Source organism: Paraburkholderia sp. J67 (assembly GCF_905220265.1).
GTDB lineage: Bacteria > Pseudomonadota > Gammaproteobacteria > Burkholderiales > Burkholderiaceae > Paraburkholderia.
The window spans coordinates 747,774-805,444 of sequence record NZ_CAJMZK010000001.1 but is presented as its reverse complement, the minus strand read 5'-3'; the positions used below and the strand labels follow the sequence as shown (position 1 = coordinate 805,444).

Below are 57,671 nucleotides of genomic sequence, written 5' to 3'. Positions count from 1 at the left end.
GGCCGCGTCGCGCCCGCATGCCCAGAAAAAGCGCGACCAGTGTGATCGCCGCGATGATGATGAGTGCGCTCATGCCCGCACCTCGCCGTCCGCGTCGAGCGGGATGCGGTTGGTCGGGTCGAGCCGGTAGACGATGGCCATGATCACCGACGTCAGCACGACCCACATGACGATCCACGCCAGCACCAGCGGCATGCCGAGCACGAGCGGCTCGGTGCGGTTGACGAACGGCACGCCCAAAAGGATGCCGATAAAGGGAAGCGCTGCGAGCAACCTCAGTGACATGGCAACTCCTTTTTGTAAAAGGGGGACGTCGCGACCGGGTTCGATCAATCACTCTATGCCCGTGAATGCGCCCCGTAAAGCCGCCAAAAATCCCAGGATCGCGACCGCAAGACCTGTCTCGCCAGCTCGTCTGCGTGGTGCACCGCGTCACCGTGCAAGCCCATTCCGTGCACGCGCACGGGCATCCACCGGGCACGGCGTCGGCCGATCCAGTTACACTTCACGCACCCGGCGGCCTGCGCGCGCAAAGACTGCGCGCCGCTCGCGGCACTCGCCCCGTTTTCCGGATCGCCTTCATGATCGAGAGCCTGATTTCAGACATCCTGTTCGGTTTCACCGGACTGATCAGCATCATTAACCCCATCGGCATCGCCTTTGTTTTTCTCGATCGCACGGCGTCGCTGAGCGACGAAGAGCGCCGCCTGCTCGCCAAGCGTGTCGCCATCAATGCCAGTCTCGTGCTGCTGGTGGCCTTTTTCGTCGGCACGCCCATCCTGCATTTCTTCGGTATTTCGATGGAGGCGCTGCGTATTGGCGGGGGTCTCGCCGTGGCCGTGAGCGGCTGGCAGATGCTCAATGCGCCCGAGCCCGAACCGCCCGCGGCGAGCGATCCGATGGTCAAGCCAGTCAGCCCGTGGTCGGCGAGCGGCAAGGCTTTCTTTCCGCTGACGGTGCCGCTGACCACCGGCCCCGGCTCGATCGCCACGGCCATTGCGCTCAATGCGAACCGCACGCACAAGCTGTCGGCGTGGCTGCTGTCGAGCATCGCGTCGGTGGCGATTTCGCTGCTTGTCATGTTGGTGATCTATTACGTTTACAGCCGCGCCGCGCGTCTTGCGCACTATCTGGGCGTGGAAGGCACGCGTGTGGCCATGCGCGTGTCGTCGTTCCTGCTGTTGTGTATCGGTGTGCAGATTATTCTCACCGGGCTGACCGGCTTTCTCACGCCGATCGCTGCCGGGCTGCACGCGGGGGGCTGAGCGGCGGCACGGGCATGCCCGGCCGCCAGGTTGATCGAGGAGACAACGATGTGCCGCTGGCTTGCTTACACGGGTAATCCGATTTCGCTCGAAACGGTGCTGTTTCGCGCGCGCCATTCACTGATCGACCAGAGTCTGCATTCGACGCTTGGCGCCACCACGACCAATGGCGATGGCTTCGGGCTTGGCTGGTATCAGCATCCGCACGATATTCCCTATCGCTATCGCAGCGTGCATCCGGCCTGGAACGACCGCAATCTGCACGAACTGGCGCGAGCCGTCCACGCGCCGATGTTCGTCGCCCATATTCGCGCCGCCACGCATACGCCGGTGCAGGAGACCAACTGCCATCCGTTCCGGCACCGCCGCTGGATGTTCGCGCACAACGGGCTGATTCGCAGCTTTCCGCTCGTGCGGCGCGAATTGCTCCTCGCGATCGACCCGGGGCGTTTCAACGCGCTCGAAGGCTCGACCGATTCGGAGGTCATGTTCTATCTGGCGATGACGTTCGGGCTCGAACTCGACCCGGTGCCGGCGCTCGAGCGCATGGCGGGTTTCGTCGAGGCCACTGCGCAAAAGCACGGCATCGAGCCGGCCCTCAACATGACGGTGTATGCGAGCGACGGCGAGCAGATCGTCGCGGTGCGCTATTCGAGCGAGCGCAATTCGCGTTCGCTGTTTCATAGCACGTCGTTCAAGCATCTGCGGGAGCTGTATCCCGAGGATCCGCGCATCGCGGCCGTGGGCGAGGACGCTTATCTGCTGGTGTCCGAGCCGATCGTCGATTTGCCGGAGGCGTGGGCCGAGGTGCCCGAATCCACCGCGATCGTGGTGCGCGGCGCGCAGATCGAATACCGCGATTTCAAACCGGTTGCACCTTGATTGGCGTTGATTGGCCCTGATCGGGCTTGACGCGCCGCCCGGCGCGCCGGCTCAGCGCGGCAGTGACAGATCGGTCGCGCGCGCCGCGCGCCGTGCCGCCGCGCGGGCGAGCACTTCGTCGAACAGTTTCACATCCACCGGCTTGACGAGGTGCATTTCGAAGCCCGCGGTACGTGACAGTTCCACATCGGCGGCCTGACCGAAACCCGTCATCGCGGCGAACAACGTGTGCGCGAGCGACTCCAGCGTGCGCAGGTCGCGCAGCGCCGCGTAGCCGTCGATCTCGGGCATGGCGATGTCGATCAGCGCGGCATCGGGCGTGAAGCGCTCGACCCACTCGCGCGCCTGAGCGGCGCTATAGGCGACGCGCACATCGTGGCCCTTCAGTTCGAGCAGCATCGCGAGGCTATCGGCGGAATCGCGGTTGTCGTCCACCACGAGTACGCGCAGCGGCATCGACTCGTCGTGCGCGAGTACGGGTTGGCCGACCGTGCTGATCAGCCCTTCGACCGGCAACTCCCCATACGCCGGGTTGCTCGCGCGCTCGAGCGGCAAACGGATCGTGAAGGTGCTGCCCGCGCCAGGACCGTCGCTGGACGCGGAAATCGTGCCGCCGTGCAGCTCGACGAGCGAGCGGCACAGCATCAAGCCAATGCCCAGACCGTTCTCGCTCGGCCCCGGCATCGAGCGGTCCTGGCTGAACAGGCCAAAGATCGATTCGACGGTTTCGGGCCGCAGTCCGCGCCCTTCGTCGCGCACGCGGATCTGCACGCCGCGCCCGGCAGGTTGCACCTCGATGGCGATGAGGCTGCGCTCGGGCGAAAACTTCGAAGCGTTGTGCAGCAGGTTCTGCAGGACTTGCACGAGACGCGTGTGGTCGCCGGTCATCGGCAGCGGCAACGCGGGCAACGCGGTTTCCACGCGCTGGCTGCGCGCCGACGTGAACGGCTGCGCGGCTTCGACGGCGTCCTTGACCACCTCGCGCAGATCGAGCGGCGTTTCGCGCAGCTCGATCTTGTTGGAGGTGATGCGGCCCACGTCGAGGAGGTCGTCGACCAGACGCGTGAGATGCACGATCTGGCGGTCGATCAAGTCGCGCGCGCGCTCGATTTCGGGGTTTTGCACGCTCATCAGACGCAGGGTGGCGACGGCGTTGCGCACCGGCGCCAGCGGGTTGCGCAGTTCGTGCGCGAGCATGGCGAGGAATTGCTTCATCTGCTCGCCCGAATGTTCGAGCTCGTCGGTGCGGCGGCTTTCGGTCATGTCGCGCGTGACCTTGGCGAAGCCGGTCAGCCGTCCGTGCGCGTCGTGAATCGCCGTGAGCGTGACGTTGGCCCAGAACATCGAGCCGTCCTTGCGCACGCGCCAGCCCTCGTTGACGCAGCGGCCCAGCTCGGCGGCGCGGCGCAGTTCGCGCTCGGGCACACCCGCCGCGATATCGTCGGGCGGATAGAACACGGAAAAATGCTGGCCGACGATTTCGGCGGGCCGGTAGCCCTTGAGGTTGGTCGCGCCGCTGTTCCAGCTCACCACGCGGCCCTGCGGGTCGAGCATGAAGATCGCGTAGTCGCTCACGCTTTCCACCAGCAGGCGAAAGCGCTCTTCGGAGAGGCGCAGCGCCTCGACCTGACGACGCTCGGCGGTGAGATCGCGGGTGACCTTGGCGAAGCCCGTGAGCGAGCCGTCGTGCTCGCGCAGCGCGGTAATCACCACGTTGGCCCAGAACATCGAGCCGTCCTTGCGCACGCGCCAGCCTTCGTCGTTGAAGCGGCCGTGCAGGGCGGCCTGTTCGAGTTCGTGCTCGGGCCAGCGGCGCGCGTTGGCCTCGTCGGTATAGAAACGGGAGAAGTGCTGGCCGATGATTTCGTGCGCCGCGTAGCCCTTGATGCGCTCGGCGCCCCGGTTCCAGCTCACCACATGGCCTTGCGGGTCGAGCAGGAAGATCGCGTAGTCCTCGATAGGCTGCACGAGCGCTTCGAAGCGGCGCCCGCTATGGCCTTCCGAAGACAGGTCGGCATCGGGTGGCGTCGCGGAGTCGGACTGGGTCATGGTCCTTTGAGTTCTGTGAGAAACACTGGGGCCGGCCGCGCGCGCTCGCGGTGCGCCGCGTACCGCGCCGCGCAGCTTACCATGCGCGTTGACCGGCGCGGTCGTACTTTTCGGCCATGGCGGGGATGCCGGCGCGCACCAGGCGCTCGGCGCGGCGCACCTGGCGGGTGAGCAGCACGACGTGTGCCGGGGCGACGCGGCGGCGGCGCAAGGTCCAGAATGCGCCGCGCAGCAGCGAGAAGCCGGCCGGGCCGAGCGAGCGCTGACGCGCAAAGATGACCAGTGCGCGGCCGGTGGCGGCGAGCGCATCGCGCACGGGCAGGCGCATCCACGCGACCCACGCGGAATTGCGCGCATGCGTGCAGTGTTGCGCGCGCGTGAGCCAGAGATAGAGCGGTTCGCGGTGCGCGAGCGCCGATTCGCAATAGACGATCGAATGACCGGCGGCGAGCACGTCGAGCGCGGCGAGTTCTTCGGCGCCGCCATGCGACAGCCGTTCCTCGTAGCCGCCGAGCGCGCGGAAAACACGCGTGCGGAAGATGCAGGCGCCCGCCATATAGTTCGCGAGCGAGGGGCCGGGCAGATCTTCGTCGCCGGGAGACGTGGCGTTGAGCATCAGGCAGGCGGGGTGGATTTCGCGCTCGTCGTTGCCGACCACGCGCGCGTTAAGCACGGCCACCTCGGGGTGTTCGTCGAGCAATTGCGCTGCGTAGGCCAGTGCGCCGGGCGCGAACCAGGTGCTGTCGTCGCAGCAGGCCACGTATTCGGTCGGCGCGAGCGCGACGGCGCGATTGAAGCCCGCCATGCCGCGGTCGCCCAGTCCCTGGACGATGCGCACCTGCGGAAACAGCGAGGCGAGCAGGCTGATGGTGGAATCGGTCGAACCGTTGTCGGCCACGATCACGTAAGGAGACTCGGGCAGCGCGGTGAGGCGCGCGACGGTATCGACGGTCTGGCGCACGTGGTTGCGGGTGAGCACGACCACGGAGATGCGCGGACCGGACGGTTTGGCGGGACTGGAGCCCGAGCTGGCTCCCGATTGGGGGGGCGGGGCAGACGGGGCACTGGGGGCGCCGGAGGCGCCAGGAGCGGGAGCGGAGGCGTTCATCGCGGTTCCATCTTCCATCGCGTTGCGGACGGCGCGAGCCGGAGGCCCGCATGCAGATCGCTCTGCGGGGTTGTTTGAGCATACGCCGATGCCGGGCGCCTTGCACCTTGCGGGGAGGGCCTGGATCGCCCATTGGCACGAACGATGCTGCATTGCGGGAGCGCGGCGCACGGCACGGCTCGCATGCTCTGTGGCACGCATGTGCCGTACCCGTGCGCTTTTTCACGGCGATACCGCGTGGCGCGGCATCTCCTGGTGCGCTTCAGCGCGCGGGCGCCGCCGCCTTCGGCACGCTGGAGGCCCGCGCGGCCGACAGGTTTTCCGAATGCGGATACATCGTCAGGAGGACGCGCAGCACGCCGTTGGTCCAGCCGAAGCCGTCCTGCAACGGATATTCGCCGCCACCCGCCGATGAAGCCTTCGCCGCCGCCGCGCTCACGTCGTATTTCTCGACCAGTTTGTGCGTGCGCTGGTAGTAGACGAGATTCGTGGCGATCCAGCGCGTCGCGAGGGTTTGCGCGAGCGCGTTTTCGCCGTAGCGGCGCAGGCCGGTCACGGCGAGATATTGCAGCGGCGCCCAGCCGTTGGGCTCGTCCCACTGCTGCCCGCTCGACTCCTGGGTCGTGGCGAGACCGCCCGGACGCAGCAGCCCCGCGCGTACCGCGCCCGCAACCTGATGCGCCTGCGTGCGCGTCGCGACCCCCGCATAGAGCGGATAAACCGTCGCGGCCGTCAGCCGGTGCGTGAGCGTACCGTGCACGAAATCGTAGTCGCTGAAGGCATGCAACTGCGGGTCCCAGAGCACGCGGCCGATCGCGGCGCTGCGTTGCTGCGCGCGCTCGTTCATCTGCTGTGCCTCGGTAGCGTCGCCCTGTAAACCGTAGGCTTTGGCGAGGGTGCGTTCGAGATCGACCAGTAGCGAATTGAGATCGACGGGCACAAGCGAGGTGATGTCGATGGTCGCGAGCGTGCGGCCGTCGGCCAGCCAGCGCGAGCTGAAATCCCAGCCTGTTTCGCCGCCCGCGCGCAGATTGCGCCAAACGTCGGGCGCGCTGCGCTGCGGTGCGCTCTGCGCGGTCAGCACGTCTTCGCGGTACGACTCGTCGCGCGGCGTGTCGCGCGCGTCCCAATAGCGGTTGAGCAGCGTGCCGTCAGCCAGGCGCACGACGTGGCGCGTCGCTTCGCCCGGTTTGAGCGTGTCCGCGCCTGCCATCCAGTAGTCGTATTCCTTGCGCAGTTCGGGCAGATAGCGCACGTAGGTCGCATCGCCGTCGCGTTGCGCAACGAGCGCCACCATCTGCGCGAAAAACGGCGGTTGCGAGCGGCTCAGGTAGTAGCTGCGGTTGCCGTTCGGAATATGGCCGTAGCGATCGATCAGGGCAGCGAAATTATCGAGCTCGTCGCGCGTGAGATCGTGGCGCCCGCTCGCCTCCAGGCCGAGCATGATGAAGTACGAATCCCAGTAGTAAATCTCATTGAAACGCCCGCCTGGCACGACATAAGGCCTGGGCAGCGGCAATAGCGACGAATACGGCTGCTGGGCGGTGTCGGGGTTGCGGCGCAGCACGTCCCAGAGCGTGTCGATGTGGCTGACGACGTTCTGATTCGGGTCGGAAACATAGTGATCTTCGGTCTGTTTCTGATCGGAAAAATGCTGCGCGACGAACTCGCGCAGCGCCGCCTTGCGTGCGTCCGGGGCCGTGATTCCAGCGTTGCGCGCGCTCCAGACCTCGTATTCGGCGACGATTTTCGTGGGGTCGTCGTTCGGCACCATGTCGGCGAAGGTTTTGCTGTCGGGGAAGACCTGAGCGAGTTCGACGTCGCGATAGAGCTGGCCGAAGAGTTCCGATGGCGGTTTTGGCGCAGTGACGGATGCAGAAACGGACGCCGGCAGGGGCGCGGCGGTTTGCGCGAAAGCGGGAAGCGTTGCGCAGGCGAGCGGCAGCGCCGCGATCAGCGCGACGACGCAGCGGCGCGTGCGGATGAGGGGCAGGGCGTCGGGTTTGAGGCTGGAGAGCGTTGAAAACGGCATCGGCATGGCTCGCGGTGATTGTTGGCAGAAGGGCGGATGCCGGCGCGCGACCGTGTCGCCGGCAAAAACGCTGTGGCGCAGCAATTTCTGTTCCGCCCCTGTTCGCCCATGCGGCGGGAATTGGTTGCGCGCGAATCGAGTTTGCGCTCATGGGTTTCCGATCGGAGCGGCGAGCGACGATTTTTTCGTATCCGCACGAAAGCAAACGAAGCGCGTCGTCGCGTTATCTCAAATATGGATAGTGCCTATTCTCTATATCGCGTTGCGCGATACCTTATGCCGCAGCCAAACTTGCCAAAAATCAACGCAAACATGGAGACACCATCATGCGCACCCAGGTTGGCATCATCGGCGCGGGGCCCGCGGGCCTGCTGCTTTCCCATCTTCTCCATCTGCGCGGCATCGACTCCGTCGTGCTCGAAATGCGTAGCCGCGAGCAGATCGAATCGACGATTCGCGCCGGTGTGCTCGAACAGGGCACCATGGATATCCTCACCGAAGCCGGCGTCGGCGCGCGCATGAAAGCCGAAGGCGCGCTGCACCACGGCTTCGAACTGGCGTTCGAAGGCAAGCGCCGCCGCATCGATCTCACCGAACTCACGGGCAAGGCCATCACGGTCTACGCGCAGCACGAAGTGCTCAAGGACCTCGTCGCGGCGCGTGTGGCCGCCGACGGCAAGCTGTTCTTCAGCGTCTCGAACACCTCGATCCATGGCATCGACACCGACGCGCCCTCGATCCGCTTCGAGCACGAAGGCGAGCAGCACACGCTGCATTGCGATTACGTGATTGGCTGCGACGGCTCGCAAGGCGTCTCGCGCGCGGCCATTCCCGCCGCGCTGCGCCAGGATTACGAGCGTGTGTTCCCGTTCGGCTGGTTCGGCATCCTCGTGGAAGCGCCGCCGTCGTCGGATGAACTGATCTACGCGCGCCACGATCGCGGCTTCGCGCTCGTCAGCACGCGTTCGCCCAACGTGCAGCGCATGTATTTCCAGTGCGATCCGAAAGACAACGTCGATAACTGGTCCGACGATCGCATCTGGGCCGAAATGCACGCCCGTGTCGATTCGGAAGAAGGTCATCAGGTGGTCGAAGGCAAGATCTTCCAGAAGAACATCGTCGGCATGCGCAGCTTCGTTTCGACGACGATGCAGCACGGCCGCCTTTTCCTGGCGGGCGACGCGGCGCATATCGTGCCGCCCACGGGCGCGAAGGGGCTCAATCTGGCGGTGTCGGACGTGCGTGTGCTGACCGCGGCGCTGGACGCGTTCTACAAGGAAAGCCGCACGGATCTGCTCGACGCCTATAGCGAAACCGCGCTGCGCCGCATCTGGCGCGCCGAGCACTTCTCGTACTGGATGACGCGCATGATGCACCGCCTCGACGACGCCACGCCGTTCGAGCAGCGTCTACAGGTCGCGGAACTGGAGCACGTGACGACCTCGCGCGCGGCGGCGATGTCGATGGCCGAGAACTACGTGGGTGCGGTGGCGGTTTAAGCCATCAGGTAGAGCACTTTAGCAACGCAAAAGGGGCGCAGATTAGCGCCCCTTTTTACCTCCACGCCGCGCTAAAAAGCGGATCTAAAGCGCCGTCACCGACGCCACGCCGAACTCCGCCGCGAGATCCGCAAATGGCTTGCGCACCGAATCGGGCAGCTCGATCGTGGTCTGATGGCGTGCGCGATTGTTCGCCTCGTATTCGCCTGGATATTGCACGGGCTGTGAAGGATCCTGCGGCGGGCAACTCAGCAAATAGTCGAGAAAGCTGGCCACTTCCTGCGAGGGTCGCGTTGAAATCCACCTGTGGATCGAGCACCAGCGCGAACATATTGTTGTGCGCGACACCATTACGCGGATTGTCGGGATGGATCGTGCCGCCGCCCGAGAGCACGCCCGCGAGCAGTTCAGCGACGAGGCCGAGCGCATAGCCCTTGTGCGCGCCGAACGGCAGCAGCGCGCCGGGCGGCTCCGTAAACAGCACGTTGGGATCGGTGGTGGGTTGGCCGTCGGCGTCGATGACGGAGCCGGTCGGCGCCTCGCGGCCGTTTTCGGCGAGCACGCGTGCCTTGTTCACGGCGATCGCGCTGGTCGCGATATCCACCACGAAGGGCGGCCGTCCGCCCGGCAGCGGCCCCGCGAAACAGAGCGGATTGGTCGTGAGACGCGCCTCGCGCCCCCCGAACGGTGCGACGATGGGCGGCCGGTTCACGACATTCGTGAACGCCAGCAGCACGAAACCCTGCTCCGCGACCATCTCGCCATAGTGGCCCATGCGCCCCAGATGATGGCTGTGACGCAGCGTGACCACGCACTGGCCATGCTCGCGCACGCGCGCGATGGCGTCCTCCATCACGATCTTGCCTACGTGCTGGCCGAAGCCGCTGTGACCGTCGTAGGCCAGCAGCGCACCGCGATCGACCACGCGCTCGGGCCGTCCGTTGGGCGTCACGAAACCCGCTGCGAGCACGCGCCGGTAATTCGGCAGGATCGACAGGCCGTGGCTCGAATAGCCCACGCGATCCGATTCGATCAGATGGTCGGCGACATCGGCGGCGATGTCGGCGGGGATGGATAGACGCGTGAGCACGTCGGTGGCGAAACGGCGCGCGTCGTCGATCGAGACTTGCATGAGCGGTTCCTTTCAAGTCTTGCTGCCGTACCGCGTGCTCAGATCCAGCCGAGCCAGCGCCACCAGGTTGCGGCGAACAGCAGCAGCATCAGATAGCCGATCACGGTCAGCACGATGCCGACGCGCGCGAACTGCTTCGCGGTGAACGTTTCGGTCGCGAGGCACACCATGTTCTGCGGTGCGTTGATCGGCAGGATGAAGCCGAAACTCACGGTGTAACCGAGCAGCATCGCCACGCCCAGCCGGTTGAAGTCGCCCGACATCGATTGCAGCACCGCGATCAGGATCGGCAACATGGCCGAGGTGAGCGCGGTGGCGCTCGCAAAACCCAGGTGGATGACCACGAGAAACGCCGCGAGGATCGCAAACGCCATGAACGGCCCGGCGGTGTCGAGCCCGGTGTGATGCGCGACGAGCTCGCCGAGCCACTGGCCCGCCTTGGTCGTCAAGAGCGCCGTGCCGAGACTGATGCCCACGCCGAACACGATCACCGTGCCCCACGGAATGCGGTTTTGCACCGTCTTCCAGTCCATCACGCCAAAGCGCGGCAGGAGCAGCAGCACGAGCCCCACGTAAGTGACCGAGGTGGTGTCGAACGAATGCAGCTTGCCTTCGGTAGCCCAGAAGCACAGCAACCCGATGGAGACGCCCAGCAGGCGTTTTTGCGGCCCGGTCATGGGGCCGAGTTCGCGCAGCGAGGCTTCGACGGCTTCCTTGCCGCCCGCGATGGCATCGGCTTCGGGCGGCAGCATCTTGAGCACCAGCACGAAGAGGATCGCCGACATCACGAGCGCCCACGGCGCGCCCGCGATCAGCCAGTCGAGCCAGGTGACGCGCGCGCCCAGCATCTTGTCCATGAAGCCCACGGTCAGCAGATTCTGCGCGGCGGCGGTCTGGATGCCCACGTTCCAGATACTGGTGGCTTCCGCCACGACGATCATGATGCCGGCCGCGATGTTCGAGCGCTTCTCCACCCCGAAGGCCGAGATCACGCCGACCATGATCGGCACCACGCAGGCGCTGCGCGCCGTGGCGCTCGGCACCACGAGCGAGAGCACGATGGTTACGGCAATCGCGCCGAGCAGGATGCGCCGCGTGGTGGTGCCGATCAGCGAGAGCGTGACGAGCGCGATGCGCTTGTCGAGCCCGGTGACGGTCATCGCCGCGGAGATGAAGAGTGCGCCCGCCACCAGCGCGAGCGCGGAGTTCGAGAAGCCCGCGAGCGCCATGGTGATGGCTTTGGAGGTGCCGTAGAGCTGCGTGGGATCGTCGATGGTGGGCGCGGTGCCCACGAGAAAGGCCATCAGCGAGGTGATGATGATGGCGCTCGCTTCGTACGAGACCGCCTCGGTGAGCCACACGACCACGGCGAACGCGAGGATCGCCAGCATGCGCTGACCGGCCACGGGCAGGCTCGCGGGCAGCGGCAGCAGCAACACGACGACAAGGGCGATCACACCCGCGATCAGACCAAGCGGAATGCCCGGCTTTTTCTGCGCCTGTACGGCGCTTGCCTCAGGTTTCGCTGCGTTCATACGAGGCGCTCCAAGGGGATCGGCACGTCGGGCATCGTCCCATAACGGAAACGGTCGTGCGTTGTAGGTGCGCTGTAATGGTGCGGCGGGGAACGCGAACGGCGGGGAGGGGGCGCAGAGAGCGGGGGGAGGGTGACGAGACCGGCGCGATGCCGGTCCGTACTGCTGGTTGCTGGCTAGTTCGATCGACCGCGTAAATCGACCGTGTGAATCAACTACGCGATTCGATCTTGCCAGACGACTGCGAACTTACTGGCTGGCGCCCTTGGCTGCGGCTTTCTTCTCCGCATCCTGAAGGTTCTGCGGGTAGTTCGGATCGTTGTTTGCCGGCTTGTAGCCCGCATCTTCCAGCTTCTTCAGCTCGGCGTTGTTCTTGGCGCGAGCGGCCTTGCGTTCGGCCTTGCGTTGCGCTTTGGCCTGCTTCTTCGCGGCGGCCTTCTGCTCCTTGGTGAGCGGAGCCGAAGCCGCAGCGGCCGGTGCCATTGCTGCGGGCGCGCTAGCGTCCTGGGCGAAGGCGGGCGCGGTGGCGCCGAGCAGGAATGCGGCGGTGGCCGCGGCGAGAGTCAGCTTGCTGGTGATGGAACGCATTGAAACCCCTCTTGCTTGGTTGGTTTGTGCTGCTGGATTCGAGGTGGGTGCTGCTAACGAGAAGCGGCGCGACAAACGCCGCGCCCCGGGGCTCAATGTATACGATCCTTGCAAAACGCGGTAGCAAGTGCCGACCCTGGCTTGATGGCCTTGATTTCAGCGGCTCGCCGTGATGCGCTCGACGATTTGCGCGCGTTGCGCGAGCGTCGCCGCGTTGAGGGCGCGCACGCGCTCCACCACGGCGGCCGGCGCGCGCTCCGGACTGCCTGCGTCGAAGGGCGGTGCGGGTGCATATTCGAGTTCGAGTTGCAGCGCCTGCGCGGCCTCGGCGCCAATCAGTTCCGCGGCGAGCGTGAGCGCGAAGTCGATGCCGGCAGTGATGCCGCCGCCGGTGATCAGCGTGCCGTCGCGCACGACGCGCTCTCTAACGGGGATCGCGCCGAACGGTTCGAGCAGCGAGTGGAAGGCCCAGTGCGTGGTGGCGCGGCGACCGCGCAGCAGACCCGCCGCGCCCAGCACGAGCGAGCCGGTGCACACGGAGGTGATGTAGCGCGCGTTGTGCGCCTGGCGTCGCACGAAGGCGAGCGTCGCCTCGTCTTCCATCAGCGCGGCCACGCCGCTGCCACCCGGCACGCAGAGCACATCGAGCGGCGGACAATCGTCGAACACGGTATCGGGTGTGAGCAGCATGCCGGTTGCCGACATGAGCGGCACGCGCGTCTTCCAGACGAGCCGCACGGCGGTGTCCGGCATCGAGGCGAGCACGTCGTAGGGGCCGCAGAGGTCGAGCGGCTGAACTTGAGGGAAAAGCAGAAAGCCGATCTGAAGCGTCATGGAAATAGCCCTGAAGTCACGATGAGAGGAGGGGCGAACCGCGTGGCGAGGCAGCCCGCTTATCTTCACTTTACGCAGCCCAAGGTGCGCGCAAGCGCCAAAAAGCGCGCAAAAGCTGCCAGCGCCGTGCGCGTTTGTGCCAGCATTTGTGCCAGCATCTTGCGAAACATCCCTACGAAAAAACCGTCACTCCCAACATGGATCTTCATGTCACCGTGTCCGGCCGGCGCGATCTCGCCGGCCAGATCTACCGGCAATTGCGCGAACGCATCGTCGAGGGGCGGCTCGCGGGCGGCACGCGGCTGCCGTCCACGCGCGACCTCGCGGATCAACTCGGCGTCTCGCGCAAGACCACGCTCGACGTGTTCGAGCGGCTGCTCGCCGAAGGCTATCTGGTCGCGCGGCGCGGCTCCGGCACCTTCGTCGCCGGGACATTGGAGAGCCTGCCCGCACGCGCGCCGGGACATCCCAACGCGCAGATACGCGCAGCCGAGGCTGGCACTCGCGCAGCGTCGCGCGCGCCCGACGATGGCGATGCGCACGCGGTGCACGGTGCGCCTGCTCAGCCGTGGTGGCAGACACAGCCCGAAGCGCTCCCGATGCCGCGCCCCGATCCGCGTCTTGCCTGCGATTTCGCGGGCGGCGTGACCGACAAAACACGCTTTCCCTTCGACGTGTGGCGCCGCTGCATCAACGACGCCTTGCGCGTTCAGGCGCGTGGCCAGGGTGCGTATCGCGATCCGGCGGGCGAAGAGAAGTTGCGTCTCGCCGTGTCGCGCTATCTCGCGTTCAACCGTGCCGTGGCGAGCAACTGGGACGACGTGATCGTCACGCAGGGCGCGCAGCAGGCGCTCGCCCTGCTCGCGCGCGTGACGCTGCGCCCGGGAGACACGATCGCCGTCGAAGACCCAGGCTATCCGCCCGCGCGCGAAGCGTTCGCCGCGCTCGGCGCGAAGGTCGTGCCGGTGCCCGTCGACGACGACGGCCTGGTGGTCGCAAAGCTGCCGAAGGCGGCGCGCGTGGTCTACGTGACACCATCGCACCAGTTTCCGCTCGGCATGCCGATGAGTCTCGCGCGGCGTGTGGCGCTGCTCGAATGGGCCGAGGCGCATGGCGCGCTCGTGATCGAAGACGACTACGACTGCGAGTACCGCTTCGAAGGGCGTTCGCTCGAACCGCTCAAGAGCCTCGATAACGCCGGTCGGGTGGCCTACGTCGGCACGTTTTCGAAGACCATCTTCCCCGAACTGCGGGTGGGCTACATGGTGCCGCCCGGCGCGCTGAAGGGAGCGCTCATGCGCGCGCGCCAGAGCGCCGACTGCCACGGCTGCGTGCTCACGCAGACCGCGCTCGCCGATTTCATGCTCAACGGCCACTTCGCGCGCCACCTGCGACGCATGCACCAGACCTATGCGGCGCGTCGCGAGCGCCTGCTCGCGCATCTGCATGGACCGCTTGCCGCATGGCTCGAACCGGTGATGCCGAACACGGCGGGCCTGCATCTGGCCGCGCGTCTCGTCGCGGATGCGGACGAATCCGCGCTGCTCGCGGCGGCGCGCGCGGCGTCGGTCGGCTTGCATGCGCTCGCGCCGTTTTATCTGAAAGCGCCGCTGCAACAAGGCTTTCTGTTTGGCTACGGCGCGGTCGAAGTCGAACAGATCGACGCGGCGCTGACGTCGCTCGCCGCCCATCTCAAGATGGCGTGAAGCGAGTGCTGAACTCCACGATCGAAGCCATGAAAGATACCGTTACAGCGATCGAGGCTCGGTCGAACGCCCGTCGCGCAGCGTGCGCGAACGCGAAAAACACCATACGTGTGGCGTTTTCGCAGCATCGTTGCCGCGTCGCGCAGGTGTGGGCGATGCGTTCACGGTTCGCGTTCGACCACGTTTACCCCTGTAAACAGGTGTCGAAATGCGTTCGAGAGGGGGCCTCGGACAAAAAATTTGCATCGACGATGCAAAAGAATGACGCAAAACGCTTGCACGCTTGTAGAATCCGCCGATGAAGCATTTGCATCCCGCTGTGCTTCGTCGCTTCACTGACCAACACTGGTAGGAGAAACATGCCGACTTCCGCAAAGAAAGTGGCTGCCAAAAAGGCTGCTGCCCCGGCCAAGAAGGTTGCCGCAAAGAAAGCAGCGCCCGCCAAGACGGCCGCAGCCAAGACCCCCGCAGCTAAGAAGGTCGCCGTGAAGGCGTCCGGCGCTCCGTCGCCGATCAAGGACACCTTCACGAAGGCCTCGCTGGCAGCTCACGTCGCTGAGCGCGCAGGTGTCGAGCCGAAGGCAACGAAGGCTGTGCTCGCCGCACTGGAAGACACGATCCTGGGTTCGGTCCACAAGAAGGGCGCTGGCGAATTCACGCTGTCGGGCCTTCTGAAGATCGTCGTTCAGGCTGTGCCGGCGAAGAAGAAGCGCTTCGGCAAGGACCCGTTCACGGGTGCAGAGCGCTGGTTCCCGGCCAAGCCGGCTAGCGTTCGCGTCAAGGCACGCGCGCTGAAGAAGCTGAAGGACGCAGCAGCAGGCTAAATGCCTCGCGCCGTGGCCGTCAGGCCGCGGCATGCGTTAGTACCCAAGGAATCCCCGTTGGCGGTTGCGCCCACGGGGATTTTTATTTGTCCGCAAATAAACGGCTAGTCCCATGCCTTGGCATCCATGTCTGGGTGTTATAGATTGAATCACTGTAATATCGGGCAATAAATAAGGAATATTTAACGAATTTGATCTTCGTTTTACCTTGTTTTCAAGGCGTTTTATGAAAAAACATGTGCCCGTGTTATGACTGAATCTGAACTCAGTATTCGCCAGGTCGAAGCGTTTCGCGCCTTGATGCAATGGCGCACGGTTACGCGTGCGGCGCAGGCACTCGGCGTATCGCAACCGGCCGTCAGCCGTCTGCTCGGCGACTTCGAATCGAATGTGGGCTTCGCGCTGTTCGAGCGCAGGCAAGGGCGTTTGTGGCCGACAGGGCAGGCACATGCGCTGCATGCGGAAGTCGAGCGTGCGTTCAGCGGATTCGATCGTGTCGTGCAGGCCGCCGCGCAGATTCGCGAGCAACGGCGTGGCGCGATTTGCGTGGCGGCCGCGCCGGAGTTCGCAGCCGATTTTCTGCCGCGCGTCGCGGCGGCATTCGCGCATGAGCATCAGGGCGTGGACGTGACGCTGCTCACGCTCGACCCATTGCAGGCTCTGGAGCGCGTGGCCGCCCAGCGTTGCGATCTCGCCATCGTGAACGACGTTGTGGCACCGCGAGGCGTGCGGCTCGAACGCCTCGGGCAATGGCCGATGCGCGGCATCGTGCCGCGCGGCCACCGTCTCGCGCGCAAGCGCACCTTGAGCGCGGTGGATTGCGAGGGGGAGGCGTTCGTTTCGTTTGCGGCAGGCACGCCAGCCCGGTTACGTATTGACCGGCTGTTTGCGGAGTGTGGCGTGAGGCGCGCCGCTGGCGTCGAGACGGATCTCGCGCAGGCGGTCGTGACGCTGGTGGAGGCGGGCATGGGGATCGCGCTGATCGATCCGATTACGGCCGCCGTTGCAGGAGCGCGCGTGGCCGTGAAGCGTTTCGAGCCGGCGCTGGCGGTGCCTGTGAACGCTGTACGGAACGCGCAGCAGGCCGTGACGCCGCTGGCGGATGCGTTCGTTCAGCATGCGGCGGCCGCGCTTGCGCGGCTCAAATGATCGGGCGGAAAGCGCGTCCGGATCTTTCGCACTGAGGCACGCGGGCAATAAAAAACCAGCCTGGGCTCGCGCCGAAGGCTGGTTTCTGGATACAGCGTGTGATTTTTAGCGGCGAGGTCTCGTCGCGTGGCCGGGCTTGCGCCCGGCTCATACCGCCGATTAGAACTTGTGGCGGATGCCCAGGCTGACGATTTCCTGCGAGCTCGATGCCGAGTTGTAGCCGTACGAACCGATCGATGCGCCGGCGGTCACGCCCGGCTCGCCCGGCTGCGTGCCGTTGGCGTGCTGGTAAGCCGCCACAGCGTACAGGTCGGTGCGCTTCGACAGGTTGTAGTCCGCGCCCAGCGAAACCTGGTGGTACGTAGCCGACGTGTCGCCCGCAGCGTGCGTGTAGATGTAGCCGAGGCCCAGCAGCAGTGCCGGATTCAGCTGATAGCCGAGGAAGCCGCCAGCGACGTTGAAGCGCTCGGTCGACTGGAATGCCGAGTAGCCGTCCGGCTTGAACTGCACGTTGCTGTAACGGATGCCGAACGTGAACGGACCTGCGACGTACTGCGTTGCGATCGAAGCAATGCCGACCGACTTCGCCGAAGCCAGCGAGTTGGTGATCTGGCTGCCGTCGTAGAACACGTTGTCCGACGTCGCGCCCGACGCCCAACCGCCGTTCGATGCTGCCAGGCGGTCTGCCGGGTTCGACGAGTTGTCCATGCGGAAGTAGCCAGCAGCGGCGTTGAACGAGCCGATGCCGTACGTTGCAGCCGCACCCCAGCTTTGACCCGAACCGGTCGCGCCAGCAACCCCGCCCAGTGCGTACATGCCTTCGAACTGGAAGCCGTCCAGAACCGGCGAGACGTACTTGATTGCGCTGTTCGTACGCGAGCTGTTGTCGTTGTTGTCGACGTCACCCGGCGTAGCGAACTGGCTACCGAAGTAGTTGTCGCCCGTCAGCGGCTGAACCATGTCGACCAGCGGGTCGTATTGGCGGCCCAGCGTGACCGTACCGAATTGATCTTGCGTCAGACCGACGTATGCCTGACGGCCGAAGATCATCGTGCTGGCGTTAAATGCCGAGAACTTGCCCGTGTTGACGTTGAAGCCGCTTTCCAACTGGAAAATCGCCTTCAGGCCGCCGCCCAGGTCTTCCGTGCCCTTGAGGCCCCAACGGCTGCCCGACAGGTTGCCGCCGACCAGGCCGATCTGGTTCTTGTTGGCGCCGTTGGCGTCCATCTGGTTGTGCGTCCACTGGATCGATTCATCGATCACGCCATACAAGGTGACGCTGCTCTGTGCATGTGCCACGCCGGTCGCGGCCAGCAGTGCCAGCGAGAGGGTCGAGAGTGCGACTCGTTTCATCCAGAATTCTCCACGCAGATGTTTGATTTAATTGTTGCTGTTGCGGAAAGGAGAATAACGCAGGGGTGCAAATGTCTAGAACCGAAAAAAATTCAGTGTCGCGAAAAGCTGACACCGAGGTCTAAGGCCTTGATATACGGGAGATTAGGCGATTCTTTCGTTTCTCGAAATATTGGATTGTTGACTCTGCATTATTGTCGATTTCGCTACAAGTAGCGAAACGTGCAACCTCATGAAAAGGCATTTACGGGTAAACATGGCGCAACCAGGGGTGTGCCCTGGTTGCGCCATGAAAGTGGGTGAGATGCGCCGTGCAAACGGCCGCAGAGAAAGGAAAGCGCCGTGCGCGGCGTTTAAGGCTTGCGGCGTGGCTTGTTGTGGCGACGGCTGGTGGTGGCGGTCACGGCGAGCGCGGCGCTGGCGACGAGCAGCACCGAACTCCACGGATGCCGCTTGAGATAGCGGTCGGCGGCGGCCACGGTGCGACCCGCCTGGACGAGCGTGAGCGCGGCGGCATAGGTGGCGCTGTCTTCGATGCGCACGACGGAGCGGCGAATCTGAAGGCCACCCGCACCGCTCCGCGCGAATGCGCCGCCCATTGCACGCGCCTGACCGATGGCGCGCAACGGCGCGTGAGCGTCGTCCGCGGCCCCATTGGCGCTGGCCGCGACGGCTGCCGCATAGGGGGGCGGTGTGCTGCTATTCAGGCCGCTGTCCGTTTCAGCGGCGTTTCCGATCGGAATGGCGTGCGCTTTCTGTGCGCCAGCGGCGGCTTCGCGCAGCGGCGCGATGGTCGAAGCGGCCAGCACCGAGGCCAGCTTGGCGCGGCTGCCCGGCGGCGTTTCCTCAAGGAAACCCCACGCGCCGCGCGGATCGTGCAGGCGCCCGCGCGCAGCCGAAAACTCCGCGCCCAGCAGCAGCACCGCCGCCGAGAAGTACAGCCACATCAGCAGCACCGCAAGCGAGCCTGCCGCGCCGAACGCCGTCGCCATCCCCGCATGCGCCAGATAGAGCGCGAACAGCTTCTTGCCGACCGAGAACAGCACGGCGGCGACGATCCCGCCGACCATCGCGTCGCGCCATTGCACCAGCGCATCGGGCAAAAAGCGCAGCAATGCGGCAAAAGCGACCGCGAGCACCAGCAAGCCGGTGAAGAACTGCACGATGTTGCCGATAAACAGATAGGTGGAGTCGCCCAGCAGCCACTGGCCGACGAAGGTGATGGCGGCGTCCAGCACGAGCGAAACGATCAGTAGAAAGGCGACGCCGAGCACGAGTCCGAACGAGATCAGCCGCACCCGCACCAGCGCGATCACCGACGAGGTGCGCGGGCCGTCCGGCGGCCACACCATATTGAGTGCGGAATTGAGCGACGAGAACGTTGCGGACGCCCCGACCACCAGCAGCACGAGCGAGATGAGGGCGGCGAGGCTGCCCGCGCCACCCGCGCGGTGGGCGTTCTGTACGATCGTGGTGATGCCGGCGGCGGCGTCGTTGCCGAGCACGTTATGCACCTGACGAAACAGCTGGCCGCGCGCGGCGTCGGCGCCGAAGAACCAGCCCGCCACCGCGATCACCATCACCAGCGTGGGCGCGAGCGAAAACGCCGAATAAAACGCAATGCTCGCGGCCAGCGACGGGCAGCGGTCGGAGATGAATTGCCGGCATGCGCCGACCACCCAGGAAGCTTCCTTGCGTGCGGCCGATTCGAGCCGCTGGGATGAGATCGTTGCCATAGTTGTGCGTCCCGCGTTCAGGCTGGTTCGGGAGAAGATGCGGCCAATGTGCGGCCAATGCGTGTGGCCAATGCGGCACTGCACCTTTCATTCGACTATAGCAATCCGGATACCCGGCTGCGCGCAGCGCGCCGCCGCGCAACTCGCGCGATCCGTCTCTCAAAACGTCTTATACTGAAACGACCCACAACCCGAAAAGCCGAGGACGCACCATGCTGCAAATGTCCCGGCGTCAGTTCCTCAAGGTCACGGCTACGTCGCTGGCGGGATCCAGCCTCGCGTTGATGGGCTTCGCGCCCGACAATGCGCTTGCCGAAGTCCGACAATACAAACTGGCGCGCACCACTGAAACCCGCAATACCTGTCCGTACTGCTCGGTCGGTTGCGGGATCCTCATGTACGGTCTCGGCGACGGCGCGAAGAATGCCACCGCGAGCATCATCCACATCGAGGGCGATCCCGATCACCCCGTCAATCGCGGTACGCTCTGTCCGAAGGGCGCGAGCCTGATCGATTTCATTCATAGTCCGAACCGGTTGAAGTATCCCGAGTACCGCGCGGCGGGTTCGAACGAGTGGAAACGCATTTCGTGGGACGAGGCGCTCGACCGCATCGCGAAGCTGCTCAAGGAAGACCGCGACGCGAATTTCGTCGATAAGACCGCCGACGGCAAGACGGTCAACCGCTGGCTGACCACCGGCATGCTGGCCGCCTCGGCGGGCAGCAACGAAGTCGGTTATCTCACACATAAAGTGGCCCGTTCGTGGGGCATGCTCGCATTCGATAACCAGGCGCGTGTCTGACACGGCCCGACGGTGGCAGGTCTTGCCCCGACGTTTGGCCGTGGTGCGATGACGAACCATTGGGTCGACATTCGCAATGCGGACGTGATTCTGGTGATGGGCGGCAATGCGGCCGAGGCGCATCCGTGCGGCTTCAAGTGGGTCACGGAGGCGAAGGCGCACCGCAAGGCGCGGCTCATCGTGGTGGATCCGCGCTTCACGCGCACGGCGTCGGTCGCGGACTTCTACGCGCCGATCCGCACCGGCACGGACATCGCGTTCCTGGGCGCCGTGATCAACTGGCTGCTCACCAACGACAAGATCCAGCACGAGTACGTGAAGAACTACACGGACTTCTCGTTCATCGTGCGCGACGACTACGCGTTCAACGACGGCATCTATTCGGGCTACGACGCGCAGAAGCATGCGTATCCCGACAAATCGTCGTGGAACTATGAGATCGGCGACGACGGTTTCGTGAAGACCGACGCCACGTTGCAGGATCCGCGTTGCGTGTATCAACTGCTCAAGCAGCACTATTCGCGCTATACGCCCGAGATGGTGGAGAAGGTCTGCGGCACGCCGAAGGATAAATTCCTCAAGGTGTGCGAAATGCTTGCGAGCACGGCGGTGCCGGGCCGCGCGGGCACGATCCTCTATGCGCTGGGCTGGACGCATCATTCGATTGGCGCGCAGATGATCCGCACGGGTGCGATGGTGCAACTGCTGCTCGGCAATATCGGCATCGCGGGTGGCGGCATGAACGCGCTGCGCGGCCACTCGAACATCCAGGGGCTCACCGACCTTGGCCTCATGTCGAACCTGTTGCCGGGCTACATGACGCTGCCGACCGAAAGCGAACAGGATTACGGCGATTACATCAAGAAGCGCGCGCCGCAACCCTTGAGGCCCAACCAGTTGAGCTACTGGCAGCACTACGGCGCATTCTTCGTGAGTTTCATGAAGTCATGGTGGGGCGCTAACGCCACGCAGGAGAACAACTGGGGCTACGACTGGCTTCCCAAGCTCGACAAGCCCTACGATCTCTTGCAAACCATCGAGCTGATGAATCAAGGCAAGATGACGGGCTATATCTGCCAGGGCTTCAACGTGATCGCTTCCGCGCCGGACAAGGCGAAAACGGTCTCGGCGCTGAGCAAGCTCAAGTGGCTCGCCATCATGGACCCGCTCGCCACCGAAACCTCGGAGTTCTGGAAAAAGTACGGCGACTATAACGATGTCGATACTGCTTCGATCCAGACCGAGGTATTCCGCCTGCCGACTACCTGCTTCGCAGAGGAAAACGGCTCGCTGGTGAGTTCGAGCCGCGTGTTGCAGTGGCACTGGCAGGGCGCGGAGCCGCCGTTCGAGGCGAGGAGCGACCTGGAGATCATGTCCGGATTGTTCCTGCGTATTCGCGCGGCGTACCAGAAGGATGGCGGCAAGGTGCCCGATCCCATCCTCAAGCTGGACTGGCCGTACTCGAATCCTGAAAGCCCGACGCCCGAAGAAATCGCCAAGGAATACAACGGCAAGGCGCTCGCCGATCAGACCGACCCGAAAGACGCGACCAAGGTGCTGGTGAAGAAGGGCGAGCAGTTGGCGGGATTTGCGCAGTTGAAGGACGACGGCACCACATCGAGCGGTTGCTGGATCTTCTGCGGCGCATGGACCCAGGCGGGCAACCAGATGGGGCGGCGCGACAACTCGGACCCCACCGGCATCGGCCAGACGCTGAACTGGGCGTGGGCCTGGCCGGTGAATCGCCGCGTGCTCTACAACCGTGCGTCGTGCGATACCGCGGGCAAGCCCTTCGATCCCACCCGCAAGCTGATTGGCTGGAACGGCGCGGCTTGGACCGGCGCGGACGTGCCCGACTACAAGGTCGACGAAGCACCCGATCTGGGCATGGGGCCGTTCATCATGAACCCCGAGGGCGTAGCGCGTTTCTTCGCCCGTGACGGCATGAACGAAGGGCCATTTCCTGAGCATTACGAACCATTCGAAAATCCGCTCGGCTACAACCCGTTCCATCCGAACAATGCGCAGGCCACGTCCAACCCGGCCGCGCGCGTATTCCCGGACGACCGCAAGACCTTTGGCACCGCGCAGAATTTTCCGCACGTGGCCACCACTTATCGCCTCACGGAGCACTTCCACTTCTGGACCAAGCACGCGCGCCTGAACTCCATCATCCAGCCGCAGCAGTTCGTCGAAATCGGCGAAGAACTGGCGAATGAAGTGGGCGTGGTCGATGGCGGACGCGTGAAGGTGTCGAGCAATCGCGGCTACCTGATTGCCGTCGCCGTGGTCACCAAGCGCATCAAGGCGCTCACGATCGAGGGCAAGAAGGTGCATACGGTGGGCGTGCCGCTGCATTGGGGCTTCACGGGACTGACGAAACCCGGCTATCTGACGAATACGCTCACGCCGCCCGTTGGCGATGGCAATTCGCAGACGCCCGAGTTCAAGTCCTTCCTCGTGAAAGTGGAAAAGGCATAAGGGGGCAACATGGCATTTCAGTCGCTAGACATCAAACGCCTGTCCGCCACCACGACGCCACCGCCAGGCGTGCGCGAGCCGGTGACGGGCACGGTCGCGAAGCTCATCGACGTGACCAAGTGCATCGGTTGCAAGGCGTGTCAGACCGCGTGCATGGAATGGAACGACCTGCGCGACGAGGTGGGCATCAATACGGGTGTGTATGACAACCCGCGCGATCTCACCGAGCACTCGTGGACCGTGATGCGTTACACGGAATACGAGAATCCGGATGGCAACCTCGAATGGCTGATCCGCAAGGACGGCTGCATGCATTGCGAGGACCCAGGCTGCCTCAAGGCCTGTCCCTCGCCGGGTGCGATCGTGCAGTACACGAACGGCATCGTGGATTTTCACGAGGAAAACTGCATTGGCTGCGGCTATTGCATTACGGGCTGCCCGTTCAATATTCCGCGGCTGTCGAAGACGGAGCATCGCGTTTATAAATGCACGCTCTGTTCCGATCGCGTGGGCGTGGGGCAGGAGCCCGCCTGCGTGAAGACGTGCCCGACGGGCGCGATTGTGTTCGGCACCAAGGAAGACATGAAAGTGCATGCGGCCGAACGCATCGTCGACCTGAAGGAGCGTGGCTTCGAAAATGCGGGGCTGTACGATCCGCCGGGCGTGGGCGGCACGCATGTGATGTACGTGCTGCATCACGCGGATAAACCCTCGCTCTATCACGGCCTGCCCGACAATCCGCGCATCAGCCCGTTCGTGCGTCTCTGGAAAGGCGTAGCCAAGCCGCTCGCGCTCGCGGGCATCGCGCTCGCGGCGGTGGCTGGCTTCTTCCATTACACGCGGATCGGCCCGAACGAAACCCATGCCGAAGACGAACAAGCCGCGCTCGACGAGGCCCGGCGTATTCGTGGCGAACGAGGTGGTGATTTCCCCGAGGAGCGCAATGATGAGCGACCATGAACCGCGCCTGATCCAGCGCTATACGGCGAACGAGCGCAGCAATCACTGGATCACGGCCATCACCTTCGTATTGCTCGCGCTCTCCGGGCTGGCGATGTTTCATCCGGCCATGTTCTGGCTTTCAGCGCTGTTCGGCGGCGGACAGTGGACGCGCATCCTGCATCCGTTCATCGGCATCGTGATGTTCGTCTCGTTCATGATTCTCGCGCTGCGTTTCTGGCATCACAACTATCTCGACAAAGCCGACGTGCAATGGCTCAAACAGATGGATGACGTGCTGCACAATCGCGAAGATAAACTGCCCGAGATCGGCAAATACAATGCGGGACAGAAGCTGTTATTCTTTACGCTGGTGGTTTGCCTCGTGCTGCTGCTGGTGAGCGGCATCGTGATCTGGCGGCGCTATTTCTCGTTCTATTTTCCGATCACGATCATCCGTATTGCCGCGCTCGTGCATGCGGCTGCGGCCTTTGTGCTGATCGTGAGCATCGTCGTGCATATCTACGCGGCGATCTGGGTGAAGGGCTCGATAGGCGCAATGACGCGCGGCTACGTCACCTGGGGCTGGGCGCGCAAGCATCATCCGCGCTGGTTCCGCGAGAGCATCAAGTAGCGCGTCTCATACGGCGCGCTGCTGGCAGGCCGCCTCGCCCGCGAGGGCGCGGCGGCTTTTTGTTGGCTGGACGGAGACGATACGCCGTGACGCAACGCATACTCGAACCGGAACAGATCCAGACGCAGGACCCCTCCGCGATTCCGCGCATCCGCCTGCCCGAACGCGCGACGCTGTTCAAGGAGCGCGCCGCGCGTCTGCGCAAGCTCGCTGACCGCAATCCGATCGGCGGCTACATGCGCCTCATGGCCGTGCTCGTGGACGCGCAGCAGCAAGCGCTCGACCACCTCGCCGCGCAGATGCCCTCAGCCGACGCGATCGCCAACGCGCAGCGCCATTCCATGCCGATCCTGCCGGCGCTTGGCGGCGAGCGCGATCCGCAATGGCGTGCGGTGCTGCGTCGCCTCGCCGACCGTGTGGAAGCGGCAGGCGCTGTCACGCCCGCGCTCGCGAAAGTGCTCGACGACTTGCGCGCGATGAGCGACGCACAACTCGATGCCCAAGCCGACGCATTGCTCGCACAACGTCACACGGAAGTCGCGCCCGCAACCGCGCCTTTCATCATGGCCGCGCTGCAGACGGTGTGGACCGATCTCGCGAGCCGACTCGACGTGCGGGAGGTGCCCTACGTGGACGCCCCGGGCGTGTGCCCCGTGTGCGGCCTGCCGCCGGTCGCGAGCATCGTGCGCGTGGGTGGTGCGCAGCAGGGCTACCGCTACACGCAATGCAGTCTGTGCGGCACGGAACATCATGTCGTGCGGGTCAAATGCACGAATTGCGATTCGACCAAGGGCATCGCCTATCACGGCATCGACGGCGGCAATCCGGCCTTGAAGGCCGAATCGTGCGACGAATGCCATACCTATCGCAAGATCGGCTATCAGGACAAAGACCTCGAATTCGAGCCGCTTGCCGACGATCTCGCCAGCCTCACGCTCGATCTGCTGATGGGCGAAGCGGGTTACCGACGCGCGAGCGCGAATCCGCTGCTGTATCCCGAAGCACCGGCCGAGCAATGAGGCGAGCCCGATGAGCGAAATGGTGGAGCAAAAGACCGCGCCGGCACTCGATGCGCGTGCACTCAATACGTTGCTTGCACAGATGCCAGCGGTGGAGCGCGTGATTGCCTCATCCGAAGCGCAACCGCTGATCGCGCTATATGGGCGCACGCAGGTGCTCGCGGCGATACGTGCAACGCTAGACGGATGGCGGCGCGAGGTGCAGGCAGGAACGCTCGTTCCGTCTGCCGAGGCGCAGCAGACGTTTTCAATCGAGCGCGTATTGAACGATGCCGATCGCACGCTTAAGGCGCGCGCACAAGGCAAGCTGCGCGCCGTGTTCAATCTCACCGGTACGGTGCTGCATACGAATCTGGGCCGCGCGCTGCTGCCCGACGAATCTGTGCGCGCCGTTGTACAGGCGCTCACGCAGCCCGCGAACCTCGAATTCGATCTCGCTACCGGCAAGCGCGGCGATCGCGACGACCTGATCGACGAACTGATCTGCGAGCTGACTGGCGCCGAAGCCGCGACCGTCGTGAACAACAATGCGGCGGCGGTATTGCTTTCGCTTTCCGCACTGGCGATACGCAAGGAAGTGATTGTCTCGCGCGGGGAACTGGTGGAGATTGGCGGCGCGTTCCGCATTCCTGACATCATGAGCCGCGCGGGCGCGCGTTTGCGCGAGATTGGCACGACCAATCGAACCCATCTCAAGGACTACGAAGCGGCGATCAACGCGCGAACCGCGCTGCTGATGAAAGTCCATTGCAGCAACTACGCGATCAGCGGTTTCACGAAGAGCGTCGAACTGGACGAACTCGCACCGCTAGCGCGCAGTCACGGATTGCCCGTGGCCGTGGATCTCGGAAGCGGCACGCTGACCGATCTCACACAATGGGGCCTGCCCGCGGAACCCACCGTGCGCGCGACAGTGGAAGCGGGCGCGGACCTCGTGACCTTCAGCGGCGACAAACTGCTGGGCGGCCCGCAAGCGGGGCTGATCGTCGGCCGCAAGGATCTGATCGCAAAGATCAAGAAGCATCCGCTCAAGCGTGCCTTGCGTGTGGGTAAGCTCACGCTCGCTGCGCTGGAACCGGTGCTAAGACTCTACCAGGCGCCCGAATTCTTGCGCGAGCGCCTGACCACGCTGCGCCTGCTCACACGACCCGCCACCGACATGCACGAAGCCGCGATGCGCGCGCTACCCGCATGGCAGCGCGCACTGGGCGAGAGCTACGAAGCCAGCGTCGAACCGATGTTCAGCCAGATCGGCAGCGGCGCATTGCCCGTCGATGTACTGCCGAGCAGTGGATTGGTCGTGCGACATCGCGGCAAGGGCGGAAGCGGCCGCGCGTTGCTCAAACTCGAGCGCGCTTTGCGCGCATTGCCACGCCCCGTGATCGGCCGCATCGCCGACGACGCCTTGCGCCTCGACCTGCGCTGCCTCGAAAGCGCCGACGAAGCCGCCTTCATCGCGCAGCTCGCGGAGCTGCGCCTGTGATCGTCGGAACGGCCGGGCATATCGATCACGGCAAAACCACGCTTGTACGCGCGCTGACGGGCGTGGACACGGATCGGCTCAAGGAAGAAAAAGCGCGCGGCATCTCGATCGAACTCGGCTACGCCTACACGCCGCTCGCGAATGGCGACGTGCTTGGTTTTATCGACGTGCCCGGCCATGAAAAGCTCATCCATACGATGGCCGCGGGCGCTTGCGGGATCGATTTCGCACTGCTCGTAATCGCCGCCGACGATGGCGTGATGCCGCAAACGCGTGAACATCTGGCGATCCTGCAAATGCTCGGCGTGCAGCAAGGTGCGATCGCGCTCACCAAAGCGGATCGCGTGGACGCTGCGCGGCTCGCGCAGGTGCGTGGGGAAATCGCCAGTTGGCTCGCGTCGACATCGCTTGCCAATGCGCCGATCTTCGAAACGAACGCGACGGCAACGGACGATGCGGGCGTCGCGCAGCTTGGTGCGTGGCTGCGTGAGTGCGCGATGCATGAACAGACGCGCCGCGACGATGGCTTGTTCCGCCTCGCCGTGGACCGTGTGTTCACGTTGACGGGGCAGGGCACCATCGTGACCGGCACCGTGTTCGCGGGCCACGTGCAGACCGGCGACACGCTGCTTCTCGCCCCCGCCGGCTTGCCCGTGCGCGTGCGCAGCATCCACGCGCAGAATCGCGCGGCGCAAACGGGGTACGCGGGACAACGTTGCGCCCTCAACTTGACCGGCATCGATAAGGATCGCATTGCACGCGGCGACTGGATCGTCGATGCGCGGCTCGCGCAACCGGCCACGCGGCTTGATGTCGAACTGCAACTGTTTGCCGATGCGGATCTCACGCTACAGCACTGGTCGCCGCTGCATGTGCATCTGGGGACCACGCATCGTGTGGCGAACGTCGCATTGCTCGACGGCGAAACGATGGCGGCGGGCGAGCGCTCGCGCGTGCAACTCGTGTTCGATGCGCCGCTGCATGCGATGCCCGGGGATCGCTTCATCGTGCGCAACGCGCAGGCGAGCCGGACCGTGGGCGGCGGACGCGTGCTGGATCCCTTTGGCCCCGCGCGTCGCCGGCGCACGCCCGAACGGCGCGCGTGGCTCGATGCGCTGCATGCATGGCTGGACGAACGGCGCGTCGATGCACTGATTGCGCAGGCGCCGCGAGGCCTGGAGCGCAGCGCGCTCACGCAGTTGACCGGCTACGATGCGACGACGCTGGCGCTGCCAGACGACGCTATCGTCATCGCGCCACAGGGCCGCGCCGACGATGCCATCGTGCTGGGTCGCGAGCATTGGACGCGTCTGGCCGCGCGTATTGTCGACGTGCTCGGCGAATTTCATGCGCGCGTGCCAGACGAGCAGGGGCCCGACGCCGCACGTTTGCGGCGCATGGCGGCGCCGCTCGCGAGCGATACGGTCTGGCGCGTGGCTGTCGATGCACTGGTCGAGGAAGGACGCATCGCGCGCAGCGGGCCATGGCTGCATCTGCCGTCGCATGCGGTCTCGCTCGATGCAGAGGAAGAGGCCCTGGCGGCGCGGCTGATGCCGTTGATCGCGCAAGGACGTTACGATCCGCCGTGGGTTCGCGATCTGGCTCGCGAGGTCCAGCAACCGGAGGAGAGGGTGCGAGCGTTGCTGCGCAAGCTCGCGCGCCTTGGGCAGCTGTATCAGATCGTGCGCGATCTGTTTTACGACCGCGAAGTCGTGCATGAACTGGCGCGTCTGATTGCGCGGACCGCTCAATTGCAAGGCTCGGGTGTGGGCGCGGCGGCGTTTCGCGATGCATCAGGGCTAGGCCGCAAGCGCGCGATCCAGATTCTGGAGTTCTTCGATCGCGTTGGATATACTCGGTTTCAGCGCGATCTGCATCTAGTAAGGCCCGATAGCCGGATGCGCGAGTGGCTTTAGTTTTTTGCAGTAGTGCTTGTTATATTCTCGCTTCGCAAAGGAAGGCAATCGCATCCGGTGGTGCGGCTGGACTTCAAATCCAGTTAGGGACGTCAGCCGTTCCTGGGACAGTTCGACTCTGTCTGCCTTCCGCCAAAAGGCTTTCGCGGATTCTCCATATAGCAGTGTATAGGTAATCATAAAACTTCCGTTTGGAAGGCTTATGGTTAACGAATTCCCTTCCGCCGTTACAATTTGTTTCACATCACTGCCTGCGCGGTGTGAAGTCCGTTTGCAGAAGTTCAAAAGGCTCGCAGCCAAGAGCAAGTGCAAGTTTGCACAGGCTCTCTATTGAAATGTTCCTTTGCTCGCGCTCGATACTCCCCAAGTAGTTTCGATGTACGCCTGCAAGCTCCGCCATCTCATCCTGGCTTAGAGCCCGCCTAGCTCTCGCGGCACGGATGTTCTCCGCCACTATCGCTCGCATCCGCATCTCAAGCGCGCCGAGCGCATCGTCATCGTTCGGATTCATATTGACAACCGGGAAAAGTTAAATTAGTTTACATTTTGAACACGTTAGTGTTCTAAGTGAATTCAATATGATTCATTGAGAATACAGACAAAGTAAGTGTACCTGTTACTCGAAGCTGGGGCGACCGGCAATTGGAATGTTGCTACTGACCATTGCGTGGAGGTCGTGTACGGCACCGGACGTCACTCGCGTGATTCAGGGCATTGCTAACTTGGAGAGGTTCGATGGATCAGTTCGACGCAACGAAGATGTTCGATCTCTTTGACAAGTTTGATCTGCCTGCTAGAGCCCGGCAATTGATCGTAGAGGGATTCAATCGCCCTGCGCGATGGACTGAACCAACGCCGGTCAAGGCTCCAGCGGGTCTGTGCTGTCCCAAGATGGGCATTGTTATCAACACGGCAGACGCTCTCGAGAAAAAGGCCGCGTTCTCGTATCTGTTCGATAAAAATGTGATGGGTTATCTCGATAGCCCGTTTCAACTGCACGTCGAATACCGTGGGAAAAGCGACAAGAAAGTTCAGCAAAATTTTGCACAGGGTTTCCTGGTGATTACACCTGTGGGATTTTTTTGGGACGAGTGGATGTCGTTTGGTCGTCAAATCGCGTCATGCAAATCGAATCCATATAAATTCACTAGAGACGGAGATGTGGTGCGCTGCCCACCGAGGGAGGAAGCTGCGCAAGCACTGGGTATTAAGTATCGATTGCGTTCGGAGCGGGATTTAAACGAGGTGTCAATCCGGAACTTCGAATACCTTAGATCCTATCTCGTCGACGAGGTCGTTGTTCCGCCTTGGTTTCGCTCCGAGTTGCGCGAGTACTTTGAGCTTAACGGATACTCCACGCTTCATGAGCTTCGTGAAGCTTTCCCGTCGCGGTCAAAGGATGATTTCTATGCCGCGATAGCGGACGGCATCATTACGACGGACTTATCAATGGAGTTTGTCCGGGAAGAGCATACTTTTCTTGTGTTCAGTGATCAGGCGACGCTCGAATCCTACCAACTTGCTCGCCCCCTCGCTTTCGCTTCGCCTCGTCGTGACTGGAGTGAGTGGCGATTCCGAACAGGACAAAAACTCTATCTGTCAGGGAATCCTTTCACAATCATCAGCGCGGGAAGTCTCGAGCTTACGCTTCAAGCTGCCGACGGCGTGGACTGTGTCCGCCTAAAGACCAGACAGGTACTGAACGATTTGCGCGCTGGGACAATTCTCTTGGCAGACGAGCAAACGGAAGAGGCAGATCCGCTGTACCTCGAATCAGAATGGCGCTACGCAAGCGAAAAAGAAAGGGAAAACGCTCTGAGAAAAATCGAACTGCTGGAGCGTTGGGAGGCCGGCGAGAGAACGAAGGAAGTACAAGAATATAGCGATCGAAGCTATAGAACATGGAGAAAGATAAAGGCTGATTCGCAGATAAACGGCACTGATCTTGTTGCTGATTTCTTGCCGAAGTGGTCTCTTAAAGGGAATCGATCTGTTCGAATCGATCTCCGTGTACAAAAAGCAATGGAAGATATCATCAAGAAAAACTACGACAAGGTGATCGGTAGGGGAAAGTGGTCGGTTTTCGGTGACCTCTGCAGGGAGTTGGAGAAAGAGGGGCTTTCTGTTTCGAAGCAGACGTTCTTAAAATTCATTGTAAAAACAAGAAGCTTTGAGCGCGACGTAAGGCGAGAGGGGAGAAAGGCAGCATATCAAACGAAGCCATTTTATTGGACGCTGGACAGAGAAACACCTGTGCATGGCGACTTTCCCATGCAGATGGCGCACATTGATCACACACCACTTGAAGTCAAGGTCATCTCGTCGGACATGGGAGTCCCACTGGCGCAGCCGATTCTCACCTTGATTATGTGTGCATTCAGTAGACGCGTCCTTGGGTTCTATCTTTCATTGATCAGTGCGCGATACATTAGCTGTTTGGCAGCTGTTCTCGACATGATCAAGCGCTATGGAAAGGTGCCTGTCGGTTTGATATTTGACGGCGGTTCAGAATTCGGAGGGTTGGACTTCGGAAACATGTGCCGGCACCTGAGAATTGATCAACAATCCCGTCCCGCATCTGCATGCCGCTATGGTTCGATCTTAGAGCGTGGATTTGAGGTTCTTCAAGATGATTTGATTCATCAGCTTATCGGTAATACTAAAATATATGAAAGCTATAGACAGATAACACCGGAAAACGATCCAAAAAAGACTGCGAGATTTACCCTTCCACAGCTTCACGCAGCGCTCGAAGAGTATTTTTTTGAGATATATGACACAAGGTCACACGGTACGTTGCTGACGTCGCCGCGAGCGAAATTCGAATTGGAACTGGATCGGACCGGAAAGCGGTTGCACAGGACCCGGACGATTGATAGCTGCATCCCCATGGCGTTTCCGTCCGTGCGAGGCCAAACGCGAACGATTGATTGTCAGCGTGGTATCAGGACAAACTACGGATGCTACCGAAATCCGAGACTTGAGCATCCCCAGTTTCACGGCTTAAAGGTGCCCGTCCGGTACCACCCCGTCAATCCAAAAATTGTTTATGCGTTTGTGAAAAACGAGTGGTTCCCGATGCATTTCATGGGTCAGCATTTCGATCTGGTTGATTCTGGTTTTAAGAATATCGTTGGTCTGGAAGAGCGACTCGCTCTGCAGTTGCCTCATCGGAGTTCGAGGCATCAGTCGAATATGGAGGCGTCTGCTTTGATCGAAAAATTCAATGAATCAGCGGTTTCGGAGTTCGATGAAATGAATGTCGACGCTTTGCAAGAACATAACGAGCCATCGTACTCTGAGGAAGGCCGCGTCTCAGAGAAGGAGGGGGTGAGGTCAATTGAAGACGAAATGGCGATGCTGGCCCAAGGCGGATTTCTCGGGACACGGCACGAGCAATAAGTAGAAGTCGCGGAGATATACGTATTTATAGTATTTTTTAATTAGTATTACTTTAAAAATTAAAATGGAGATAAAAATATATGGCAAAAAATTCTAACGTAAAGCACGCTTTGTATCCTGATGACTTGCTTAAGGCTCCTCCGGAGAAGAAGCTGGATTTTTTCATGAAGTCCATCGTCGAACATGACGAGTTCGTGGACGCACGGAAGCAGATGGAGGCACGGATCGAAGATGCGTTGCCGGGAACGCTCATATTGCTCGTCGGGCCCGCCGGCATCGGAAAATCAGCATTGGGGGGGCACATCACAACAAAGATCAACACAGATTTTTTTTTAGCTAATCCTGACGACAAGCATACGATCCCCGCCGCGATGATTGAAGCCTGGGCGCCTGAAACAGATCGTTTCGACTGGCACGATCTGTACGAGATGCTTCTTACTGCGCTGCAGGCCCCTTTGATCGATGCGAGCCTTCCGGAGGTGAGGCGCAAGCTTGCGGGTATAGAGGTATGGCAGCCGTTGATCACCAGTTACAGCCGGCCATCTTTGCGAACAATTCGTCAAAGGCTAAGGCGCGCGGTGCAAATGCGATCACCAGACCTGATCTTCATAGATGAAGCGTCAAATATTCTCATTTCTCCGCATCCGCAACGAGTGAAACGTCAAGGTAATACGCTACGTTCAATTGTCAACAAGTCAAACGCGCGATTAGCGATTAGTGGGGCATATGATCTGTATGCGTTGGCAACCAAAAGCGGTCAACTTTCCCGGCGAGCTGAAGTGCTGCATTTCAAGCCATATCTGAGGTCCGAAAAACATAAATTTGCAAAAGCGCTGTTTTCCCTTCAACAGGCCATGCCGGTAGAAGGGAGGTGCGATTTGTCAAAATACGCTGATCAGCTGTTTGATCAGTCGCTTGGGTCTGTCGGGCACCTGAAGCGTATCTTGGCGAAGGCGCTTTCAAATATGTACAGGAATAACAGGACTGAAATGGACCTCGAACTGCTCTCATATGGTTTCTATAAGGCCGCCCAGTTGCAAACACTACGATGTGAGATGTTCGATGGCTACTGGACGGTAGAGGGACGCTTGCACCCCGACGACGGCCGTAAATTGGCGGAACTTCCGTCAGTGATGTTCGATATTGCGACGGATCGACTGTCGGAGGGGCCGTCAGAAGAACCGACAGCTACTGCGCAACGTCGTGGGCGGAAGGATCATGTTGGCAAGCCGCTTCCCGATAGGAAGCCGTTGGAGAAAAAGCGTGACTGAATCAGCGTATCCTGGTGGTCTGCCACCCCGAATATCGTTTCCGGTAATGCCACGGGGGCTGACGACATGGCAAAAGCAACGTCTTAGCAATTTCATTCTTGATATTGCCGAATCGGCGTGCGTCCCTCCCCAGGCGGTTCTGAATCGCCTTATAGCTTGGCCCACCTGTGTATCCGACCGACCATTCGGCTCGTGCATGCGTCTTGAGCAAGTCAATGGCAGGGGAACTCTGGCGGCGCGGTGGGCGACGGCAGTGGAGCCGCTGGTCGGTATGCAAAGCCTTGCAGAGACCACGATGGTGCCTTTCGCACACGTTCTTGGCGGTAGCGGCGGGTTCATGGCAAGCAGACGTCGATGGTGCTGGCAATGTCTCCGTTGCGACGTGCTCGGAGGTGGGAAATCGTATGAACGCCTTCTGTGGTCGATCGCTGACGTCAGGGTTTGTCCGTTGCATGAGATTGAGCTATTCGAACGCTGCCCGGAGTGTGGCGATAGTCGGGTAAGCGAATTGAGCAGTCGATGTCTTTCGGCTCATTGCGCGCGTTGCAGATTGTGGTTCGGCGAGGTGCCGTCAAAATCGCGGGGGAGCGGTCGTGAGCAGAGCCAAGATGCGTTCAACCTATGGGTGGCCAAAGACTATGCCAATCTTCTTGCGCTCGGTATCGAGGAGGCCGCGCAGCTATCGCGGGATAATGTCAGGAAGATGCTAAAAGCGGGGGTAGCAGCGTTTTGCAAAGGAAGCTACCCTGCGTTCGCAGAACTCGTGGGAATTAGTTCTAAGACCGTTGGCAGTTGGTACTTCGGGATCAATCCTGTCTCAACCAAAATGCTAGTCAGGCTCTCATGGATATTCCGCATTCCTATGCGATCTTGGCTTGAGGGCGATGTGAATTGCTGGGCGCGTATGGGGGGCGAATCGATGACCGTCGGAGAGTCGGAGCAACACGTTGCAAAGCCGGTCTTCCGGCACAACTGGAAGGCGATTCGAGCTCGACTTGAGGCGTCACTCACGAGTGACAAGCCATATCCTAGCTGGGCGGCTGCAGCACGCGACATGGGTTTTGACGGATCATATCTTCGTACGCGATTTCCGGATCTGTGTGTGGCGATTCGGGACGCCGGTCGTCAGCGACGACGGCAGCAGGCGCTTGAAAATGAGCAGCGTCGTCTTGAGCGCGAATCTGCCATCGCGACCGAATGCGTTGGCGAACTGATCAGCAAGAGAACCTATCCGTCCAAGAATCTGGTCGAGGCGATGATCGCGGAAAGAGGGGTCAACGTGACATATCGAACTTTTGATCTCATTCGGCTGGCGAAGGCATATTACGCGAAGGAATTGCAGGAGCTCCGTCATCAAGGAATCTGGAAGCGAACCGATCCATTGGTCAAGTAATGTCATTCCGTCAAGAATTGCTCTTGAGATTTTTCCGGAGGAAGTTAGATGTGGAAGGAGTTGCTACCGCTGCGAGCTGCATTCAAACTGGAGCCGAGGTGCCTGCATGGACGACAGCGCCAAAAGCTTACCGACTACGCGATACACGCCGCCATGGTCTGCCAGGTGCCATTTGCATCACTGGTCAGGGAGATGATTGATTGGCCGCCTCGCGCCGCTAGGGGGATTGGTTCAAGGGGCGACGCGTTCGGGACGGCGCAAAACGCTGCCCTCGCGAACGCTTCGGGGATGACCGCAGCATACTGGACGGGTGCGCTCAACGGGCTTTCTGGAAGGGATGACCTAAAATCTTTAACATGGCAGCCGTTTGCCTCAGTCCTTAACGATCCCGACGCCCTTATTGATCCGAGCAGGCGATGGTGTCCAGCATGCCTTCAACTCGACCTTGATTCTGGTGTCGTTCCCTATGAACGCCTTTTATGGACAATCCGCGTTGTCCGGTGTTGTCCTGAACATGGGCAGACGTTGATAGACACGTGTTCACATTGCGGGTATAGGCATCGAAGTGAGATGTCCAGAAGGGCGGTGTCCGGCATGTGCTGGAGGTGCAACGAATGGCTGGGTGACGTAGCAGTACAGCCGTCATCGCGCGAGGATGGAAGGGCGACCAATCGCGAGATATGGGTGGCGGAGCAGATCTCGGCGTTGCTGGAACTGGACGGGCAGCAGACATCGAAAGTTTCCGCCACGAGTGTCCCAATAATGCTCGATTGTGGCGTGAGTACATTCTGCGATGGTAACGCGGCCCGATTTGCAAAGCTGGTTCAGCGATCAGCCAGTAGCTTGTCGGAGTGGCGAGCAGGGAAGGTCATTCCTTCATTGCCCACACTGATCGAACTGGCGTGGGCGTGTGATGTGAGTCTCAGGGCGTGGTTTCTGGGCGACCTCGTAGCATGGCAAAGTGCCGTTCCACGTCATCTCGGGAGGGACGAGTGGTCGAAGAAGCGGATGGTGCGCGCGTCAATCGTGCAACGGGATTGGGTGTCAATCCAGGCACGTATTCGTCAGCATGTAGCCGTTGATCATGGGCGCGTCGTCAGTTGGCGGACGGTGGCTCGAGAGGCTGGGGTTGACCAGTGCGAGTTGCGACGTCGGTTTCCCGATGAGGCAGAGGTGATCTCAAAGCGATTTGTGGCATACAGATCGAATCTCGCGCAGCAGCGTCGTACGGCGGGCCGTGAGCATCTATTGAACATGTTCCAAGCTGCACGCAGCGAACTGATTGCGAGCGGAGAGCGGGTTACGCGGCGCAGTATCCAAAAAAAGCTGACTTGTGCGGGGATACAGCTTCGCAGATCTGACTATTCATGGATTCAGGAACAGCTTCGCCAGCGGCAAGGAATCACCGACTACCAGCGCTCGGGCCTAAGATAGATGCAGCGCCGGGTTCACCGGAAAAGACATCTGAACTGTTCCGTCGACACCGCTGCTGTGTCGCAAACCATTGACTTGCTGAAGATAGGATCGGCGTTCAGCGGGCGGTTCACCGGGGACGCCTCCAATTCTTCGTCAACAGCGCGAAGTTGCACCATGCCTTCCACTGCGAACGACCGCCGCTCACCACACTCTTTAAGGCCCGATTGCGTTTCATCTGTACTGAGCCTGCAGAGGGCGTCTTAGAATCATTTGCTGGTAATGACTTTTAGCTGCGCTCCGGAGATATTCTTGAGATAGATGTAGCTTGCTCCGAGTACGGTAAGCATCTCATTGGTAATGCGGGCCTCTGAGATAGCTGGCTGGACGATAAAAAAGCCAATACGTACCTCGACGTCCCGACACTTGTTGCGCAGGAAATCCAACTGCTTGGGCCGCCCCTTGAGCAGACGGTCAAATCCGCTTTCAATCGAGGTGGAGACGGGTAAACATCTCTCACGGTTTTACCATCGCGCGATGAGGCACCGCCCCAAGCGTGGACCGCGTTCTGCTGAGGACTTTCGACGCTGGCAATGCCGGGGCTCATATAGCCGATTTCGGGTGTTGCCGGTGGTTCCATCGGTGAGCACTATCGGTGCAAGGTTTTGCGCCTGAATGCGGCGTCCACCTGACGTGCGCGTCGCTTGTCATCGCCGCGCAGATATATTGAAGTCGTCGCGATGGACGCGTGGCGCAGGTTGTCGCGTACCGCTACGAGTTCGACCCCGGCGTGGAGCGCATGCGTGGCATGCGTATGACGCAGCCAATGTGGGCTCGCCTGCCGCAGTCTTCCAGCGAGCTGCGGATTGTGCGGCTCGACAAGCTGCGCTGCTTTCCCGAAAAGCTCCCCCATCACCTGTCGCAGCCGCGCCGCCCCGATGCCCACTTCCCGCGATGTTTCCTGTGCGCGTCGCTGGCCCGTCATCTCGCAGCGGTTGAGTGAGGCGACTAGCGGCGTCGACGGATCCCAGTGTGCGCGGGTGACCGGAAGTTGCCGCTCCTTCAGGTGCTGGCGCAGGGCGCTTCTTGCGAGTGGCGGTAGCGCCACTCGCCCGGCTTTCGCCCCCTTGCCGGTCACCTCCAGCCACCACGCGCCACCCTGGTCCCGCTCCACGTCGCCGAGCGTCGCGGTGACTAACTCGTTCGCACGCAGCCCCGTTGCATAGCCAAAATCCAGCACGAAGCGCGCGCGTTGCGCGGCGGGTGCGCTCCAGCCGTGATGCTCGAGCTTGCTGGCAAAGGCCCTGGAGGTTTTCCACTCGCGGTCATCAAGTGCCCGGGCCGTATCGAATGGTGTACGCGGACGGGCGCCGCGGACCGTGACGCCTGCAAACGGATTGAGCACGACATATTGCTGGTCGACGAGCCAGGCAAAGAGCGCGCGCAATACTGTCAGTGCGTAGGCGGCGGAGCGTAGTGTGAGGCCGCGCGCGAAGGGGCGCCACGACGGCGAGGAACGTGGGCAGGGTGGTCCGATCCAGCGTGCTGCGGGCACCGGCCGTCGCAGGAAGGCACGATACGCAGTCGCGTGTTCGGTGGTCAGCGAAGAGAGCGGCAGTCGCCGCTCGACCACGGCCCACAGCAGAAGGCGTTCGGCCTCGCGCCGGTAGGCGCGTGCCGTGTGCTCAGATTCGTGCAACCCGAGCCAGGCGGCGATGGCTTCGGCATCCGTGGTGGCCGCGAGACCGCACGTTTCACGCGGTGCCCGAAAGCGTCCCTGGGAGCCGTCAAGGTCGGCGGGTAATGCGGCCAGAGACCAGGCGGGGAGCAACTGGCTTGGGGGCTGGCTGTGTTGCACCACCCGTGCGGCGCGTCCTGCAAGCTCCGGGTGTGCATCGAGCCACGTTGCGACCGCCTGCGCTCCGTTTTCCCCGAGTCCCGGCACCGGCTGCCACCAGCGACGCCGGCGCAGTCTGAAGAGCATCAGTTCACCGAGTGTCCCGATCCCCGCAGCCGAGAGGGCGCGTGCCGTGCGTGGCGTGAGCCAACGGTCCACGGGGTCTGGTGGCTGCGGTGGCGGAACCGCAGCGGCGCGCAGGGCGTCGATGGCGGCTACGACCTGGGCGGCGTATTGCGTGCGGGTTGCGGCAGGAACGGCGAAGAGCGCAATCAGGTCGTCGCGCTGTCGTGCGCGGGCGCAGGCGGTGAGCTGCCGGCGGAGGCGGGCGATGACGCCGCGCGAGGACTGACCGTCGTCGCGGACGTGGTCGAGGTAATGCGTCACAGCCTCGCGTGCGGTGAGGCCCTCATGCCAGGCGCGCAGCGCGGCGAGCGACGCAAGGTCAGGCAGTGCGGCGGGCAGCGGGGTTTCCAGGGCAGCGGGCGATCCGGCGGACGGTCCGTTCCCTGGTCGGACGGCCGGGCGGGCCGAGACAGGGGCGGTTTTCATGCATCCAGTTTAGGTCGCGCAGAGCGCATTTGCGATAAGAAGAGTTATCGCAAACGCCGTGTTTGTGCATGCGGTGCGAATGGTCGTCGGGGCCACGTGCACCGGTTCCAAGCCCTTCGCGCTTCATGACCTTCGCTGCACTCGCTCCCTCCATGCGGGTTGACGTGACGTGCCGCCACTGCAGTGTCACGGCGACGCTGATGGTTGTCTGCAGGCGGACGTATGACGTGCGGCTAGGACGGCTTTCTCCTTTGCCGTCGCATGCCTGTGTTGCATGTAGTTCCCCAGCCTCTTCCGCCCGCAACCGTGCAGCACGCCTGCCTGCATCTCGAGCGACGGCGACATGGACACGAAAAGCCGACGGGTGCGATCCCGCCACAAACTGATTCGATGCATCACCCTGTACGGGCGGATGGGGGGCAAAATGAGGTCAAGAAGATACGTTATGCTCTTTAGAGCCGAGGCTGCGGCAGGAGGGCGTTCAAGTATTTTTGTCCGTTATGATCTCGAGCAAGCGCTGCTTTCGTTCCTGGAGGGGCGGGTGCGTATCGAAAATGCTGACCGCTGTTCCCGGGTCGGTGAGTAATCCTAGGGCGGAAACCATAGCCTTGGGCGACGTCATGCTGGCCCCGTCTGCGTCAGCGGCGAACTCCCGCGCGCGGCTGTAGCTACAGAAAATGCGATTCAAGGCGTGTTCGAGTGCAACGAAGAACAGGATGCATATGCCTGCCCGGCAAACAAACGGCGCTATCCCTTGCGCAAGCGACCATAGAAAGCGGAAAGCCTGCGTTGGTCCTGCTAGCAGGGCGATCGCGATGACGGCCACCAAGACAATGCAACCGACTGGGACTGCGGCTTGTTTGAGCCCTCGTCGCGATAGCTCCGCGATTATCCATGGATAGAACTTCAGCGCGTGGTTGAACGCAAGGACGTATGCCTTATTCCTGGTGTCGCCATTCCTGAGGTGTGCGACCTCGTGTGCCGCGATCGCCAGAAGCTCTTCTTTCGACGCTTGGACTACCAGCTGTGTGGAGAAACCGATGAGAGCGGTGCGGCCGAATACGGAGGAAATGGCAAAAGCATTGAGATCATGCGAAGAGTACTGCCCAACCTTCACTTCATAGTCGAGATCGGTCAACAGCGGTGAGATGAAATCCTGTAGTTCCTTTGCTTCCCGAAAGGCATGATTGCGGCCTTCCGTATCGTTGATATTCAATATGTACTGCGCGGTGGATGCCAAGGGAAAAAACAGGAACACGGATGCGACGGCAGCGAAAGACCCTGCGTTGCCGTTAGGCAGGTCGAACTTCTGTTTCAATATCAGAAGCACTATGCAAAGCGCAAAAACGGCGAACATCAAAACAAGCATGTTCCTGGCGAATTTCGGGTAAATATCGACTCGTTTCATTCTTCGAATTCTTGTGAGCGTACCTAAAGGTTAACGGCCGGAACGTCTGAAACTTCATACACAAACGCGTGTGCCAGACCGCTGTTGCCCTGAGGCAACCGGCAGGCCGTTGGTCTTGTCGCGGCTGGGAAATGGAGCGCGGCCGTGTGTCCGTTGATGAGGCGAAAACTACGTGACTCGCCCGGCTGGCTCTCCCGGCCTAAGGGAGGCAGATAAGAAAACGCGCATGAGAGCGCTCATACAACGCGCGCGTAAGTACTGCCGTCAATAACTCGCTGTACCTGATCGGCATGGCGAGCGCCGATGCGCTCGGCGATCAAGCTTGCTGGATATGCTTTTGCGAGTTCGCGTATCGCTCGCACCTGTTCAATGGACAGACGGCTGTCCTGCGAGCAAATCTGTGCCATGGCCCAATCGGCGTCTTTCCATTTTTCCGCGACCCACGGTGCTGGCATACCTTTTCGAGGGTGCTCGCGCAACCAGTTTTCAACAAGCCGATCGCGTCCGTCTGGCTCCGGTACGGCGCGCCGGTTCAACATGCCGTGCTCGCGCAGGTATTTGAGCCCGGATTTCCCGCCGGGGATCATGTTCAGGCGTCGCTGATCTTTCCAGTGGCCCTCTACCAGCCACTCCTCGGACGCGTAGAGTTGTTCTATATCGTCTGTCACAGCCATCACTTTGTGATGGATATAGGTGACCCGCTCCGCGTTAAGTTCCTCGCGTAGCTTCCTGTGAAAAAGCAGGCGGCTGCCGCTTCTCATCGCGCGACGATGCTCCGCCCAGCGAGCCTGCCAGCTGCGCTTTGTAACGCCTACGTAGAAGAATCCGTCATCTGGGTAAGAAGGACCACTACCGAAAATGTGCTGGTATAGCACATAGGCCTTGGAAGGTAGGGACGCAGGCGTGATCAGCAGTCTCGCAGGCGCGGAGAAAACCTGACTAGGCTTGAGGACCCCGGGGATATGTGCGGACCGGTCGCGGCGTATTGCAGCGGCCACGAGTGCCTCGTCTTCCACGACATCCAGACGGATCTCTGGCGCGAGCGCCAACTCTTCATCCGCAAGCACGTGTCCGGACACAAAATCCGTTGGTGCCACCGTGCGGTGTCCCGACCGAATACGCCGCTGTGGCGCGATAAACATCGGTCTGTTGGGGAGGGCGATGATATGGGCTGCCGGGATGTAATCTCCGGGCAGAACCCGGGTCACACCGCCTTCTCGGGTTGCGATGTCTAGCCAGAACCTGCCGTAGTCTGTGCTACACCAACGTTGCAGGAGAGTCTGCACCTCGGAGAGTCTCGAATGCATTTGTCTCGGCGTGAGATGTTCCCACCATGCACGGCTAAGCATGACTCGATATGCTCCTGTCAGGTTATCGTTCTACCGCACCGGCTTGGTAGCAGGTGTGCGGTGTCGTGATGCTGGCACCCACGTTATATTCATTTGATCATGGCTATGTTCGTCCCGGCGTCACTGCACAGTTAGGTGAGATTGATCGCTGCCACCTTGCCGGCGAACAATGTATCTAGTACCTCCAAAGACTTGTCGTTCATCGTCTGGGTAAACAACACTGCCAGACGTCGCTTCGGTCGAGAAACACTGACGTAGAAAAGATTCCTCGCGCGGTTGAAGCCTTTCAGATGCGCGGCTGTCGGTTTCGCATCGGCAACCATGTATTCGAGCATACGTGGCCAGTTGTAGTGGTTCCAGCCGCCGCCAAAGACGACGAGGACATTCTCAAATTCCGCGCCCTTGACACTATGCTGAGTTGCGAAAGGAGTGAATCCATCGACGAAGCGCACGAGGCTCACGATCTCGTGATACTTCACATCACGCAAGCGTCGATGGCGATTCACAGCGGGCTTCTCCGGCTCTTCAGAAGACGGGTCAAATGCAGCCATGTCGTCTTCGCGACGGGTCACGTTGTCAGGCAAACGAGGCCGATGCGTCTTTTTGAGCAGATCCAGCACCTCGCCGACAGTGCCGGTTTCGCGCAGCGCATCTAGAGCTTTCATATCGTCTGCCCACGCCTGTTTTTCTGACGCCTTCTGGAGGGTTCCCGCGACTCCAAGCAGGTCGAACATCTGCCCATACTTTTTCGCTTTGTATGCCGAACAGGTAGGTTCCACAACTCTGCCAAGAAATTCCAGCGTTGCATCATCGAGCTTGGAAATAGCGTCTTGATGGGACTTGAAGATTTCAACGATCGAGGGATAGCCTTGCTCGGCTGCGAGGGCGGCGTGCGTCAGCATCAGAACTTTTGTGATTCCGGGGGCAAAGTCCCAACCCTCATTCTTAAGCTGTTCGCGCAGCGCGGCCACATAGGCGCGCGTGACATCGGGTGGTGTGTCCAGTTTCGAGTGTGCGGTGTCGGTTCGCTCTCCGGTGAAGCTATTGGCATGGAACGCGCGTGCCTCACCCTGCGCTGTCTCATCATCAACGACCTGGGCCAAAGCCGGCCGAAGACGGTTGAGTACGTCCACTACCGCAGGTACTGAGCGGAAGTTCGAACCCTTATCGATTCCTTCTACGTTGGGTAGAGCAGTGAGGTCGAAATCGTCCCGGTAAATGGTCTGCCAGTGATCGCCGAAGAGACCGATCAGCGGTCCCTTTTTAGGCTCCAGAAAGTGTGCCGCCAACGCGCCCATGAACTTGTCATTCGTGTCCTGGTATTCGTCAATAAACACTACCGGGTGAGACCCGGTGAATATCTTCTGGAACTTCGGCATCGCGAGAAAGCGGGCCATCAACTCTGGGACATCGTCATGGTGCAGGGTGATCCGGTCATCGTGAATGCCGAAGTATCCGAGATCGTACTCTATACGGCGTTCGCCAACGCCACCTGCTTCGGCGATCTTGTCCACATGCCTTTCCAGCTTGCCCACTTCCGTTCTCAGAACGGATTGATACTGGCTCATGCATCCCCAGCAGAACGCATGAATGGTTTCAACCAGCACGGCTGGGTGCTCGTCAATTTCTTGCGAAATTTCGCGCTTCGCAACGTTCGTGTACGTGATGCACGCGATTTTCTGGCTGCGACGCAAATAGTCTGATCCCCGTTCAGAGATGAGCCGCTTGAGGGCCTGCACAAGGGAGTAGGTCTTTCCGGCTCCAGCGCCGGCTTCGAGACGGAAGCACTGGTGATGCTCAATGCAATGATTGACGCGCTCCTGCGCTTTTTGCGCGGCTTCGACGGCAGGGCTTAGTGTTTCAGGCGCCATGAGCCATGCCTCCATTCGCGGGCTGAACTGCAGCTGCCAGTGGTGCTGATTCGGCCAGCCAGAGAAGGCCCTCGTTGATGTACGCAGGCACCTTCCACACGTCTTCGGAAAGACCGTACTTCAACGCGGTCTCGACCTTTCCCAGGCCTGCCGCAATGTCGAACGAAAGGTCGCCCCAATGATCGCCGTCCTTCAACGAGAAGAGCGAGGGATTGGCGAGGATAAATGCATCCTCAAATGTGCGCGAGCAGAATTCCGATCCGGCTTCGTGAATCTGGTAGGCGACTCGCCTATAACCCTGTACCTTTTCTTGCGGAGTCTTTGCTTTCAGGACATCGAGCGTGAGTGCCTCACCCTCTTTGATCTTGAACCAATCGCGAAGAGTCGTGTTCAATGAACGCTCGCCCTGCGAATAGGCGCATTTCACATAGCGCTTCTTGTCGCCCATCTTCACGGCATCAAGATCAGTGATCACCAGTGTACGTAGCTCCAGAAAATCAAGTAGTGGTGAGAAAATCTTCGCATTCGCGCCGTCGACCTCTACGGTCGATACGTATTGCTGAGATATCTTCTTGGAGTCGTCTAGCGTGGCGTCAACGAGCTGGAAGATGCGGGGCATCAATAGACGCTCGGTTGGCCCTTCAATCAGAATGGCCTTATCGGCGAAGAACAGGTCGCATTTCGTCAACGTCATGTATCGATGAAGAAAGCTTCGATCGGGTTCCTGAATCTTGTCGGCGCCCTTCCGGAAGTCCTTGATGACAGTATGTCGTGTTGCCCCATTTGCGGACGGCTTGGCGAGGAAGTAGCGGACTGCGTCAAACGAGGCTGCGTTTGCGATGTGCGATGAGTGTGTCGTGACGACAAACTGGACAGGCCACTCTTGACCGGGATAATCCGCCGAAAAAGCCTGGACTATCGCATTGAGTTGCTTGATGAAGACCTCCTGCATTTGCGGATGCAAATGAGCCTCAGGTTCCTCAATGAAGATCAGGTGCACCGCCGGTAAGGTCGGGTTAGTGCGAAAAGATTTATGAAAACTTAGAAGCTGAAGGAGGATATAGATCAGATTACGAGCGCCAAGTCCGTTATATCCCTCCGGGAGATGGACCCCATGTACCCCTGTGTAGAAAACCTTGGTGTGCTCACTGAGGAGACTGGCGACATTCAGAGCCGTTTCCGTCCGCAAGTCAGGATCATTGAGGCCTGGATATCCGAAGCTCTTGATCTTGGGCAGTAATGCGGTGAGTTTTTCGTTGAAGCCATGGTGGATGCTTTGCTCGATGTTCGAGACAGCCACCTTAAGCTCGGCGGCGATCGCCTGGTCTGCTGCTGTCGCTGTGGCGCTTTCCGCCGTAGTGAACAATGCCTCTAAGAGCTTACCCAGCACGTTGGGCTCACCCCGCTTGTGTTGATCGAGAGATCTTTGTGCGCCGACGAGTCCGCACTGGAACAGTTTGCCGAGCTGCTTCAGTTCAATGATGCGCTCGTTGGACGAATCGTTCGGATCAATGGCCGTTACGTGATACTCGTAGGCCTTTGGAATAACCTCTTTGAGGTTCTTGAAGAGATGCGCAGCGTCGTCTACTCCTCCAGCGGGGAGAGGTGGATCAAGCAGCAAATTCAAGGCCGCCTGCGCCGGTCGATACTCAATACGGATCTTTGCGGTCTTGCACTCCGGATCGAGGTCGATCACAAATGGGGCGAGTGTCCCAAGTGCGTTGGATGGGTCGTAAGACACAAAGACGGTAGCCGCAATCACCGGCAACGCCGCGAGGACATCCTTCTCGTCCTTTGATTCGCGACACAGTTGTTTCGCGGCGAGAAAGGCATCCCTTGTCGCTGCCGAGAAGTCTTCAAGCCTCAGCTTCTTCGGTTCATCCCCGAGGACGTGTGCGAAGAACTCGGTGATAGATGTCTTGCCACTGTTATTGCGGCCGACGATCAGAGTCGTCGTACGTTCGAGTGACATTTCCGCGCTTTGTAAAAGCCGGAAATTTTCAATCGCGATTTTTTCTATCCGCATTCCCCGTCCTCAGACTTGATTGAGATCATTTTCGTATTTGTGGAGTCGTATCTTACGACTATCGTGTAGGAGATTTTATCGCAGGAGGGCGTTCTAAGTTCGCGAACTGAATGACTTTTTCAGTCTGAAGCCTAAAGCAGTGCGCCGATTTCCCATGAATGCCAGCGGACGACTGGCGATGATATGCGGGAAGCATAAATGCGAATCACTATCGAGGTGGGAAACTGGCATATTGCTCCACATTACTGAACTCCAAAGATCCGGAGAGGATGAACTTAAGGGAATCCCATCTGCGTCACGACTACGCTCTTCGTTGGGGCCGTCGTAGAATCTTTCGAATCACAGTCGTAGCGCTGAGCAACAGAACCTCAACCCATTGATGCTTGATGCATCGTGCACGCGAGAAGATTTTGGCGAGATGCGTCTTTCGCGTGCCGGCAAAACGGACCAAGCAGAAGAGCGAATGATCCCGCTGGTCGAACGAGGATCAAGAACTCGACCGCTGTGCATCGAAATGGGGCGAGCTGGAAGCTTGGCAGACGTCAGGAGGTGCCGAACGCCATCCCGTGGCGCCAGGATTGCACGATCAACGCAGCGGAGCCACGACTATTGCGTTCGGCTGAACGATGATGCCTCGGGCTTATCATGAGCGCCCGGCACAGTGCACGCATGAAAGTAGTTACCGATGGAGCCTGATCGATAGCGACATGAAGGGCACATCAGCTTTAATACCTCAGCTTTCAGGCTGCAGATCACACAGTCCTGCTCGTCGTTCTGTTTTGAGCTGATGGTCGCACTCAAAAGTCCATCGGCACTCTAGAATCGCTTCAACATGCCGACCGTGTAATCGCGCTTGTTGTAGCTCGCATTGCCCGCTAGTGTCGCGCCGCCCTTTTCGTCGGCTATCACAGCGTAGAGCAGAGTACTCTTCGATAGTGCATAGTCGTAACCGATCGAGGCAACTCGGATATCGCGTTTCTCGCCGTCATGGACATCACCGATACGTTTTTGATAGGAGGCACGAACACTACCGGTCACTCCGATGGGAACCGAGAAACCAATCATGAATGCATGTGCGCCCGCGCCGTTCGTTGTGCCGCTGATATTCAAGTCGGTTGAAAACAGATTGCGTTCGCGGTCGTAAGCGCCGTAGATTTTAACGATGCGAAAATCGTACGCGGCACCTGCTTGCAGATGCGTCTCCCCGTTTGCACCTGACGGATTATGGGCATGCTCATAGGTCACAGTCGCATAAAAAGGGCCGTTTGAATATTTGGCACCGCTTGCCAAGACAGAGACATTTGAGCTTTGCGGCGTAACGACCGAGCTATTTTGGTTGAATGAGTACATCGCGCCAGCTTGAAAGCCGTGAATCTCGGGAGTTTGATAAAGAATCGCATTGTCAGTCCTGAGACCTGTCGCAGAAGAAAATGTCGAACCCAAGCTGGCCAGACCCCACGCGGTACTGAACGGGTCGATGGGGCTCACCATGTCGAAGGCGCCCGTGCCCGAACCAAAGGTAGCAATACGCCCAGCTGCGATGGCGCCCAGATGGCTGGAAAGCTCGACGAAGGCCTGGCGACCGAAGAGCCGGCCACCTTGGGCTGCGGTTCCGTTTTGGACGCTCATACCACCTTCGAGTTGGAATATTGCGTTGATTCCATCTCCGAGATCTTCTACGCCACGGAATCCCCAGCGAGATCCGGAGCGACCATTTGACACGATTCGTGTGACGTCCTTCCCGGCCAAAGAACTTTCATATTGAACGCCTTCGTCTATCTGACCATAGATCGTCATGCTGTTCTGGCAGAACGCATTCATGCTAAGTGCAGATGACGAAAGAACTGCCGCGAGGCCGACGTTTTTCATTGCTGTCTCCAGTATTTGTGTTGTTCTTGTCATGCAGCTCGCCCGGTATGTTCACGCGGGCGAGGAAATATGGATAAATTTGTTGTTCTTTTAAACAAAATCCATTAATCAATGTATTTGTTGTATCAAATTGAGATTTTCGTTCCGTCAAACTTCGTTAGCGAAAATCCGGAGAAATTCTCCGCGTAAAGTGTGACGTGGTCCGCTATCACCGATAGCGCGAATTGTTCGCCGAGTTTCAATCCCTCCATGGTGTCGGATCGAAAATGCGATCCGTTAAAGTTAGCGGCAAATGCTCCCCCAGCCAGCTTGTTCAGCTCGTTGCCGAGCGTGAGTTGCTCGGCGCACGGCATCAAATGCGTACCGCTCTCGTCCGGCATGACGGGCCGCTGAATCACATAATCCTCGTTGAAGAACCACTTGAGAACGGTCACTCCCGCGCCGAGAAACGTCGCGCATGACTGCGTATAAGACGGTTGCTGGCCGCCACCGTCCGGCAGCACCTGCGACACGAGATAACTGCCTTGGCGTGCGTGAAGTTCGGCCAGCACTGGGGACTTAAACAAATCGTCGTGAAACGGATAGTGCGCGCGGCCCAGCATGTGGTTGTGAACCCGACCGCCTATCTGCTCGGGCTTGGGGCGGCGGTGAACGATCCACTTCTGGAATCCTGCCAGCGTGTCGACCGGGGTCCAAACGCGACCGAGCAGGCCACGAATGTCCTCGCGGCCGAAAGACGTGCCGGGAAGCTGGGTGCGCGATTTGCGATACGGATTGGCGGGGTCAAGCGCTTCGTGGCCCATGCCTAGAATAATTTCTGCAGCGTTGATCAGGGTCTGGAAGGTCGTGTAATTACGGAATGCTTCAAACCACGCACGCGCGGTTCTAGCGTAGCGCCGCTCGGATTCGAAAACTCGATGGCTGGTTGATTTGTTGCCGCTTTGAATGCTGAGCCAATTGTCGTATCCAGTCATGAAATCCAGATCGGCTTTCGGAGCGATAGTGAGTTGCTGGATCGGTGCGAGCGATCCGTTCGGAACGTCCATTAGCGAGAATTGAGACAGCCGTGGCCCCTGAAATTCACCAGGTAGCCCAGCACGTCCGAACGTAACCGGTGTGACATCGCCTTGCTCGCGCGGCCCGGCATAGCCTGGGGTCTTTGAGAGATCCGCGCACGCCATTGAAACCAGACGATTGGTTCCATAGTCGGTAAACGGCACATCGCGTGTCAGTGCCATCCAGTACGTCTCGATTAGTTCCGCGGCAAAGCGTTCGCTTTCGAACGTCGGTGCCGGCGGCAGGGCGAAGCCCCATGGGTCCTGTCCTTCGAGCAGGAATGAATATCCTTGGAGCGGGTTGCCGAATTTGATGCTTCCACCCAATGGCACGGTTTCGAACGCCTCGAACGTGCCTATCTCGATAGCTTTCAACAGCATCCGGTAGGCGGTCGGCTCAACTTCTCCGAGCGCATTGTGCGGTAGGCCACGGCTAAACGAAGCAAAGTAGTTTCTGTCTGCGTATTTAGCCTCGTCACCGTTGTCGGGATGGCTGAGGACGAACTCGCGAGCGTGCAGATCGGCACGTGCTATTCGCAATTGCCGCGCGCGTTCGCGTCTCGCCAACATTGCGGCGCCTGCAGTCGGCCCAGCGGCCGTCGGAATCGCGCTGACGGATGCCGCCATAAGCGACGCGGATGGTAGTGAACTCGCGAGCGCTGTTGCCGCTGCAGCCTTGAAAAGGCTGCGGCGCCGGGTCAACGGTTTCTGCGGTTTTGCGGAAGAAGCATGCTTTTCTTTCACGAAAGTCGTCCTTGTTTTCAGTGGTCAATAACTGACTGCAGTGCATTTTCCATTCGCGCCTCCTGGCTTGGTCGGCATCTCGTCGGCGGGCTGAGCATGCTCACCAGATACGTTCCCGCGAGACTCGTCCGCTGGAATTGATCAAGGCCAGAATGCTTGCGGCCACGATGTCGATCAGAGCATGGGTGGAAACGGCCCTGGAGATCGCGCACGGGATGAAAACAGCGATCACCAGGCTCGGTGAAACATGACGAGACGCGCACGTTCACTCGGTAGCTGGCTCGAGTTGCACAGCTACTTTCGAGCAGCACGCCGATAGCTCTCCGGTCAAGGTATTGATCGGAGAGGTGTGGCGTGCATTGAGATAACGAGATGTAAGTTCAGTCTCGGCGAACGAGTATCGGCAGGGCGGACGCCAGAGCTGCGGAGATACCCAATATCGCCGCCATTGCCCAGATGCCGGCAGAGAAGGTCCCTGTCGTCTGCTTGAGCAGTCCGACAAGGTACGGACCTGCGAAGCCGCCGAGCGTGCCGATGGAGTTGATGAACGCCAGTCCCCCCGCAGCTGCGATGCCGGTCAGGAAGCGTGTGGGAATCGTCCAGAAGATCGCGCGCGCCGAACTCACCGCAACCACCGCAAGGCTCAAGCCGACGAGTTCGAGCACGATGCCGTTCGACAAACCCGAGAGCGCGAGTCCCAGGCCGCCCGCAAGGCACGACGCGACGAGATGGAATACGCGTTTTCCGCTTCGATCCACGGCGCGTGCCCAGATGAGCATGCCGATCACGGCCGCGATGTATGGAATAGTGGAGAGCAGGCCGACGTTGACAAGGCTGAAGCCGTGGCCCTTGAGAATCAGCGGCAACCAGATGCCAATGCCATACGAGCCCAGAATGAAGCCGAACTGAACCGCGGCGAGCAGCAACACGCGGCCGTCCTTGAGTGCGGAAAAGAGCGCCTTCTTCGGCTTCTGGCGCGGTTCGCTTTCCAGCATGTGGATGAGTTCGGTGCGCTCCTCCTGCGTGAGCCAGTACGCGTCTTTCGGATCGTCGCGCAGCAGGGCGAACACGGCGAACCCGATCGCGACCGCCGGCAAGCCTTGTACGAGGAACATCCACTGCCAGCCGTGCAAACCGCCGAGTCCTTCCATTTGCAAAAGCAACGCCGACATCGGGCCGCCGAGAATCGAAGACAGCGGCACGCCCAGCATGAAGAACGCGAGCACGCGAACGCGGTATTGCGCTGGGAACCAGCACGCGAGGAAGAAGGTGACGCCAGGGAAGAATCCCGCTTCGGCGATGCCGAGTAAAAGTCGCAGAATGTAGAAACTCGTCGGCCCCTGCACGAGCGCCGTCGCCGCCGAGGCAAGACCCCAGGTGATCATGATGCGCGCGAGCCAGCGCCGCGCACCGTATTTATAGAGCGCGAGGTTGCTCGGGATTTCACAGAGACAATAGCCCGCGAACAGCACACCCGCGCCCCAGCCAAATTGCGCGGGTGTGAGGCCAATATCCTGATTCATCGTCAGCGCGGCAAAGCCGACGCTGGTGCGGTCGATGTAGTTGAAGACGAAGGCAAGCGTCAAAAGCGGAAGCAGACGCCAGGCATTCTTGCGCAGCGCACGTTGCCGGATCGCCATATTGCCGGGACGCTCCGCCGACTGCGTGTCCATTGCCAGTGATTCGGAATGCATGTTGAATCCTTCGATGAAGCCTCGAATGGTCGAAGCCGTGGGTGTCCTGATGAAGCGCTTATGCGTGCGACGCCAGAGCGTCCAACGCGCTTCCAATGCCTTTTGGAAAACGAACGGTGTTGGCCAGCGCTCGCGTGGCTATCATCGAATGTCTCCTTCATTGTTCTGGTATTCCGGCGGAGAAGGGCGCTCCGCCGGTCGCCTGTCGATCAGGACTTTTGCAGCGACTGCGCAACCTTCAGACCGAAGGCCTTGCAGCCCATCGTGCCGCCGAGGTCGGCGGTGCGGCTTTCGGGATTCGCCAGCACGGCGTCGACTGCCGTGTCGATGGCGTCGGCCGCAGCGGTGAAGTTCGCCTTCTGGCGATGCTCGCCGATCCAGCGCAGCAGCATGCTGACCGAGAGAATCATCGAGGTCGGATTGGCCTTGTCCTGATTCTGGATATCTGGCGCAGAACCATGTTGCGCTTGCGCACAGCAGAGCGTGTCGCCTGCCATGACCGAACCGCCAAGCCCCAGGCTGCCCGAGAGTTCCGCGGCCAGATCGCTGATGATGTCGCCATAGAAGTTCGTCGCGACCAGCACGTCGAACTTCTCCGGATTGCGCACGAGGTGAGCGGTCGAAGCATCGACGAGCAGGTCGTTCAGTTCGACTTCGGGGAAATCCCTGGCCACGTTGCGCACGCATTCGAGGAACAGGCCGTCCGTCATGTGGAAGCTGTTCGACTTGTGGATGGCCGTGACCTTCTTCTTGCGCTTCATTGCGAGTTCGAATGCGCGGCGCGCGATGCGTTCGCTGCAATGACGCGTGATCTTGCGCACGGAAAGCGCCATGTCGGGCGACGGCATCATTTCGCCCCAGCCCAGATGCATGTTGCGATCCGGATAGAAGCCTTCGGTCGCTTCGCGCATGATGACGAGGTCCATGCTCTTGCCTTCGCGCATATTCGACGTGAGGAACGCCCGGGTGCGCGACGGCCGCACGTTGGCGTACAGATCGAGGTCGCAGCGGAACGCAGCGGACACGTTGCGGCCGCCTTTTTCCGGCGGCGGATAGTCGGCGTGTGAGACCGTGCCGAGAATCAGGCCGTCGTACGTCGGAGCCTTTTCGAGCACTTCGGGGCGCAGTGTCGTACCGTACTTTTCGAGGCTTGCGAAGCCGATGTCTTCGTAATCGTACTGAAGGCCGAGATCGAAGATCTGGTCGGCCTGGCCGAGCACGTCGATGGATGCAGCGATGATTTCGGGGCCAATGCCGTCGCCGGGGCAAACAAGAATACGCATGATGATTTACTCGGGTTAATTCGCAGGGGGCTGGTGTTCGGCCGACACGGGGCGCGTTTCGCCGCTGTCCGAGAGCGTGCGCGTCGCGTCCTGGCGCGCGTAGATCCAGAGAATCTTCATCGGCTCGGTGTCGGACAGATTGCGGAAGCGGTGCGGCACATTCGGCGGAATGAAAGTCGTATCGAGCGGCTTGAGCTCGTATTCGAGGCCGTCGATGTCGAGAATCGCGTGGCCTTCCACCAGCACCACGCTTTCCTGGCAGTTATGGCTGTGGAACGGGATCTTCACGCCGGGCGCGAACGAGGTATAGCCGGTGATGAAGCTGTCCGAGCCGAGCGATGGGCCGACAAGCGGCGTGGTGCTCGCGCCGCCGCCACGGTCGTACGCGGGCATCTGGTCGGGTTTCAGGAGGGCGGCGCCCGAGGGAGTCTTGATGGTCATGATGGATTCCTGTGGAGACGTTCGTGGGCGGCGGCTCAGGCGGCCGGGCCGATCCAGACGGTCTTGACGTTGGTGAATTCGCGGATGCCCGCGGCGCCCAGTTCGCGGCCATAGCCCGACTGCTTGATGCCGCCAAACGGCAAGCGCGCGTCCGAGGCGACGAGGCCGTTGACGAAGACCGCGCCCGCTTCGATCTGACGCACGAGTGTCTTTGCGCGTTGCAGATCTGCGCTCCACAGCGCCGCGCCCAGACCGAATTCGGTCGCGTTGGCGAGCGCCACGGCTTCATCCGTAGTGGCGACGCGCAGAACGGCTGCGACCGGGCCGAAGGTCTCTTCGACCGCTGCGGCCATATCTGGCGCGACGTGATCGAGCACCGTCGGCGCGTAGAAGAAGCCTGCGCCGTCGATGGCGTGACCACCTGCCTTCAGCACGGCGCCAGCTTCGACCGTGCGCTCGACCTGACGATGCAGTTCGTCGCGCAGATTGCCGCGCGCCATCGGGCCGATCGTCGTGTCGCGCTGCATCGGATCGCCGACCTTGAGCCTAGCGACGCCTGCGCAGAACAGTTCGACAAAACGGTCAGCGATTTTTTCGTCGACGATGAAGCGCTTCGACGAAATGCAGCTTTGGCCCGTGTTCGAGAAACGCGCCTTGACGGCGGCCTTCGCGGCGGCTTCGACGTCGGCATCGGCGAGCACGATGAACGGATCGGAGCCACCGAGTTCGAGCACCTGCTTCTTCATCGCGCGCCCGGCCTGCGAAGCGACCAGCTTGCCCACAGCCGTCGAGCCCGTCAGCGTCACGGCGGCGATGCGCGGATCGTCGATGAGCGCGGCGACGTTTTCCGGCTCGATGAGCAGGGAGGTCATCAGGCCATCGGGTACTTCGGCTTCGGCAAAAACGGAATTGATGACGAGCGCGCATTGCGGCACGTTGCCCGCGTGCTTGAGGATCGAACCGTTGCCGGCGCACAGCGCGGGCGCGGCAAAGCGGATGAACTGCCACAGCGGGTAGTTCCACGGCATGATCGCCAGCACCACGCCGAGCGGGTCGTAGGCGATGTAGCTTTCGCTTGCGTTGCTGGCGACAACTTCGTCGCCAAGATAGTTGCTAGCGTGCTCCGCGTAAAAGCGGCAAGTCCATGCGGACTTTTCGACTTCCGCTTCGGCTTCGGCGATGGGCTTGCCCATTTCCAGCGTGATGAGCGCGGCGATTTCGGCCTTGCGGCGAAGCAGGACTTCGCCCAGGCGCGCGACGGCTGCGGTACGCACGGTCAGCGGCTGCTTTGCCCACGCGCGCTGAGCGATCTGTGCGTTGGCGAGCGCCTGCTCGATCTGTGCGGGCGTCGCCGCATCGAAGCTGGCCACGACCTCTTCTGTGGCGGGGTTCAGAGTGCGAAACATAAAGTCATCCTAAGTAAATTATCAGGGTCGGGATTAGCTCGCCTGGGCGGCGAAGCCATACAGTCGAGCAGGGTTCTCGACCAGAATCTGTTGACGCACGGCGGCCGTATCGGCCCATGCGAGTACGTGGTTGAGCGCGCGGCCTGCGTCTTCGTTGCGGAACGGTTCGACGCGCGAGAGATCGCCATCGCGATGGCTCGCGCTGCCTGTATGCGGCCAGTCGGACGCCCACAGCATGCGGTCGGGACGCGCCTGAATGAGCGCTTGCGCGAAGGGCGCGATATCCGCGTAGTCGGGCGCTTGGCGCGAAGCACGATAGGGCGCGGAAAGCTTCACGTAGACGTTGCCGCCCTTCACGAGCGCCAGCACGGTATCGAAGGCGTCTTTCTGTTCCGGCTGCTTCGGCACGCGTACGCCCGCGAAATGGTCGAGCACGACATGAACCGGCAGAGCACCGATCGTAGGTGCGAGCGCGGCGACGATATCGACATCGGCGTAAATCTGGATCGCCCAGCCAAGCGGCGCGACCGTTTCCGCAGCGCGTTGTAGCTGCGCGAGCGCCACGCTCTGGTCGCGCTGCCCCTTCACTTCGAGATTGAGTCGCACGCCGCGTACGCCTTGCTCATGCATTGCACGGAGTTCGGCGGGTGTGACCGTTTGAGGATCGATGACGGCGACGCCGCGCGCACGCAAGGTGCCGAGATCGCGCAGCGCGGCCAGCATGGCGGCGTTATCGGTGCCGTAGACGCTGGGCTGCACGACCACCACACGCTCGATGCCCAGGCGCGCTTCGAAGCCGAGCAGGTCGGAGACCAGCGCGCGACCCGGCGTGTAAGAGCGATTCGCGGCGAACGGATAGCGCGCGGCGTCGAAGATGTGGACGTGGCAGTCGCAGCTGTCGGACGGGAGCGTGGCGGCGAGTGCGCTGGGATTGTCGAGCGGCGTAGCCGTGGCGTTGGCGGCAGGCGCCGACGTCGACGCCGAGAGCGCGCCAGATGCGCTGGCGCCGGAGCATGCGCCCGACAACGCGAGGCCGCCGACTGCGGCGAGGCTCGCGCCAAGAAGGTTCCTGCGATACATGTGTCTCCCAATGCTTTGTGGCTGCGTTGGTTGGTATTTTATGCATGCATGAAACCATGTAAAGGGTTTTTTGTGGTTTTAAAAGTCCATCAAGGGTAAACGACAAGTGATGAATAACGGACTAGACTACAGGCCGAAGCCCGAATTGGATGCTTTATATATGAATCATTGCGTGGCGGTGGCAGATGTTTGGATCATAGGAATCGTGACTGTCGAATGGTCTTGTAGTGCTGTAAAAATCCATTCAGGTGCATGTGGTACGATTGCGGCAAATTCCCCTTATTCCGACTGCCATGCCCCGCGCCTTAGCCGACGTGCTCGCGACCAATATTCATCAGCACATCACGCAGTCCGGCATGCCGCCCGGCACGCGTTTGCCGGAGCGTCTGCTCGCCGAGCGTTTCAATGTTTCGCGTTCGCCCGTTCGTGAAGCGCTCAAGCGCCTGGCCGGGCAGGCAGTGGTCGCCCCGCATCCGGACGGCGGTTACGCGGTAGCCGAAGGCGTCGAACCTGTTTCAGAAGCCGAAGTCAGCGAAGTAGAAAATGCCGACGCGGGCGAGCAGACCTATCTGGCAATCGCCGAAGACCGGCTCGCAGGCAGGCTGGAAGATCGCATCACCGAAAACGAATTGATGCGTCGCTATGGAATTACGCGCGCACAGCTCAACGCGGTGCTGCGACGGATGGTGCAGGAGGGGTGGATCGAGCGCCGGCCTGGGCATGGCTGGCAGTTCCAGTCGGTGCTCACCTCGTCGGAGACCTATCGACAGGGCTACCGCTATCGACTGCTGATCGAAGCCGCGGGGATTCTGGAACCGACGTTCCAGCTCCAGCGCGAGGCGTTGCTGCGCTGCCGGGCCGAGCAGGAATTGCTCGCCAACGGCGGCGCAAGGACGGCGTCGCCCGCAGCGCTTTTTGACGCGAACAGTCGCCTGCACGAAACCATTGCAGCGTGCTCGGGTAACGTGTTTATTCTCGACGGTCTGCGTCGACTCGATCGACTGCGCAGATTGATGGAGTACCGCAAGGCGGTAGACCGCCATCAGGCCGAGCGTAGGTGCCGCGAACACCTTACGTTGATCGACTTGTTGCTGTCTGACCAGCGGGAGGCCGCCGCTGACTTCATGAAGCTTCACTTGCATAATGCTGTTCGGGAAAAAACATCCGACTAGGGCAGAAGGAATACAGAAGTTACATGGAGATTCTTCGAGCTGACTGAGTCACGCAAACGCACGGCCGTGATGATTTCTCTTGTCGCTCGCCCAGCATTATCAACACGAACTGAGCCGATCTCGATGTGATTCATCGAGAGCTTGCTTAAGTCGTTGACCTCTTTTGCTTAGCCTAGAATGTGTGTTTCATACCGATGCGGACGGCAAGCTGGAAGCTTGACGATGAGGGTGTCATTCCTGTAATCGCAGCAACACTAGGCTGATCGAACGAGTCCGTACCAGCTGCCTTTTCCCCGACTGCTAGGGAATAGATATCAGTGCTTTTCGAGAGAAAGTACATCACGCCGACGCTTGCCGTTGCATATCTCGCGTCATTTTTCCCGTCCACTGAGCCACCGCGCAGGTAGTTCACTTCAGTGCCAACGTCAAACCTCGACGTCATCTGATAGAGCGCGCTCAGTTCGACGTCGTCGAATGTAGCCGTGCCGGTGTATCGGAACGGATTGGGTCCAGCGTTGGAGTCGAGTCCGGCGAAACTGGTGCGCGAGTAAGCGAGTGTGACGGTTGCAGGGTTATGGGCGTAGCTTGCTGCAAGGGCGAGGATGCGCAGTGATCGTGCGGAGGCATAGCCACCGAAGACCGGATTACTCTCTGCGGTGGTGAGTGAGCCTGTCGATCCCATATTGTTGGAAAGTTCTCCGGCGCTGTTTGCGTTTGAGCCGAAGAACGAGGTATTAGGCTTGTCGGCGTCAAGGAAGCCCGCAGCGAATCGGAAGCCCTCGTCCTGAAAGGCCGCGCCGATCGACCAGACGGCATCAGACCCGGGCTCACCGGAGCTGCCTTCGCGACCGATTACGCCGCCAAATTGCCATCCAGAAATAACTGGGGACGTGTACTTCAGGGAGTTGTTAATTCTCCATGTCTTCGACGCATCATCAAGATCACCTGGATGGGAACTCATATATCCTGCCCATTGCTGCGCGGCGAGGGTTGGCGCGTAGAACTGCACTATGGCGCTGTATTGCCGCCCGAGCGTTATCTGACCATATGGCGCCTGGATTCCGGTCCAAGCCTCTCGACCGAAGATCGCGCCACCCTGGCCAGCTGCACCGTTCTGGAGACTGAATCCGTTTTCCAGTCGGATCAGCGCCTTGTATCCGCCGCCGAGATCTTCGAATCCACGCACGCCCAGGCGACTGCCTTGCTGTCCGCCCAAGCTGCCATCGTAAAAAGCCCAACGAGCGACGCCAGTTGGCCTTCTTGCGACCTTGCCGGTCTGCGCATTACTAAGATAGTTAATGCCAGCGTCAGTGATGCCATAAATTTCGATGCTTGATTGAGCGAGCGCGCACGCACTCGGGATCATCAATGCAAATGG

General features: G+C 60.9%; 42 protein-coding genes, 1 tRNA gene and 2 pseudogenes (2 of these 45 cut by a window edge). 19 read left to right on the top strand and 26 right to left on the bottom strand.

All coding sequences use genetic code 11. The features are described from left to right. Together U5782_RS03380 and U5782_RS03375 are read right to left on the bottom strand one after the other, a co-directional pair. Positions 1-73 carry the 5' end (the start) of a sodium:solute symporter gene (locus U5782_RS03380; RefSeq protein WP_322042383.1) on the bottom strand. 1,403 nt of this gene lie to the left of the window's left edge, so 73 of the gene's 1,476 nt are visible here — the first part of the coding sequence; it begins with the start codon at positions 71-73; its stop codon lies off the left edge, out of view. Then, the gene (locus U5782_RS03375; RefSeq protein WP_322042382.1) at positions 70-285 is read right to left on the bottom strand and encodes a DUF3311 domain-containing protein; all 216 of its coding nucleotides are present in this window, start codon (positions 283-285) and stop codon (positions 70-72) included. Before U5782_RS03375 ends, U5782_RS03380 begins: the two co-directional genes overlap by 4 nt. Before the next feature lie 296 nt (positions 286-581). On the opposite strand from U5782_RS03375, the gene U5782_RS03370 reads away from it, so the two are divergent. Further along, a complete protein-coding gene (locus tag U5782_RS03370; protein ID WP_322042381.1) occupies positions 582-1,265 on the top strand; it encodes a MarC family protein in 684 nt (227 codons plus the stop codon). Between the two features lie 48 nt (positions 1,266-1,313). Further along, positions 1,314-2,147 (top strand): class II glutamine amidotransferase, encoded by an 834-nt coding sequence (locus U5782_RS03365; protein WP_322042380.1) that lies wholly within the window; start codon positions 1,314-1,316, stop codon positions 2,145-2,147. Positions 2,148-2,198: 51 nt separating this feature from the next. On the opposite strand, the gene U5782_RS03360 is transcribed toward U5782_RS03365, so the two are convergent. The 3 genes from U5782_RS03360 to treF all read right to left on the bottom strand — a co-directional run bounded on the left by U5782_RS03360 (position 2,199) and on the right by treF (position 7,336). Then, the gene (locus U5782_RS03360) at positions 2,199-4,196 is read right to left on the bottom strand and encodes a PAS domain S-box protein (RefSeq protein WP_322042379.1); all 1,998 of its coding nucleotides are present in this window, start codon (positions 4,194-4,196) and stop codon (positions 2,199-2,201) included. A gap of 76 nt (positions 4,197-4,272) precedes the next feature. Then, positions 4,273-5,181, bottom strand: a complete 909-nt coding sequence (locus U5782_RS03355; protein WP_322042378.1) for a glycosyltransferase family 2 protein — start codon at positions 5,179-5,181, stop codon at positions 4,273-4,275. A gap of 385 nt (positions 5,182-5,566) precedes the next feature. Further along, complete coding sequence (gene treF, locus U5782_RS03350) at positions 5,567-7,336, bottom strand: alpha,alpha-trehalase TreF (protein WP_322042377.1); 1,770 nt, start codon at positions 7,334-7,336, stop codon at positions 5,567-5,569. Positions 7,337-7,662: 326 nt separating this feature from the next. Here treF and U5782_RS03345 point away from each other — a divergent pair, with 326 nt between their 5' ends. Beyond that, a complete protein-coding gene (locus U5782_RS03345) occupies positions 7,663-8,835 on the top strand; it encodes a 4-hydroxybenzoate 3-monooxygenase (RefSeq protein ID WP_322042376.1) in 1,173 nt (390 codons plus the stop codon). An 84-nt stretch (positions 8,836-8,919) separates the two neighbouring features. Here the strand turns inward: U5782_RS03345 and U5782_RS03340 are convergent. The 5 genes and pseudogenes from U5782_RS03340 to U5782_RS03320 all read right to left on the bottom strand — a co-directional run bounded on the left by U5782_RS03340 (position 8,920) and on the right by U5782_RS03320 (position 13,133). Then, positions 8,920-9,967, bottom strand: a pseudogene (locus U5782_RS03340) (Ldh family oxidoreductase). A gap of 38 nt (positions 9,968-10,005) precedes the next feature. Further along, the gene (locus tag U5782_RS03335) at positions 10,006-11,502 is read right to left on the bottom strand and encodes a DASS family sodium-coupled anion symporter (protein WP_322042375.1); all 1,497 of its coding nucleotides are present in this window, start codon (positions 11,500-11,502) and stop codon (positions 10,006-10,008) included. Positions 11,503-11,751: 249 nt separating this feature from the next. After that, positions 11,752-12,090, bottom strand: a complete 339-nt coding sequence (locus U5782_RS03330; protein ID WP_322042374.1) for a DUF4148 domain-containing protein — start codon at positions 12,088-12,090, stop codon at positions 11,752-11,754. A gap of 156 nt (positions 12,091-12,246) precedes the next feature. After that, the gene (locus U5782_RS03325; protein WP_322042373.1) at positions 12,247-12,924 is read right to left on the bottom strand and encodes a DJ-1/PfpI family protein; all 678 of its coding nucleotides are present in this window, start codon (positions 12,922-12,924) and stop codon (positions 12,247-12,249) included. Between the two features lie 65 nt (positions 12,925-12,989). Continuing rightward, positions 12,990-13,133 (bottom strand): hypothetical protein, encoded by a 144-nt coding sequence (locus U5782_RS03320; protein ID WP_322042372.1) that lies wholly within the window; start codon positions 13,131-13,133, stop codon positions 12,990-12,992. On the opposite strand from U5782_RS03320, the gene U5782_RS03315 reads away from it, so the two are divergent. The 3 genes from U5782_RS03315 to U5782_RS03305 all read left to right on the top strand — a co-directional run bounded on the left by U5782_RS03315 (position 13,122) and on the right by U5782_RS03305 (position 16,603). Next, the gene (locus U5782_RS03315) at positions 13,122-14,630 is read left to right on the top strand and encodes a PLP-dependent aminotransferase family protein (RefSeq protein WP_322042371.1); all 1,509 of its coding nucleotides are present in this window, start codon (positions 13,122-13,124) and stop codon (positions 14,628-14,630) included. The genes U5782_RS03320 and U5782_RS03315 overlap by 12 nt on opposite strands. A gap of 359 nt (positions 14,631-14,989) precedes the next feature. Further along, entirely contained in the window at positions 14,990-15,454 is a 465-nt protein-coding gene (locus tag U5782_RS03310) for an HU family DNA-binding protein (RefSeq protein ID WP_103704679.1), read from the top strand. 249 nt (positions 15,455-15,703) lie between these two features. Next, entirely contained in the window at positions 15,704-16,603 is a 900-nt protein-coding gene (locus U5782_RS03305; RefSeq protein WP_322042370.1) for a LysR substrate-binding domain-containing protein, read from the top strand. Positions 16,604-16,762: 159 nt separating this feature from the next. Here the strand turns inward: U5782_RS03305 and U5782_RS03300 are convergent, their stop codons facing one another. Together U5782_RS03300 and U5782_RS03295 are read right to left on the bottom strand one after the other, a co-directional pair. Next, positions 16,763-17,956, bottom strand: coding sequence for a porin (locus U5782_RS03300; protein ID WP_322042369.1), 1,194 nt, complete (start codon positions 17,954-17,956; stop codon positions 16,763-16,765). 353 nt (positions 17,957-18,309) lie between these two features. Next, a complete protein-coding gene (locus tag U5782_RS03295) occupies positions 18,310-19,692 on the bottom strand; it encodes a YihY/virulence factor BrkB family protein (RefSeq protein WP_322042368.1) in 1,383 nt (460 codons plus the stop codon). A gap of 212 nt (positions 19,693-19,904) precedes the next feature. Here U5782_RS03295 and fdnG point away from each other — a divergent pair, with 212 nt between their 5' ends. The 7 genes from fdnG (at position 19,905) to U5782_RS03260 (ending at position 29,102) form a co-directional block, all read left to right on the top strand. After that, a complete protein-coding gene (gene fdnG, locus U5782_RS03290; protein ID WP_322042367.1) occupies positions 19,905-22,976 on the top strand; it encodes a formate dehydrogenase-N subunit alpha in 3,072 nt (1,023 codons plus the stop codon). 9 nt (positions 22,977-22,985) lie between these two features. After that, a complete protein-coding gene (fdxH, locus tag U5782_RS03285; protein WP_322042366.1) occupies positions 22,986-23,936 on the top strand; it encodes a formate dehydrogenase subunit beta in 951 nt (316 codons plus the stop codon). Beyond that, positions 23,923-24,549 carry a formate dehydrogenase subunit gamma gene (locus U5782_RS03280; RefSeq protein WP_322042365.1) on the top strand — a complete coding sequence of 209 codons (627 nt, stop codon included), beginning with the start codon at positions 23,923-23,925 and terminating at the stop codon, positions 24,547-24,549. The genes fdxH and U5782_RS03280 overlap by 14 nt, the downstream gene beginning before the upstream one ends. Positions 24,550-24,635: 86 nt before the next feature. Next, on the top strand, positions 24,636-25,568 hold the full coding sequence (fdhE, locus tag U5782_RS03275) for a formate dehydrogenase accessory protein FdhE (RefSeq protein ID WP_322042364.1): 933 nt from the start codon (positions 24,636-24,638) through the stop codon (positions 25,566-25,568). 10 nt (positions 25,569-25,578) lie between these two features. Continuing rightward, positions 25,579-27,051 carry an L-seryl-tRNA(Sec) selenium transferase gene (gene selA / locus U5782_RS03270; RefSeq protein WP_415914230.1) on the top strand — a complete coding sequence of 491 codons (1,473 nt, stop codon included), beginning with the start codon at positions 25,579-25,581 and terminating at the stop codon, positions 27,049-27,051. Beyond that, positions 27,048-28,967, top strand: coding sequence for a selenocysteine-specific translation elongation factor (gene selB / locus U5782_RS03265; protein WP_322042363.1), 1,920 nt, complete (start codon positions 27,048-27,050; stop codon positions 28,965-28,967). The genes selA and selB overlap by 4 nt, the downstream gene beginning before the upstream one ends. A 39-nt stretch (positions 28,968-29,006) precedes the next feature. Next, positions 29,007-29,102, top strand: a tRNA-Sec gene (locus tag U5782_RS03260). A 109-nt stretch (positions 29,103-29,211) separates the two neighbouring features. Here U5782_RS03260 and U5782_RS03255 read toward each other — a convergent pair. Next, positions 29,212-29,478 (bottom strand): helix-turn-helix transcriptional regulator, encoded by a 267-nt coding sequence (locus U5782_RS03255; RefSeq protein WP_321887218.1) that lies wholly within the window; start codon positions 29,476-29,478, stop codon positions 29,212-29,214. A 224-nt stretch (positions 29,479-29,702) separates the two neighbouring features. On the opposite strand from U5782_RS03255, the gene U5782_RS03250 reads away from it, so the two are divergent. From U5782_RS03250 to U5782_RS41605, 5 genes and pseudogenes are all read left to right on the top strand, one after another. Next, a complete protein-coding gene (locus tag U5782_RS03250; RefSeq protein ID WP_322042362.1) occupies positions 29,703-32,369 on the top strand; it encodes a transposase family protein in 2,667 nt (888 codons plus the stop codon). Between the two features lie 164 nt (positions 32,370-32,533). Continuing rightward, positions 32,534-33,640 carry an ATP-binding protein gene (locus U5782_RS03245; RefSeq protein WP_321887221.1) on the top strand — a complete coding sequence of 369 codons (1,107 nt, stop codon included), beginning with the start codon at positions 32,534-32,536 and terminating at the stop codon, positions 33,638-33,640. Continuing rightward, positions 33,588-34,094, top strand: a pseudogene (locus tag U5782_RS41610) (hypothetical protein); the annotation flags it as partial. The gene U5782_RS03245 and the pseudogene U5782_RS41610, both read left to right, overlap by 53 nt. A 96-nt stretch (positions 34,095-34,190) precedes the next feature. Then, complete coding sequence (locus tag U5782_RS03240; protein WP_321887222.1) at positions 34,191-35,033, top strand: hypothetical protein; 843 nt, start codon at positions 34,191-34,193, stop codon at positions 35,031-35,033. A 48-nt stretch (positions 35,034-35,081) separates the two neighbouring features. Continuing rightward, entirely contained in the window at positions 35,082-36,467 is a 1,386-nt protein-coding gene (locus tag U5782_RS41605; protein WP_415914229.1) for a TniQ family protein, read from the top strand. A gap of 628 nt (positions 36,468-37,095) precedes the next feature. Here U5782_RS41605 and U5782_RS03235 read toward each other — a convergent pair. From U5782_RS03235 to U5782_RS03180, 12 genes are all read right to left on the bottom strand, one after another. Continuing rightward, complete coding sequence (locus tag U5782_RS03235; RefSeq protein WP_321887223.1) at positions 37,096-38,895, bottom strand: phage integrase family protein; 1,800 nt, start codon at positions 38,893-38,895, stop codon at positions 37,096-37,098. A 481-nt stretch (positions 38,896-39,376) separates the two neighbouring features. After that, positions 39,377-40,303 (bottom strand): M48 family metalloprotease, encoded by a 927-nt coding sequence (locus U5782_RS03230; protein ID WP_321887224.1) that lies wholly within the window; start codon positions 40,301-40,303, stop codon positions 39,377-39,379. A 236-nt stretch (positions 40,304-40,539) separates the two neighbouring features. Beyond that, a complete protein-coding gene (locus U5782_RS03225) occupies positions 40,540-41,511 on the bottom strand; it encodes a hypothetical protein (RefSeq protein ID WP_322042361.1) in 972 nt (323 codons plus the stop codon). A 272-nt stretch (positions 41,512-41,783) separates the two neighbouring features. Continuing rightward, on the bottom strand, positions 41,784-43,523 hold the full coding sequence (locus tag U5782_RS03220) for a UvrD-helicase domain-containing protein (protein WP_321887226.1): 1,740 nt from the start codon (positions 43,521-43,523) through the stop codon (positions 41,784-41,786). Continuing rightward, on the bottom strand, positions 43,513-45,549 hold the full coding sequence (locus tag U5782_RS03215) for an ATP-dependent endonuclease (protein ID WP_321887227.1): 2,037 nt from the start codon (positions 45,547-45,549) through the stop codon (positions 43,513-43,515). Before U5782_RS03215 ends, U5782_RS03220 begins: the two co-directional genes overlap by 11 nt. 816 nt (positions 45,550-46,365) lie before the next feature. After that, the gene (locus U5782_RS03210; protein ID WP_321887228.1) at positions 46,366-47,418 is read right to left on the bottom strand and encodes a porin; all 1,053 of its coding nucleotides are present in this window, start codon (positions 47,416-47,418) and stop codon (positions 46,366-46,368) included. 125 nt (positions 47,419-47,543) lie between these two features. Continuing rightward, complete coding sequence (locus U5782_RS03205; protein WP_321887229.1) at positions 47,544-49,217, bottom strand: hypothetical protein; 1,674 nt, start codon at positions 49,215-49,217, stop codon at positions 47,544-47,546. Between the two features lie 380 nt (positions 49,218-49,597). Beyond that, on the bottom strand, positions 49,598-50,911 hold the full coding sequence (locus tag U5782_RS03200; RefSeq protein ID WP_321887230.1) for an MFS transporter: 1,314 nt from the start codon (positions 50,909-50,911) through the stop codon (positions 49,598-49,600). Positions 50,912-51,120: 209 nt separating this feature from the next. Beyond that, positions 51,121-52,194 carry an isocitrate/isopropylmalate dehydrogenase family protein gene (locus tag U5782_RS03195; RefSeq protein ID WP_321887231.1) on the bottom strand — a complete coding sequence of 358 codons (1,074 nt, stop codon included), beginning with the start codon at positions 52,192-52,194 and terminating at the stop codon, positions 51,121-51,123. Positions 52,195-52,209: 15 nt separating this feature from the next. Beyond that, entirely contained in the window at positions 52,210-52,635 is a 426-nt protein-coding gene (locus U5782_RS03190; RefSeq protein WP_321887232.1) for a cupin domain-containing protein, read from the bottom strand. A 35-nt stretch (positions 52,636-52,670) separates the two neighbouring features. Then, complete coding sequence (locus U5782_RS03185; protein ID WP_321887233.1) at positions 52,671-54,041, bottom strand: NAD-dependent succinate-semialdehyde dehydrogenase; 1,371 nt, start codon at positions 54,039-54,041, stop codon at positions 52,671-52,673. Positions 54,042-54,074: 33 nt separating this feature from the next. Continuing rightward, entirely contained in the window at positions 54,075-55,121 is a 1,047-nt protein-coding gene (locus U5782_RS03180) for an amidohydrolase family protein (protein ID WP_321887234.1), read from the bottom strand. Between the two features lie 293 nt (positions 55,122-55,414). Here U5782_RS03180 and U5782_RS03175 point away from each other — a divergent pair, with 293 nt between their 5' ends. Continuing rightward, on the top strand, positions 55,415-56,293 hold the full coding sequence (locus U5782_RS03175) for a GntR family transcriptional regulator (RefSeq protein WP_322019400.1): 879 nt from the start codon (positions 55,415-55,417) through the stop codon (positions 56,291-56,293). Positions 56,294-56,465: 172 nt separating this feature from the next. On the opposite strand, the gene U5782_RS03170 is transcribed toward U5782_RS03175, so the two are convergent. After that, positions 56,466-57,671, bottom strand: partial view of a porin gene (locus tag U5782_RS03170; protein ID WP_321887237.1) — the 3' portion only. 15 nt of this gene lie beyond the right edge of the window; only the last 1,206 of its 1,221 coding nucleotides appear in the window; its start codon lies off the right edge, out of view; the stop codon is at positions 56,466-56,468.

Bases quoted from the DNA above. Each gene is read 5' to 3' on its own strand.
- U5782_RS03375 (WP_322042382.1), bottom strand. From the start codon at position 285: ATGTCACTGAGGTTGCTCGCAGCGCTTCCCTTTATCGGCATCCTTTTG.
- U5782_RS03370 (WP_322042381.1), top strand. From the start codon at position 582: ATGATCGAGAGCCTGATTTCAGACATCCTGTTCGGTTTCACCGGACTG.
- U5782_RS03365 (WP_322042380.1), top strand. From the start codon at position 1,314: ATGTGCCGCTGGCTTGCTTACACGGGTAATCCGATTTCGCTCGAAACG.
- U5782_RS03360 (WP_322042379.1), bottom strand. From the start codon at position 4,196: ATGACCCAGTCCGACTCCGCGACGCCACCCGATGCCGACCTGTCTTCG.
- treF (WP_322042377.1), bottom strand. From the start codon at position 7,336: ATGCCGTTTTCAACGCTCTCCAGCCTCAAACCCGACGCCCTGCCCCTC.
- U5782_RS03345 (WP_322042376.1), top strand. From the start codon at position 7,663: ATGCGCACCCAGGTTGGCATCATCGGCGCGGGGCCCGCGGGCCTGCTG.
- U5782_RS03335 (WP_322042375.1), bottom strand. From the start codon at position 11,502: ATGAACGCAGCGAAACCTGAGGCAAGCGCCGTACAGGCGCAGAAAAAG.
- U5782_RS03330 (WP_322042374.1), bottom strand. From the start codon at position 12,090: ATGCGTTCCATCACCAGCAAGCTGACTCTCGCCGCGGCCACCGCCGCA.
- U5782_RS03325 (WP_322042373.1), bottom strand. From the start codon at position 12,924: ATGACGCTTCAGATCGGCTTTCTGCTTTTCCCTCAAGTTCAGCCGCTC.
- U5782_RS03315 (WP_322042371.1), top strand. From the start codon at position 13,122: ATGGATCTTCATGTCACCGTGTCCGGCCGGCGCGATCTCGCCGGCCAG.
- U5782_RS03320 (WP_322042372.1), bottom strand. From the start codon at position 13,133: ATGAAGATCCATGTTGGGAGTGACGGTTTTTTCGTAGGGATGTTTCGC.
- U5782_RS03310 (WP_103704679.1), top strand. From the start codon at position 14,990: ATGCCGACTTCCGCAAAGAAAGTGGCTGCCAAAAAGGCTGCTGCCCCG.
- U5782_RS03305 (WP_322042370.1), top strand. From the start codon at position 15,704: ATGACTGAATCTGAACTCAGTATTCGCCAGGTCGAAGCGTTTCGCGCC.
- U5782_RS03300 (WP_322042369.1), bottom strand. From the start codon at position 17,956: ATGAAACGAGTCGCACTCTCGACCCTCTCGCTGGCACTGCTGGCCGCG.
- U5782_RS03295 (WP_322042368.1), bottom strand. From the start codon at position 19,692: ATGGCAACGATCTCATCCCAGCGGCTCGAATCGGCCGCACGCAAGGAA.
- fdxH (WP_322042366.1), top strand. From the start codon at position 22,986: ATGGCATTTCAGTCGCTAGACATCAAACGCCTGTCCGCCACCACGACG.
- U5782_RS03280 (WP_322042365.1), top strand. From the start codon at position 23,923: ATGAGCGACCATGAACCGCGCCTGATCCAGCGCTATACGGCGAACGAG.
- selA (WP_415914230.1), top strand. From the start codon at position 25,579: ATGAGCGAAATGGTGGAGCAAAAGACCGCGCCGGCACTCGATGCGCGT.
- U5782_RS03255 (WP_321887218.1), bottom strand. From the start codon at position 29,478: ATGAATCCGAACGATGACGATGCGCTCGGCGCGCTTGAGATGCGGATG.
- U5782_RS03250 (WP_322042362.1), top strand. From the start codon at position 29,703: ATGGATCAGTTCGACGCAACGAAGATGTTCGATCTCTTTGACAAGTTT.
- U5782_RS03245 (WP_321887221.1), top strand. From the start codon at position 32,534: ATGAAGTCCATCGTCGAACATGACGAGTTCGTGGACGCACGGAAGCAG.
- U5782_RS41605 (WP_415914229.1), top strand. From the start codon at position 35,082: ATGTGGAAGGAGTTGCTACCGCTGCGAGCTGCATTCAAACTGGAGCCG.
- U5782_RS03235 (WP_321887223.1), bottom strand. From the start codon at position 38,895: ATGAAAACCGCCCCTGTCTCGGCCCGCCCGGCCGTCCGACCAGGGAAC.
- U5782_RS03230 (WP_321887224.1), bottom strand. From the start codon at position 40,303: ATGAAACGAGTCGATATTTACCCGAAATTCGCCAGGAACATGCTTGTT.
- U5782_RS03220 (WP_321887226.1), bottom strand. From the start codon at position 43,523: ATGGCGCCTGAAACACTAAGCCCTGCCGTCGAAGCCGCGCAAAAAGCG.
- U5782_RS03215 (WP_321887227.1), bottom strand. From the start codon at position 45,549: ATGCGGATAGAAAAAATCGCGATTGAAAATTTCCGGCTTTTACAAAGC.
- U5782_RS03210 (WP_321887228.1), bottom strand. From the start codon at position 47,418: ATGAAAAACGTCGGCCTCGCGGCAGTTCTTTCGTCATCTGCACTTAGC.
- U5782_RS03200 (WP_321887230.1), bottom strand. From the start codon at position 50,911: ATGCATTCCGAATCACTGGCAATGGACACGCAGTCGGCGGAGCGTCCC.
- U5782_RS03195 (WP_321887231.1), bottom strand. From the start codon at position 52,194: ATGCGTATTCTTGTTTGCCCCGGCGACGGCATTGGCCCCGAAATCATC.
- U5782_RS03190 (WP_321887232.1), bottom strand. From the start codon at position 52,635: ATGACCATCAAGACTCCCTCGGGCGCCGCCCTCCTGAAACCCGACCAG.
- U5782_RS03185 (WP_321887233.1), bottom strand. From the start codon at position 54,041: ATGTTTCGCACTCTGAACCCCGCCACAGAAGAGGTCGTGGCCAGCTTC.
- U5782_RS03180 (WP_321887234.1), bottom strand. From the start codon at position 55,121: ATGTATCGCAGGAACCTTCTTGGCGCGAGCCTCGCCGCAGTCGGCGGC.
- U5782_RS03175 (WP_322019400.1), top strand. From the start codon at position 55,415: ATGCCCCGCGCCTTAGCCGACGTGCTCGCGACCAATATTCATCAGCAC.